This window comes from Alkalilimnicola ehrlichii (assembly GCF_003399765.1).
In the GTDB taxonomy this organism is placed as follows: domain Bacteria; phylum Pseudomonadota; class Gammaproteobacteria; order Nitrococcales; family AK92; genus AK92.
Genome location: NZ_NFZV01000009.1, coordinates 57,672 through 115,342, shown reverse-complemented (window position 1 = coordinate 115,342; position 57,671 = coordinate 57,672). Strand labels below are relative to the sequence as shown.

Genomic DNA, 57,671 nt, shown 5'->3' with positions numbered 1-57,671 from the left:
CATCGGTCGTTGCGGCCTATTCCGTCAACGCCGAGATGCTGATCGCTGCGCGGGCAGCCTTGGGCGTGGCAGGTGCAACGCTGATGCCGTCCACCTTGGCTTTAATCAGCAACATGTTCAGCCTACCGCGTCAGCGCGCGCTTGCCATCGGGGTATGGGCTACGATGTTTGCCCTGGGCATGGCCGCCGGACCCATTGTCGGTGGCCTTTTACTGGATCTCTTCTGGTGGGGAGCGGCGTTTCTCGCGGCGGTTCCGGTCATCGCCATTCTTCTTATCACCGCGCCGCTGCTACTACCCGAATACCGCTCGCCAACCAAAGGTCGATTAGACCCGGTAAGCGTCTTGCTATCGCTCGCTGCTATTCTCTCGTCAATCTACGGCATCAAAGAAATGGCCAAGATAGGCTTTGAGCTGCAACCGCTAGTGGCATTAGCGGCAGGAATCGCATTATCCATCGTATTCGTGCGCCGACAACATCGGCTGGAGACGCCCCTGCTCGATATGAAACTGTTTTCCAGCCGGACCTTCAGCGCCGCTCTCGTGGTCTTGCTCGTCGGGCTGGTTGGCGTTTCCGGTGTGATGCTCTTAGTTACGCAGTATTTACAATTGGTGGCCGGCCTATCGCCGCTTATGGCCGGCCTGTGGATGGGACCGCCCGCACTGGCGATGGTCGCCGCCGGGATTACCGCTCCCCTCATTGCCCGACGCATCCGGCCCGGCTTAGTCGTCGCCACGGCCCTTGCCCTATCGACCGTCGGCTACCTACTGCTCACCCAACTCAAAGCCGACGCCTCGGGTATTATTATCGCCGTCACCGGTTTCTCGTTTGTTTATCTGGGGCTAGGCACCATCGCCGCGCTGGGAACGGACCTTGTCGTCGGAGCGGCACCGGTCGCCAAGGCGGGCTCAGCGTCGGCCATGTCGGAGATGGTACAGGAGCTCGGCGTCGCACTCGGTGTTGCCGTCCTGGGGAGTGTGGCGACCTTAGTCTATCGCGCCAACATTGGCGCTCATCTTGCGCCGGATCTCGCCACCGACGTGTCGACAGCGATGGGCGATAGCCTTTGGGCGGCCACCGCTATCGGCGATAGCTTGGCCGACAATCTACTACAAGAGGCCCAAGCAGCCTTTACCCTCGGCCTTAATGTGATTGGCTTAGTCGGCGGCATCGGCATTATAGGATTAGCGATTATATCGGCCGTATCGCTACGACATGTCCAAACTCTGAGCGAGGCCCCCTAAAACGCGACGCGCCCCACTTGGGGCGCCCGAGCCGAACAAGAGTCAACCGTTCTCGGCACTGCTCAACTCGAGACGAGACGACCTCAGTCATAAGTCGGCTTGAGGTTCGCGATACTCTGATCTCCCATGCGCATACCAACTTGGCGACGAAGGTGGCCGGAAGCAGCGCGGGATTCAAGAACGACCAACCTAAGCTACGACTCCTCGGCGCCACTTACCCGGTTACGCCCTGCGTTTTTGGCCCGATAGAGCGCGAGATCGGCTTGCTCGATCCATTCTTGATGGTTGGCAATCGCCGGGGTCAACGCTGCCACCCCTAGGCTGACCGTGACCTGTAAAACGCGACCGTCCATGGTAACCGTGGCTTTTTCTATTTCCTTGCGCAACCGTTCGGCGAAATACACGGCGGCATCCGCGCGTGTGTTAACGAGCACAACGCCAAACTCTTCCCCTCCGTAGCGACCGGCAATGTCGCTTTCTCGGACATTCCTACGGAGAACCGACGCTACGGTTCGCAGCACTTCGTCGCCGGCTTGATGGCCGAAAGTGTCGTTGAAGTATTTAAAATGGTCGATGTCGAACAGGACCAGCGCGGCCCCCCGCCGCCGCGTTGATAACGGCGAAATTCCTGAATCAGGCACGTTTCCCAATAACCCCGGTTATTCAACTTCGTAAGAGCATCGGTCCGACTCAGCTGCTCCAACTGATCGTTGGCCTCGGTAAGCGCCAGCTTGGTAACGGCGATATCGGTGACGTCATACACGATGAGGCAAGCATGAGTCACCTTCCCATGCGAAGAGCGCAAAGGAATCATCGTCGTATTCTGATACATAAACTCGGCGGTACCGGTGATAGGACGATAATTGCGGAACCGGAACAGATAAGGCCGCTGCTCCCAGATGGTAAAAGCTCTGTTATTAAGCAGAAAAACGGGGTCGACTTTATGTCGGAGCCAAGCCTCCGGGATCTCCGGAAACAACTCGAATAGCTCCCTGTCCATGACCTGCGTCGAACTCTTGCCGCTATGGCTTTCCATGAAGCTATTCCATAGCTGAATCCTATAGTTGCTGTCGAGCACCACGAGGCCGACATCGACATTTTGCAGTATTTCCAAAAGCCAGTGAAACTCGGCGATGTCGATTTTGGTATCGCTGTTATGCATTGATAAGAGGAGCCATTTTTTCGTTCAGGGAGGTCATCGAATCTTCTGTGAACAAAAGCAGCAGGTCGCAGCTAATGTCGTAATCTTCAATGGTATAGCAAATCTCGATCGCCAAGGTGCGGCTTCCGCGCGCCTTGCTGTTTTCAACCAACGCATCGATATCGCGGTGCTGGCCGAGGACGGTAGGATGCCCTTGGCTAAAGCGCGTATCCAGCTGATCGGCAATCCCTTTCAAACAAGCGCCGATAAGAATATTGCCGGTATCCAGTAATAATTCCGATTTCGCCGACTCATCAAGTTCGCCCCGGTATTTCATTAACCGCGCAAGATTAGGAATGCTAGTATCGTTAAAGATCAACAATGCCTCGCCCGCAATACCGGGCGACATGTAACCTTGGCACACAGCCGCTCCGCTACCGGAGCGGGTCGCCGCCGACAAGGCCATACTAAGCTCTCCGGGATCGAAGAGGTTGACGTTGGGAACCGGCAAAACGACAAACACATCCAGCAGCCTCGCCAGCAGATCCGCCGCCTGCCCCATAGCGACGTTGGCCAGCTCCCGATAACAATCGAAAGCGTTGACCGAAACATCCTGCTCCGGCCACTGCTCGCCCCCATCGCCCGCCAGCCCAGCGATATTTAACCGACCAAGCACGCTAGTCAGAAGCTTGCCGTCGATCGGTTTTTTATAAATTCCAGCGCCCCAAGTGCTTTTACGCGCCGACGCGCATCCGGTTGGATATCGCCAGAGATCACGACAACCGGTATATCCAGACCTTCGGCAGCCATGGCTTTGAGCACGTCGAAGCCGTCCATTACCGGCATAGTTAAATCCAACAGCATCAGCGCGGGGCGAGCTTTGCGAAGCATGCTCAAGCCCTCGGCCCCATCCTTGGCAAACATCACCTCAACGCCCCATGCTGGGTCTAGAGCCCGGGCAATTTGTTTGCGGGCCATGCTGGAATCGTCACAGATAAGTATGGATGTCGGCATATAAACAACGGGGTCTTTAATTATGCAGGCCTTCTCAGCCAGCGGGACGGGCGAAGCCGCAGCTTCGATCGCGCATACAACTAATGCCGATAATCGGCAATCCGCTTGAGCCTGTTAGCCCAAGGAAACAATCAGCACTTCCTTAATCAGGATAGCGCAGAATCAACCGCAAATCGGCGACATCAATCGCTTGGTGGAAAAAACAGTACGCGTGAGGGGGGGGCAAAATACCGATAGCTCGCCAAGAAACCCACGCAGGCGCACGCCTGCGTGGGTACAGTTAAGGCAACGCGGTACGACAAGCGTCGCTTTAGGCGGCAGGCACTGAATCCCGCTTGTTACGACGCGCCACCGCTCGGCCCATGAAGATTCTATATAACAGCGGTATCACAAATAGCGTCAGCACCGTCGAGAACGCTAAGCCCCATACGATAGCCGACGCCACCGGCCCCCACAGCATCGAGCGCCCGCCCAAGCCGACGGCGAGCGAGAACAGGCCCGCAATGGTTGTCAGCGAGGTGATCAGAATAGGTACCACACGACGGCGCCCGGCGTAAACGATGGCATGCAAGACCGTCATACCCGATTGCAAACGGCGATTTGCCGCATCGATCATCACGATCGCGGAGTTTACCGCGATACCTCCAAGGGCAATGACGCCATACATCGTAAAGAGACTAAGCGGCGCCTGCGTTACCACCAGCCCTAGCGTCACGCCAATAAAGGCCAGAGGCACGGTGACCAGAATCATAAACGGCTGCCAGTAGCTCTTAAACAGCGTCCCCAGGATCAGATAAATCAAGCCGATACCGAGTAAAAACAACATCAGCATGGCGTCCAGGCTTTCCTGGATATCGTCCATCTCGCCCGTAAAGTCGAGCACTACGCCCGGAAACCGATGCCGTATCTCCTGCCACTCGTTAACGACCTGGCGATTTGCCGCCAGGGTATTCATCTGCCGCTGATCGAGGTCGGCCTCCACCGTAATCACCCGGCGCATGTTGTAATGCCGGATGCTTGCCCGCCCCAATCCGGTTTCGACACTCAGCAATTGCCCAAGCGCAACCTCCCCGCCATCGGCGAGCACGATCGGTTGGCGCAACATGGCATCGATATCATGTGTCACCGTCGGTAGCGCGCGCACTCGCACCTCCAGCGTTTCGCCCTCGTGCTGCATGCTGGAGACTACCTCGCCATCCACCAGCAACCGCATCGTGCGAGCCAGATCCGCAGGGTTGATTTGCGCACGCCGCACCGCATCGCTATCGAAGCGGAAACGCAGCTCGTCTTTGCCGGAGGAGTCGTCGTCGATGATATCGGTTACACCCGGCATCGCCGCCAACACCTCCTTCAAGGCGTCCGCTGCGGCTCGCAATTCATCGAAATCGTTGCCGCGGACCTTGATATTGATAGGTTTAGAAGTCGGCGGACCGCCAGATAAGGTCAAAAAGGCGATGTTCTTCGGCCCTGCGGTGCTCATTACATCGGCGCGCACCTGTTCGACGATGTCGTCGGCATCCCGTCCATTGCGGCCGCGCGGCTGTAGGCTGACCATGACCTGACCGTAATTGTCGCCGAAAAAGGGCGCCGTTTCGGTAAACATCATGCCGGCCATGGCGCTGCTTCCGCGCAGCTCGTGGTCTTCGACACCGCTCAGTACTTTCGATTCGATGAGCTCAACATGACGCAGCGTGTCTTCCAGACTAGCGCCCGGCTCCATCTCGACGTTCACGTAGAACAGCCGCAACGGGTCGAAGGTGAAGAACTGCACCCGCACCAAGCCGGCGGCGAATGCCCCAATTGTCAGCACGAACAGCAAAACCACTGCCGCCAGCGAAAGCCAAGGCCTGCGTAGTACTTTGACCAAAGCCTGACTGTATTTCACCCGTAGCCAATGCGTACCGCGGACACGCAAGGCCTGCGTGCGGGACGGACGGTCGAACTGCACGCCTGCCGCGGAAATGTGAACGGGCAGCATCCAGTAAGCCTGGAACAGGCTTACCACGAGCGCGACAGTGACCACAAAGGGAATGACGAACATGAACTCGCCGACAATGCCGGGCATTAACATTAACGGCAAGAAAGCGGCAATAGTCGTCAGCACCGAGGTAGTCACCGGCGCAAAGACCTCACGCAGCGCTTCCAATACGGCCTGCATGGTCTCCATCCCGCGCTGCAAGCGGTAGTAGACGGATTCGACCACCACGACGGCATCGTCCACCAACATACCCAAGGCGATCACCACGCCCAGCAGGACCGATTGATTAAGCGTTTGGCCGCTTACGCTCAACACGAGGAAGGTGCCGGCCAGAACGAACGGAATACCGATACCGACGAAGAAGGCGATACGCCCGCCGAGAAACACGAACGCCACCGCAAACACAAACAGCAGCCCCAACAGCGCGTTCGTTTGCATGACATTGATCGCATCGCGGGTCGAGGCAGTCTGGTCGTCCAACAACACAAGCTGAACCCCCATGGGAGCCAGCAGGTCGTTCCTATCCTCAATGTACTCCCCGATCCGGGCTACCAGATCCAGCGTATTCGCATCGGCCGTTTTGCTGATGCCCAGCGTAACCGCGGGTCGCTGTTGATAGGAGACCATCTGTCTGGCATCCGAACGCCCCCGCTGCACATCCGCCAAACTCGCAATCGGGACTTCCCCGTAAGCGGTCAGCACAGGGAGCTGGGCGATGTAGGTGGGCTCGGCATCGGTACCTAGCACGCGCACCAACCATTGTCGCTCGCTGAGGCTGAGGTTCCCGGCCGAGGTATCGCGGAAATAGGCACTGATCGTATCGGCCAGCGCCGTGGCGGTGACGCCATACTGCTGGAGCCGCAGCGGATCGAAAAACACCTGTAGCTCCGGATCGTTCAGGCCAGCGGCATCCACGGTGTCCACACCGCGCAGCCGCTGGATATCTTGCCGAGCGATCCGCGCCTCGCGGCGCAGCATCTCATCGTTGCTTTGCCCGACGACGACGACGGTGGCAATGGGAAAGGCGTTGGACGTCGTAATCTCGCGGATCAGCGGGTCTTCGGCGGCCACCGGCAGCTCTTGGCTGCTCTTATTCTGAACCTCCCGCCGCAGATCGTTTAACCGCCGCTCGAAGGCGCGCGTGCCGATATCGTCGAAACGTACCAATATATCGGAAAGCCCTTCTCGGCTGGTGCTGGAGACAAAGCGGATATCGGGAACATTCTCGATAGCCTCTTCCAGCGGATCGGTCACCAGCTTCTCGACATCGGCCGCACTAGCGCCGGGAAAGGCCGTTATGATACTGATCCAATTAAAATTAACTTCCGGGTCTTGCGCACGAGGCAATGCCAGATAAGCCAGCACACCCAGAATAATAACGACCACGAAGGCAATGTTGGCCAGAACGTGGTTAGAGAGAAAAGCGCGCAGGAGCTGCATCCTAGTCCACCTTTACCGGATCACCGTCCTGTAGACGAAAGCGCCCGTCGGTGACTAGCAAACCTTCCAGCGTGTCGGACAGCGGTGCCGCACGCCCCTCTCTCGCTTGTTCCAGAGGTACGAAGCGCGCCCGCGGCTGCTCGCCGTCGTCAACGACAAACACACCGAGCCTCCCTCCACGGCTAAGCACCATACCTGGGGGAAGATGCGGAACATCGCTACGCCAGCTCAAGCGCCCCGCCGTACCCGGCAAGGGTCGCTCGCCGGAGAACGACAAGCGTACTTCTTGGCTGCGGTCGCGGTTATCCACCGCCGGCGCAACAGCCCGCAGCGTCAGCGGATAACGAACACCGCCCACAGCAAAGACGACGTCGCGAACCTCGTCGAGCGTTGCGACATCTTCGGTACGAATGCGTGCCGAAACCTCTATACTGTCGAGATCCAACAAACGCACGACCGGCGCCCCCGGGCTGACTAACTCGCCGACCTGCGCCAGCCGTTCCATCACAACGCCGCCGAAAGGAGCGCGCAGGGTTGTGCGTTCCAGGTCCGCTCGCGCCCGCGCCAACACCGCCTCCTGTGCCTCGCGCTCGCCGAGCAAGCTGGCAACCTCGGTCCTGTGTCGCTTAACCTCTTCCTCGGAAACGTCGCCGGTATCCATCAGCTTCTGCTTACGCTCCAGCTGATACTGGGCAAGCTCAATCCGAGCTGCAAGTACCCTTAAACTCGCCTGGGTTTGCGCCACTTGCAGTTGGTAATCGGTACCGTCCAAACGCGCAAGCACTGCGCCCTCGGACACCACATCGCCTACCCGAATAGGAACCTCCAGCACCCGGGCATTTACCTGAGCGCTGATACGGCTATCGTTCAGGCTCAAAACCGAAGCCGGCGCGCTCACTTCCGGAAAAACGACCAGCTCGTCCAGCGGCTGGGCCGACACCGGCACAGGTTGTGCAGCCCAAGCGGAACCCTGACTAAAAAACCGAAACACAAAAAGCCGCCCAAGGCAGAATACGACCTGACGTTAAACAGCGCGTAACGCCTTTCGAGTAACGCCTGGACACAAGCTGCGGCATGCCGAGATCAAATCCGAGAGACATCTTAGCGTCGATCCTATTTTCCATAATTCACGCACATGCGTACGCACACCGCGCCACCTTAAAGGGAGGGGTATAAGTTACAGCTAACATATTGATTTGGCGTGGCCTCATTAAGCCACGGTTTACGACAAAATGGAAGCTACGGCAGCAGGATAGCTTGTCTTTATCGGCCTAATCGGGGCCTGCATGCAGCACACGGTCGCAACACGCCGGGAGCATACGCCAAAAATTGCCCATACTCCCGGTTTGACGTTAAAGGCGCCGGGCAAATCACATTATCGAAAACACACGATTTAACGTCCGCCCTTGCTTCACTGATGTCTAATAAACATAACAATTTCGTCTTTTATTAAACCGTAGACATAATGCACGAGCCTCTCCCCTACGCGTGAGCAGGCTTTGCCTTACCGGCTCCCCCCGTTCTCCGGTATGGGGCAAACAACTTCAACCGTTCAGGCAAGCTATGATTCGCCCCTCCATGTAGCGAACAAGCTTCTCCAACTCAACTGCCCGAGGCCCCCAGTCGTCCTGGGTTCGACCAAGGTAAGCGAGCCTGGCCTCGCCGAGCAGATGGCCATGCTCAACCGGTAGCTGCTTTATGGCCCATTCGGCAGCCACATCTTTCGGGGCAATATCGCCCTCGGCGAGGGTCAACCACATACGCGCAAGCGTCAGGATCGTATTCCGCTCATCCCCCTCGACACCGCCCAGCACCGCGGGTAGAGAGTCCCGTATTGCTTGCCGAACAGCGCTCATCGTAACCGGCTCGAACAACTCGCCGGCATTGGGACCATAGAGCGGGACACTGTGATCCAAGACTTTCTTCAAGACGATCGTCAGGTCGGGGTCGGTAACCGGTTGCGGCACACTCCCGGCCTCAAAGTCGTCGCGCAGCCATTCGCCATAGACGAATTCGGCTGCGGGAGGATAACGCCAAGGCACCACGTCCGGCACATTGAGAACGGTCAGTTCCAACGGCCTGGCAGCAGGTGACTCGCCGACCCTCCCGGAAATCCGCAGCAAGCGCGAGAGTAGGTTACTGCGCTCTTCGTCGCCGAGCGGCCTAGCGGTCGCGACCAGGAGATCGACATCGCTGTCGACACGCAGACCTCCGATCACGGCCGAACCAAACAGATAAATACCGACTAACGAATCGCCAAGCAAATCTCGGACTGCCGCCTGGGCCTGCTCCGCTTCGCTAGGAATCTCAATAGTCTTTCGATTATCAACCATTTCCACTTACCGATTGAATCCATGACTGCCCACGGCTCAGACAACCGCCTGTTTCACCGCCCGCAGCGCCATAAATAAAGGAATTTCTTTCCAGGTGCGCCGGTCGGCCCGGCTTGGAGGCGTGCCCTTAGCAACCGTTTCCAGTACGGGGATTTCGCGCAGGGCATCGACCAGCAGGCCGACTTGACTCAAGCCATTGATGTAATCCGACAACGGCCGATGGAAGCTACGAGTCGCCCCCTTGCCTTTCCGATATCGCTGCATCGGTACGCTGAGCGGAGAAAGGTAATGATCCACACGCCGGTACCGAAGCTTCCGTTCGCCGTCCCAGCCCCAACCGCTTTGGCGGGGAATGCGGAAACAAGGGTGCATCATCACCGCCACCAAACGGCCGCCGGGACGCAACAGCTTGGCCGCATTCACTAAAGCGCCGGTTAGGGGGTGGATATCCTGCAGGCTGAGCAAAAAGACAGCGCCATCGAAACCCTGCTCGCCCAACGCCTCCAGTAATCCGGCCTGTGTGACGTCGCCCACTAAGAAACGGGCTCGTGGGCTTGTATTATGTTTGCGGGCAATGCGGATCAGCTTACGGCTAAGATCCACGCCTACATATTCGCCCGCAACCCACCGCGCCAATGCACCTGGGCCACACCCTAAATCCACTATCCGCTGCCCGGCGTCGCACTGTAAAAGCTCAACCGCCGTCGGCAGCACAACCTTACGGTGATAGAAACTGCCGCCTGGACCGGACCATCCGGCATACCAGTCGGCCACGCCATCCCAGCTATTGCTGGCCTCAGGTAAGGGATATTGCTTCGCCATATCGATATTCCTGTCATTGCATAAAACGACGGAATAAGTGGCGAGCGGGCGTTCGGTCAGAAGCCGGGCACAGAAAACCGCCCCGCGACCAAACTAAGAATGTCGGGAATTAGAGAATCAGCGCCATCCGCTCGCCACTTAGGCGATGCGCAGGCGTCCAAGGTTGGTGTAAGCGCGGAAAGAGAAAAGCATGAGAATTAACCGTTTGTTCTCTTGAGTCGAATGGCAAAGTTTAAAAAGACCCCCAAAGGGCTGTCAAGTAGCTGTGCTGGGCCAGAAGCGCCGCTGCGCGCGAGCAGGAGACACAAGCAAAGGCCGTTAGTCCGAAAATGCGCTTTGCGGCCACCGATAGCACTACACCTTTTGCCAAGGAAGACGGACAGCGAACCGCGGCCCCGGCTATGCTCAGCGGCTCCTAGCGGTGTCCCTTAAGCCGTCTATAGCGGACCGGATCAAGTTCTTATAGCTAACGTCGCCGAGCGTAATCAGCTTTGCAGGCCAAAACTCCTTGCGCCCGACCAGTCTCTTGTAGATTTCCCTATCCGTCAGCCCCTTATCGACCAACTCGGCAACGTCGCTCACCACGCTTTCGAAAAAAGCGAGCTTTCGTTTAATGTGGTTCACTGGGTTACCAAACTGCGGGTTATGGCCACAAAACAACGCATCGAACTCTAAGGAGGCAATCTTCTTAAGGGAGGCGATCGTTCGCATAACGCTCTCGTCGGATCGAAAGTACTTGATTCTAGCCCCTAAATACATATCGCCAGAGAACAGCCACCCTTGCTCTGCTTCCCAATAAACCACATGGTCGTCGCTGTGACCGGGAGTGTGAATTACCTGAAACCGATACTTATCGCTTTCTACCTGGCCGGCGATTTCCCGTACCTCGGTGGGCTTTAGACTCCCCCACATATAAAGCTCGTAAGGCTTCAGCGCAATGCGCTTACGCAACGCCTGGCATGTCAACGGATGGCCGTACACCGGAATCTGCCGCCGTTCGACCAAGTACGCCGCATTACCGGCATGATCTTCGTGATAATGGGTAAGATAAACGTGCTCTACCTGTTCCCACTCCACGAGCCGAACAAAAGACTCGTGCGCGTTGGACGGGCCGCAATCGATCAGAATATTGTCCAGTTGGTAGCAAATAGCCGACATCAGGGGCTTTCCGACGGGGGCGAATCCCATCCGCAACCCCTTAACAGGCCCAAAGTCCAGTACCTGCTCAAGACGCATGGCACGCGTCCCCAACGTCCAAGGCCAGGGTCCGGTTCTCGCTCGGCGCCGTATTCGTTTCGGTTTCGATGCGAAACCGTCGGTAAATGTCAGGCAGCTTGTATAAATTCTTGCTGCCGTCGATAAACCCGGTCTGCATATAGAAAATGTAGGTCGTCAAAAGCCAGTTCGTAAAATCCTGCTTTGATCGTAAGTGCTCTTTCATCGAGCCGATCACCCAACCATACGTAGCCCACAGATCGGTACAGGTTTCACAATCCCTCGCACTACCGACACAACACCTTCGCGTTGTCCTTAAATCGGCATTGTAGGCCCGGAACTGAGTGGGGTATTTCTTTCCCTCTCTCATTCTTTCCTGATTAGCGGGGTGATCGAACGTAACGCTAGGGCAAACGTTATACCCCCACGGAACACCAAACAGATTTCGTTTGGCAATCGTACTGTTAATATAGGGACTGGAAACGACTTGCCTGGGATACTTTTCAATCATTCGATTAATTTTGTCGATAGCGTCCGCGAAACCGAGCCGATGGTTGTACTTCCCCCTTGCTTCGCCAAGTCTGCGTAAAAGTTATACGCAACATAATTGCCATTCTGAATCATTCGATCGGTAGCGCTTTCGATACCATCGGTACATCCGGCGACGGTTGTATAATAAAAGCCGACTCGATCGTCGCCTTTAAAATTGCTCAACGCTTCTGAAAATACGTCCCGCTTATCTTGCCCACGCAAAAACGTATCTTGCGACTCGTCCCCCCAAAATGAGACGGCAACCCGAATATTCTCCAGTCCGTCCCGCGGGACGGGCAGCGACCCGTTGGTTACTACGGTTAATTTAAAGTGCTTTGCCAGCAGTCTTAAGCGGTCGAGCTCCAACGCCGGCTCTCCGCCTACGACGGTAAGCATATTAGTACCTCTCGCCTTCTCCGCCTCTACAAAGGCTTCGAATTCCCGGCGGCTGGAGATCTTCTTGTGTCGATCCATCCCTTCGACGAAGAAATAACAACCGACGCAGCGCAGGTTACATTTATGGGTAAGGTCGAGAAGAGAAGATTTCATGTTGCCCGCCGCTTTGATCTCGCCAAAAAGGCCGGCCAGAAATGGATCTTGCAGGTAAGCCTTAAGAGAAGCACCTTTCATCAGAAAATCCCTTTCCTATGAAAAACGAAATCGACACTAGCGAGAATACATTTTAGCGACTTAGCCAAATCAACTAAAACAATTTTTCCGAGAAAATCGAAAACACTCGTTGCTACCGTATTCACACGGCTCGCCCAGCAATCCAGAGCTTATCCGGTTCGAGGTCAAATCAAGGCTTGACCTCAGGCTTAGTTGAGGCCCTACCCTTCTATCACCCGTGCACCACCCGCGCTCGAAACGGAGACCTACACATGATCGCGTCCACGACCTCCAACCTGCACCCGACCGCCCGCTGGGAGACAGAAGGCCTCGATCTAGATGCCTACCTAGCACGCATTGGCTACGACGGGCCACTGGCCGCAGACGTTGCCTCGTTGCGCGCCTTGCAGCGAGCACACTTGGCAGCGATTCCGTTCGAGAACCTAGATGTCATAAGCGGCGGGGAAATTCGTCTGGACATCGCCAGTCTACAGGACAAGCTCGTTCGTCGACGCCGCGGCGGTTACTGCCACGAGCAAAACATCCTTTTTGCGACCGTACTCGACCGCCTCGGCTTCACGGTAGAGGGACGCAGTGCCCGCATTCTGATGGGCAACGACGAGCGCGAACTGACTGCAATGTCGCATACGATCCTTGCCGTACAAGCGGAGAGTAGAGACTGGCACATCGATGTCGGTGTCGGAAACGAGGGCCCGCGGGAGCCCATTCCACTGGCGGATGGCATCGAGGCTCGGCATGACCGCTGGATCTATAGGTTAGACCGAGCGGTATCCGGACACTGGGTGCTGCGACATCGACGCGGCGATGACTGGTTCAATCTCTACCAGTTCTCAGAGGAGCGTTACTATCGGGCGGACTACGCAGATCATAACTACGTTGTCTCGCACCATCCCGATTCGCCGTTCACACGCCAAATCATCGTTCAACGCAACGGCGCGGACACCCGTTACGCATTGACGGACCGGACGCTGAAGGTCTTCCGTCCCGGTAAGGAACCCGAGGAGCGGGAGATCGAAGCCGAGGCGGTGATCGAGTTGCTGAGGGAAACATTCGCGTTACACCTGGCTATAGACCAGGAGAAAAGATTGCTCGAACGTTTGCAGGCCATCCCGCCTTCCTGAACCAAGAGCAAAAGGCCGCATCGAGTATTACCCGCTGCTAGTTCGTACCGCTTGCCGCCGATACCCGACCACTGCGACCAGCGTAACACAGGCCAGCCCCGTAGCGACCGGGAAGAGTACTGTGGTTAGCGTGTACTGCTCCAGGGCCGCAACCGCCACGGCATTCCGTACCGCGAAGATGGCAAAGAATACTAGGTTCTCTTCATGCGGCCGCACGTACGCTTTTCTGAGTGTAGGCCCAAAGCCGATAACATCTACAGCAGTCAGAACGACCACCGCCCACAACGGATCGGAAGTGAAGTACCACAGCGGCAACGAGCTCATCGCCGCGAGCAAGAACCACCAGTCCTGCCGGGTAATGACGCTGTCGGCTCTGCGGCTATAGGCCAGTATTGCGATGTAGAGGGAGATAAGCCCGGAAACGCCAATAGGCCAAGCACCGACACCGCCGCCACCGCTAAGCTGAGCCAGGAATGCGATAAACGTGCTGGAGCCCCAAATTACCCACGAGAACACATGCGGCTTAGTCTTATGCTGCCGAATGGCTCGGATATACGGCACAAAGCCGACAAACGTCAACCCGATAGCAATGCCGCTAAGAACTCCCCGTTCGATCATGCCCTGGCAACCAACTATATGCTCATATCCGAACCCACCGTATTGTTACGATCCTCGCACCGGCAAAAGTATAGCGCAGAAGGCTTGTGGCAGTTTTTGGCAAGGGCAACGCGATCGGCCACTAGAGCGTAAGTTCGGGAACGAGGAAATGCTCAAGCTTTTGGCGCGCACTGTCCGGAATGGTAATGGCCCGCCGCTCGTCGAGATCGAACATCACCGCCACAGCCTCAGCCGTCACTACCGCTTCGCCTGTGCTCAGGTCGAACATCCAGTGACAGAGCTGATAGGCCTTCGAACCGACCTCGCGAACCCCACTGTGCAAAGCGAGTAAATCGCCGGCCTGTGGTGCACGACGATAGCAAAAGCGGTACTCCAACGCTGCGCCGCCGATGCGGCGCTTAACCTCGGTGCGGTCGCTACGAAGGTGGTGCAAAAGGTTGGGCACGGCATCCGAGATCACGCCCATGCAGGCACGGGCCGAAAGATGTCCGTCGGCATTGCAAAGGCTGGGCAGCACCGCACCCGTATAGGTGCGCACCATGCCCAGTTGTTCCGCCTCGCTCAGCATGGGTGCTCGACGCGGGGGCCGCAACTCCAACCCGCGCGGCGCGGCATGTGCGGGCAGCTCCACCTCCACGCTTGCCGCTGCCTGGAGTGCGGCATCCGGAATCGGTCGCGGCTTCCCGGTGGCGATGTCACACAGCTCGACCTCCATCACGAAGGTAGCGGCGACATCGTCTGTTGCCGGGTTGGTCATTTCTTGTAAGAGCTGAAGGCGGTCGCGAGTCGCACTCAGCGTGCCTCCGGTAATCCGAACGGGCGCTCCGGGGTGTTGCTCGCGCAGAAAACGCACATGGCAGGTCCGAGCGGTCAGACGTGCACCCTCACGCCGTACGAACTCGGGCCCCAAGCCCAAACGGTGAGCAAATACTTGCAGCCCTACATCCGCCTTCTCCATATAGAACTGAACATTCATATGGCCCATTTGGTCGACTTCCCAGGCCTGGACACTGCCACGGTAGATCTCGATCGGTGCTGGCATGAATAACTCTCATTGTTGCGATACCGGAAGACGGCACAGGCGGACCGCCTCCAACTTATAGAGATTATGCTAATAATCAGATGCAGCGCAAAACGAGCATCGTCGATCGCGCACAGCGAACCGGCCGCGGCGTCTTGCTACCCACGTTATAACGAAACGATTTAACAAGCGGGCTTTGGCCTATGCACCTCCCCCCAATATCAACGCTCATCTCACTCGGCACAGCGTTAGGAGATCCGCATGCACAGCCAAAGCCAGGTCAACGGGGTTGACGTCAAACAAATGGTCTCGACCATCAATGCGATTAACGAGGACACGCCACTGGCCGGATTCCAGTTCCGCGCCAGCAACAAGTGGGTTAACGGCAGTAATAACTGCACCACCGTTAGCAACTTCTACGGCGCGGGCGAGGAGCAGCGGCACCAGCCGCCGTTTCGGTATGAAGAGGACGAAGCGCCGGTACTGCTGGGGCAAGATAAAGGCGCCAATCCGGTAGAATACTTGCTTACCGCCCTCGCCGGCTGCCTCACCACAACGTTGGTGCTACACGCCGCCGCCAAAGGCATTGAGCTGGACACGGTCGAATCCGAGCTGGAAGGCGATCTCGATGTCCGTGGGATGCTCGGCCTGGACGAGAGTGTCCGTAACGGCTACCGGGATATCCGCGTACGCTTTCGCGTTAGCTCGCCCACCGCCTCCGAAGCGGAGCTGCAACAACTTGTCGAACTCGCGCAACAACGCTCGCCCGTGTTCGATATCGTCACTCACGAGGTACCCGTACATGTGACGCTAGAACCGCCTCAGTCGCTTACATGACGCGGCAACGCGGAATGGGGTATGGTGAATTCAAGTACCCGCGGGTATTCTGCCGTCGTCTCTAGAAACATGACTCTTAGATCGCCTTCGATCTCGGATTTTTCTGACTTAGGCGGATTTCCAGCGTGTGATTACTCGGCAGTAACTGGTGACCGGTATCGATTTTCCGACCTTGTTCGTCGATCACCGCACTGAAACCTAAAAGGGCGATGTGCCTGCTGCCCTCGACATAGAATACAAGCCTGTCGGCAAAGAACTCGCGCCACGTCTCGCCATAAAAGGGGATCCTGGCGAAGAACTGGCGGAAGAAGAAGTCTATGTCGTCGGCAAGCCCTTCTCTTGCCTTAATTTCTGCGAGCTTTTCTTCGAACTTCTCTTCGTCGGACCATCGTAGGTCAAAGAAGTAGTTCTCGTCCACCAGCAGGATCTTTACTTTCGGGTGCTCGCCCTTTAACAGATCCGTATGGCGTTTGTCCGACGCGTCGGAGCAAGCGATCATGCTCGTCATAAGGAATAACCCAAGAAGTGCCCTTTTAATCATCTTTTGCGCCTGAACATGCGAGAGTAGTCGATCGACTTGGTCGATTTGCAGTATGCGCTAATGATACTACGGCATTCCAGACCTCGCACCGTTGCAAAGCGCCGCGGCCGTAACCCAACCTTTCCTTGCCAAGATATTGCAGCCGCTGTCGACCTGCCCTGTCGCTATTCGACTATAGGGCACTGTCACAGATATTACTCAAGGATAAGCCAATGAAGATCACCATCGAAACGGTTGTGAAAGCCGAGCTGCATAAGGTCTGGGAGGCTTGGAACAACCCGGCCGATATCAAGCAGTGGAATTCCGCTCAGGATGACTGGCACACAGTCCGGAGCGTGGTCGATCTGCGGGAAGGAGGTAAGTTTCTATCGCGTATGGAAGCCAAGGACGGCAGTGTAGGCTTCGACTTCGAAGGCACCTACACCCGCGTTGTCCCGTACCGAAGCATCGAATACCGAATGAGCGACGGCCGCGAGGTCGGAATCGAGTTTGTCGAACGTGCCGACGGTATCCTCGTAAAAGAAACCTTCGATGCAGAAACCGAAAATTCGCCCGAATTACAGCGTACCGGCTGGCAGGCCATCCTGGACAACTTCGGCCGCTATGTGGAGACCAAAGCTTAAGCCCGGTATTTCTGCTTGCGGGCCGTAACCTTAAAGAGCGAATACTGGAGGCGACGACATGAATTATCTTCTTGTTCCCGGCGCATGGGCGGGAGAATGGGTGTGGAACGAAACCGCCTCTTGTCTTAGAAAGTGGGGGCATACCGTTCATACGATCACATTGTCTGGACTCGATGGCGCGTCGACGCCTTCCCGTACTCGCCTCGACACCCATGTTCAAGACGTACTCCGGTACGCGAGACGCGAAGGCTTGAAACAGGCTGTGTTGGTCGGTCATAGCTATTCTGGACTCGTGGTAGGGCAAGCGGCGGCACTAGCGCCCAACCTCTTTCTGCATAGCGTGTTTGTCGAGGCGTTCTTACCCATAGACGGTCAATCCCTGTTCGACGTGTCAGGGTTAGACCCCTCGCACGAGAAACAACTGATTGCAGCCAATTCGGGGCTTTGGCCCGCCCCCACAGTGACTGAACTCCGTCAGGAGCCTCTACTCAATACCGCGCACATCGAGTTTCTATCGACGAGATTCGTCGGCCATCCCGGGCTAACCGTTTCGGAGCCTGCCGCACTGGCGAAGCCCCTTTCGACCCTTAACGCTACGTTTATTGCTAGACCCGGTTGGCTCGCGGGTTCCCGAGAGCTGGAGCTGATTAAAGCGCTTAGGCAGGAGAGATCGTGGACCTTCAAGACCGTGGACGGCGGTCATTGGCCGATGATCACTGTGCCGGAAAGATTATCCGAACTTCTGCATACCGTATCGGAGAAACAGGGGGTAAAAGACAGCGGGCGGCGGCTAGCACTCCTTCACGCTCAGATTTGCCTTAAGTAAAGACAAGAATACAGCCGCCTCACACGTTGGAATCGACACCTTCTCCTACCCGCCCTGTTCACAAGCAGGGCGATTTCTGCAACGCGACGTTCCATTTTCAGTAAGATCAACAATCGACAAGCATCAACCCCTGTGCGAGAATGATAATTATTATTATTCGCATGGAGCGCCTACACTCGTGAAGCTGAAGCCCGCTACCCTAATCGCCACCGTCCTTTTCGCCGCAACTACCGCTCACGCCGGCGAGCGGATTGTTTCTTTCGATCACGGCAGCCTCGATACTCTGGAAGAACTCGGCCTCAACGAGCACATTGTCGCGCTGCCTAAACAGGCCCTACCGGAATATCTCGAACGTTATGCCAGTGCCGATTATGCCGATGTCGGCGGCCTACGGACCCCCGATTTCGAGGCCATTCGCGACGCCGAACCCAGCCTGATTCTGATTACCGGCCGCCAAGTCGAGTGGCAGCAGACATTCGAAGAAATCGCCCCTGTGCTGAACACCGGTTTAGACGGCAGCGACTACCTTGGCGCTTTCAATGAGAATGTACGGGATTTGGCCGCTCGACTCGACGCCGCCGCAGAAGCCGAAAGTGCTCTAGAACGCCTTCGCGTCCATATCGAGCACGCACGCGAAACGCTAGCCGGCACAGCGCCGGTGCTGGTCGCCACCCATAACGACGGTAATCTGATTCTCAGCAGCCATCCGGTGATGTATGACGTGCTCGGTCTAACCCAACCCGAGATCCCCGACAGCGTACCCAGCCTTGAGCGTGGCAGCCGCATATTCCGCCCGCTTTCTGCCGAGGCCGTCGCCGAAATGGCCCCGGAAACCCTGCTGATCATCGATCGCAGCGGAGCCATCGGCGGCGATTCCGTCGATCTCGACACCGTGCGTGCCGCCTTCGCCGAAGCCGGAGCCGAGGAAACCAAACTCGTCGTACTCTCTCCTGCCCTTTGGTACCTTTCCGGCGGCGGTCTACAGAGCTTAAGCCTACAGATCGACGAAGTGGTTACTGCACTGCAACACTGACACTCTTCCGGAAATATAGCGGCCGGCAAGCCGCTATATTCGCCCAACAGCAACCTGTTACCCACCCTGCTCCGGCAGTATTTGAGGCGAAGCTCTCACAGACCGAACATTAACGAACGGTGCACAGCCGTCCCTGCCATTGCACCATCGCCCACCGCCAGCGGAACCGATCCTGCGGCACGAGCCATATCGCCACACGCAAATACGCCAGGAATCGACGTTGCCTTGAACTGATCCGTTTTGACGATATCCCCAAGCGGCGTCTCTTCTAAGGCGCAGCCCATCTCGACAACCACCGGGCATGGCCGAACGCGGGGGGCAACGAATAGTCCAGCCAACGGAAAGGCACGGCCATCCTGCATGGCAACGGTAACGCCCTCGCCTTCAAGGCCCGCCACGGCCCCCTCTTCTACCGCAACGCCTCGCGCCTCTAACTGAGCCTGCTGTTCAAGATCAAGTGCGCTTCCATTGAGAAACAACGTTGTCCGGCCCCAATCGGGCAACATCAACGCTTGGTGCATAGACATCTGAGAACCCGCCAGCACACCGATCCGCCCTTCATTAAGTTCGTAGCCGTGACAATAAGGGCAATGAAAGACGTGCTTACCCCAACGCTCGGCCAAGCCGGGAATGTCCGGGAGTTCATCGATGACACCTGTCGCTAGGATGAGGCGACGCGCACGGCTTTCGCTTCCATCCGAAAGCGCTACGATAAACCCGTCGGCCTCGCCGCTCACCGTACGAACAGTACCTTCTTTCCACTCCACGGTTGGATACGCCAATAGCTGCTCCCGGCCTTGGGCCGCAATTTGCCCTGGCGGCACACCGTCTTGCCCCAGAAAGCCATGGGAATGCTCAGAGAATCGGTTACGCCGCAAACCGGCATCAATGACTAAAACTCGACGCCGCGCGCGCGCCAACGGCAGCGCGGCGGATAGACCGGCATAGCTACCTCCGATGATAATTGCGTCCAAGAGCATAGAACGTCCTCCAGCAAATATTGTTTTCACGTATCTTTTGTTGTTACATAATAAGCGGGCAGCGTCAATGCCTGTGACGCACCCAGGGAGCGGTTCTACAACTTAGGCTGGGAAGGAAAAGGCAACCGGAAAACGATTGTTCAGTGCGGGGTATTCTTGCTTCGCTGGTCGACAATGGCGTCGAACTCGCCAGCCAGATCGGCCAGGGTGACCGCACCCAGACGCTCTATCAGTAGTTTCTCCGCCTGCTGCAAGGCATCGGCTATGGCATCGTTGACAACGCGCTCTACCGCACAATCAGGGTTTTGCCGGTCCGTGCCGATCGCAAAGATGCGGGGGCCGCCCACGGCATGGTGGATATCCAGTAACGTGACAGCATCGAGATCGCAGGCAATTTGCCACCCGCCCTTATGGCCTTTTTCCGATTGCACATAACCTGCTTTACGTAGACCGGCCATGGTACGACGCACGACAGCGGCATTCGTGCCCAACATAGTTGCTAGCTGCTCGGAGGTAATGGGGTCATCCTCCCGTGCCATATGTAACAGCACATGCAACATGCGGGACAAGCGACTATCGGTTCTCACAGCTGACTCAAATGGAAACGTGCGATGGATTAATAAGGAATCGGCCAAGACATAGCGACCGTCACACACACTATCATAGCTTGCCGGACAGGCAAGCACCTATCCTGCTGCTGGAAAATCATTTCCAGCAGCAGATAATCGACCGAATGCAGACGCGAGCGAAAGCGCTTTTACCGCACTGCCTATGAAAACATTATACTGCTTCTAAAACCGCTATAATTTGCTGCCGCAGCCAATAGTTAGCCGGGTCGTTATCGACATTGGCATGCCAGCAGAGATAGACATCCTGCGGCGGCATATCCAGCGGGAAAGGCACCAGCGCATAAGCATCGTCAATATTAAGCAGGCCTGCCAATCGCCCCGGTATCGTTAGCAGCAGGTCGGTTTCCCGCACAACCCGCGAAGCCGCAAAGAAATGCTGGCAACGGAGGCTTACCTTCCGTTGCAAGCCACCCCGAGCCAATTCGAAGTCTTCCATCCCCTGCCCCGTACGGCGGGAGCTGACCAGAATGTGGCGCTGCTCAAGATACGCCTCCAGGTCCAAGCCATCTGCTAGGGCTGGGTGATCCTTACGCGCCATGACCACTAGCGGATCGGTGTTGATATGAACATGGCGAATATTGCGCGAGCGCGGCAGCAACGAATCCGTCACCAGATCGAGCTGACCGCTAAACAAATCGGCTTCGATATCGCGACGGCGGAAACTAACCGTGGCGATTTCCAGCTCCGGCGCCGACTCGCTCAAGCCGTACATGAGCCTAGGTAAAACGCGAAGCTCCAGCGCATCGCGGCAGCCTAAGGTGAAACGCTGGGCGGAGACTCCCGGATCAAAGCGCTTTGCCTCGTTCAGGGTCAATTCCATGGCCCGTAGCGCCTGTCGTAACGGCCCGATGAGGTTGCGGGTAAAAGGCGTCGGCACCATCCCGTGCCCCTCGCGCACAAACAGCGGGTCGCCGAGCAAGTTCCGCAATCGGCCCAAGGCATGACTCACCGCCGGCTGCGTAACGTTCAGCCGCTCTCCCGCGCGCGTCAGCCCGCCTTCGGTATAGATGGCTTCGAGGACCACCAATAGGTTCAGATCAATACGCGATAAATCCATGTCATTTATAATACCTCATAATAAACATTCATTTGACTGATTAAGCACCGAAGCGCCAAGCTCTGATTACTAACCAGAAACAGCAAGCGAACGGAGCACGACGATGGATTTCCGGTATTCCCCCAAAGTTCAAGAGCTGCGCGAGAAACTGCTTGCCTTCATGGACGAGCATATTTACCCCAATATTACCGTCTACGAAGAGCAACTGGCGGAGAACCATAAAAACGGCCGCGGGTACGGCCCGGTGCCCATCGTCGAGGAGTTAAAGCCCAAGGCACGCGAACTCGGCCTGTGGAATCTGTTCCTACCGCCGGAGTACGGCGAGTACAGCCCGGGCTTGGCCAATCTGGAGTATGCGCCACTGGCAGAAATCATGGGGCGCGTCACCTGGGCCTCGGAAGTGTTCAATTGCGCCGCACCGGATACCGGCAACATGGAAGTGCTGGCTCGCTATGGCAGCGACGCGCAAAAACAGCGCTGGCTGATGCCCCTACTCGACGGCGAGATTCGCTCCGCTTTTGCCATGACGGAACCGGCCGTGGCTTCCAGCGATGCGACCAATATCGAAACGCGCATTGAGCGCGACGGCGACGAGTACGTGATCAACGGCCGTAAATGGTTCATCACCGGCGGCTGTAATGAGCGTACTAAGATATTCATTGTCATGGGTAAAACGGACCCGAATAACCCAGACCGGCATAAGCAACAGTCCATGATTATCGTGCCGAAGGACACTCCGGGCGTGACTGTAGTCCGCGACATGCCGGTTTACGGCTACTACCACGCTCCAAAGGGGCACCCGGAAATTTTGTTCGAAAACGTGCGTGTACCGGCCGAGAATCTCATCCTGGGCGAAGGCCGCGGTTTCGAGATCGCCCAAGGCCGCCTCGGGCCCGGCCGCATTCATCACTGCATGCGCGCGATCGGTCAAGCCGAGCTCTCGCTGGAACTGCTATGTAAGCGTCTTGCCTCGCGGATAGCCTTTGGTAAGCGGTTATCGGAACAAGGCGTATGGCGGGAACGGGTAGCCGATGCCCGCATTATGATCGACCAATCCCGCCTGCTGGTGTTGAATGCCGCGCAAATGATGGACTTGGTCGGTAATAAGGAAGCACGGCAGCAAATCGCTATGATTAAGGTCGCGGTACCCAACATGACCTGCCAGATCATAGATTGGGCTATCCAGGCGCACGGCGCGGCCGGCTACACCGAAGACTTCCCCCTAGCGGACCTCTACGCCTACGCACGCCATCTACGCACCGCCGACGGCCCGGACGAAGTACACCGTAACGCCATCGCCAAACTGGAGATGAAGCCTTACCTGTAAGCCTCATGCTGCTGCGGCTGTTCTAGCCGCAGCAGCAAATGCTCTCGCCCTACTCGCCTATCAATCGACTCGCCGTTGATATTTCGGGCTCCGGTCATAGTTGTCTGCTGAGAGGCTTGGCGCTAATTGCGCCTTCGCCGATAGTCAGGCCGATCGCCGCACTACTACGGGATCGGTCCGAGTCAGGAGATCGTGACTATGCTAACGCCTACCGCAAAGCAACTCTCGGAGTACGCTTTCTTCTCCGATATGAGCCCGGCGTTCATTGAGTTTATCGCGAAACATGCCACCGAAAAACGCTTCGGCCGCGAGCAGCTGCTATTTCGTCACGGCGAACCGGCAGCCACCTTTTACCTCATACTCAGCGGCAGGGTTTCGCTAGAAATACCCGCCATCAGCGGTCCCACCCTGGTCGTGCAAGAGTTGGGGCCAGATCAGGTGTTGGGCTGGTCCTGGTTGATCGCCCCGTATAAGTGGGATTTCAATGCAAGAGCCATCGAAGATACGTCGGTTCTAGAGTTCGACGGCCAGTCTATCCTCACCTATTGCGGGGAGAATCATGAGTTCGGTTATCAAGTACTTAAACGCTTCTCCGGACTCATGTCCGAACGCCTGGACGCCGCTCGGACACGGATGATGGAAGAGTGGAACCCGCCGGGCTTTGCGTAACCATAGCGGCCATACCGATACAAAGCGCCCTTCGACAGCGTTCGTCCTGGACTACGCCTAAAGTTACCTGCTCAGCGGGCCGTGCTTACTGTAGGGCATACCGTTCAATGGGTTACCGGCGGCTAGCTTGGCGAACCCCAACTTGCCGAGCACGGCGGCGTGGGAATTCGGCGCGTGCACCATCGCCGTCATCGTTGCCAGTATTTCTTCGCGAAAATCATGGCGCGGAAACCGTTGATGGACGTCGGCAATCGCAGCAAGCGGCAACAAATGCCGCCCAGCCCCGACGACATCCAAATGCGCCGCCCGTTGTAAGCAAACTGCTTCCGGCTCATGTTTCGCGATCGACAAGTACGGGTTCAGGTGATAGCTGATCGCTTCATAAACGGCTCGTTGTCGCTCTTCGGGCCAATGCAACTTGGCTACGGCTTGCTTTGCCTCGCGGGCACCAACAATAGCAAATCCGCAACAACTCGACGGTTTCGCAAACTGCGGCGACAAACCTAGATCGTGCAGCAGGCTCGCAACATACAACGTCTCGGTATCGACACGAAGGCCGTAGAACTGCGCCCACAGGTGGCCGAAATAGTACGTGCGCAGGCAATGCAGCCGTAGCGCTTGGGTGTAGTAGCGCCCCGCTAACTCATCCGCAACGCGAGTCGCAACGGAATCGGGCACCGCAACGGTATCGAGCCTCACGCGAGTCGTACGACGACGGTAGCTGCCAAACCGTTTTGCAGCATGCGATAGAGCCTCCGCCACTTGGGCTCTGATTAACCCCGCGAGCAAGCGCATCCGGTCAGCCGCGGACAAAATACCGTCGGTTTGCTCGCCCCATTCGTAGGAACCCAACCTTGCCATTGTAATAGCCTCTCGTAGTCGACGAATAAGGCATAGTGTGCTGGTAGGAGGCATGTGGCGGGATTGGCGTTATCGCCCTATTATTTGGCAATACCGCCAGCACGAGAAAGTAAATGGGACAAACACGCGTAGCCATTTTGCTTTATGCCGACTGTCTAACGATGGAAGTCTGTGCAGTCAACGATTTGCTGCTATTAGCCAACCGAATCGCACAAACCGAAACAAGCTGTGCCAGCCCCCCTTTTATCGTCGAAACGATCAGCGTGGGGCGGCGGAGAGTTACAGCGGCTGGCGGCATACGTCTTAGCGCGAGCCCCGCTTCGAGCAACATGGATCTATTAATCGTGCCGGGACTCGATTTCGGGGGGCTGGACATCTCGCGTACCAGGCTTGCCGAGCACGGTCGCGAAGCCGCGTTTATCCGTCGCACCTTCGCCCGCGGCGTACCGGTTGCTTCGATCTGTGTCGGCGCTTTTATGCTTGCCGAGGCGGGGTTGCTCAGCGGCCGCAAGGCGACCACGGCATGGCTATTCGCGCCGATATTAGCTCGCCTATATCCAGCTATCGATGTAAGACCCGATGCGCTGCTGTTGGAAGATACCGGCGTAACAACGGCAGGCGCCTTCAGCGCTGCGACCGACCTCGCCTTGCACCTCGTCCGCACCTTCGCCGGCCCTACCTTGGCGCAACAAACCGCGAACGTTGCCCTGATCGATCAAGGCCGCGATAGCCAAGCGCCATTCATCGATCGACGCTTACGCGCGCCTATTCAAGAGGACAAATTCTCTGCTCGCGTGCAGCGTTGGCTGGTTAACCACGTCGACGAACCCTATGACCTACCTCGACTGGCCGCCGCTTTCCACATCAGCCCCCGCACTCTCTTGCGGCGCTTTAAGAAAGAAACCGACACTTCGCCGCTTGCTTACCTGCAACAGCATCGAATACAGATTGCACAAGAGTTGCTGCGCTCTACTTCGCTCACAGTCGCGCAAATCACCGAACGTGTCGGCTACGCCGATGTCGCCACGTTCTGCTCGCTGTTTAACCGTCGGGTACGGCTGTCGCCGACAGCCTACCGTAAACGCTTCTCGAACCCAGCCATTATCGATGCCGCGGAGTAAACGAGCGCGCTACCGGCTCCAAAGCTTGCCCTGCGATTACTGCGCGGTGGGCACTCGTCGGGTCTGCAAGGCAGTACGTTTTATGCTTGCACAACAAACGACGTAAAGCGGGGGCAGCGCGACATTCGGCATGCCCGAGCCCCCGCTCCTGAGCCTTGTTTATCGACTGTGGCAACAGGGCGATATCAGGCTTGTCCGGCAGAGGCAAACGTATCGCGGACTTCCGCTTCCGCACCCGACAGCGCCTGGCTACGTAACTTAAGGTGGGCGACTTTCTCTTCGTGCGTCATAGGCTCCCACGGCTCGTACTTACGGGCGACGACATTAAAGGCCCCCAGCACGGTCAGATATAAAAACAGATCCGGCACGCCAAGATCGCGGATTACGATCGAGTCCGCCTTTTTCATCTGTTCGCGCATGGCCTCGAATTCCTGCGGGGATTCCGTCCAGTGTAGGCCGGCCCGATGATGATGCACCAGATGATAGCCTTCGTTGAGGAAGTTCACCGGCGTCTCCAACAGCGTAACGGTATTAGTCATGTAGTTGTCGCCGTCTGCGCGGCCACCGTAGAACGGATGCTGAACCCAGTTGTTAAGCCCCAAAATAAACGCTGACGCCAACCAGGGCACCAGCACATAAAACACCGCGATCTGCCAGCTGTATAGGGCAATCGGCAGGACGAAGGCGAAATAGACCAAATTCCCCTTGATTTGAATCGCTGCCAAATCATCGCGCCCGCGTCGCTTAAAGTAGAGATAAGGCGTAATCAGGAAGATCTGATAAAAAACGTGGCCGATCATAAACCGGTAGAAATCCCACAGGCTCGCGTGGTTATAGCCGGCAGACTCGAAGGCATCGTCCTCGCCGGCATTTTCGCGATGATGTTGCATCACGTGCGCGACGCCGGATTGAATCTGCCCGGTCGGCAGGCTGAATAGCAATGCAATAAAGGTAAACCCGAACACCCGCTCGAACGGGCTCGGACCTTTGAGAATGCCGCCGCGCCGGTGAACCTCCTGGTGCCAGGCACTGAAAGTTCGCACAAAACCCCGTAGTTTCGGACCGAACACCAAGGCATAGAACGTCAACACCAGAAACCAGTTGATGTCGACCACTATCAGCTGCACCACGAAGACCGGCACCGTCGTCAGTATTAGCGAGATCACCGCCGCCAGGATGGGTTCGTCGCGCGGGTCTTTCAGTATGCGCCGGCCTAAGCGATAAATCGCGGCATGGTAAGCAACGTGCCACCCGTTAGCCACAGCGGTGACGCCGGGAATCAGCGCCAACAGTTGCCGTGCCCCATGCAGCACCATACCTAACGCGAAAATAACGCTAATCGCGGCCGTACTGGCGAGGATGAACAATACTCGTAACGGTAGCAGTGCGTAATGCAGCAGCGGATTAATGCCACCGGGCAACGCATTGCGTCTTGGCTCGCTTGCTGTGATGACTTCGCTCATACCGACGCTCCTTCCAGCTCACGCTGCTGCAACGGCTCCTCATTATCCGCAAAAGTACCTGCCGGCTTCGCCCGCAGTTTGATATGAGCTATCTTTTCCTCGTGAGTCATTGGCTCCCAAGGCTCGTACTTGCGCGCCAGAACGCCAAATGCGCGAAATACGGTCAGCAACAAGAAGAAGTTCGTCACGCCAAGATCACGGAAGACCATCGAATCGGCGGCCTTGAGATCATCGCGTAGCCGCTCGAACAGCTCCGGGCTTTCGGTCCAATGCAAGCCGGGGCTGTGGTGATGGCAGAGGTGGTACCCCTCGTTGAGGAAATTAACCGGGGCTTCTTTCAAAGTAATGGTATGCGTCAAAAAGTTATCGTAATCGCGCCGCCCGCCGTAGAAGGCATGCTGCACCCAATGAATAACGCCTGAGAGGAAATTCGAAGCTCCCCATGGCACGAGCATGTACCACAGGGCAATCTCCCAACTGTAAATAGCCACCGGCAGCAGCACCGCGAAATAAACGATGTTGCCTTTGATCATGATGGCAGCCTGGGTGTGTTTACCTTTGCTTTTGAAGTACAGGTACGGCGTAACCATAAATTGCTGATAGATCACATCGCGCGTCATATAGCGGAAGAAATGCCAGAGGTTGGCATGGTCGTAGCGATGCGATGCGAAGGCGTCTATACGCGTGCCGTTCTCCCGGTGATGCTGTTGCGTATGACCGACCGCGTGCGGAATAAGACCGCTGACGACGCACAGGAAGGCGTAAAAGAACGAGCTGCCGCAGGCCTGTTCGTACGGACTACGCCCCTTCAAGCCGTTGTGGTGTCCCTCCTGATGTAAGGCGCTGAAGGAGCGGACATAGGCACGCACATTCGGCCCGAACACCACAGCATAGAATGCCAACACCAACCACCAGTTGATTTCGTAAAGCACCAACTGCGCGATGAAGATCGGCAACGCCGTTGCGGCTAACGAAATCACCGCCGCTAGAATAGGTGCATTGCGCGGATCGACCATGACTCGCCGTGCTAGCGGCGTAATCATCCCGTGATAGTGTTCTAGCAGCCAACGCGACAGAGGACGCACACCGGGCACTGCTCCAAGAAGTAGGCGCACTGCGTGCAACACTGCTGCAAGCGCAAAGATGCCGACCATGCAGACGGTGCTCCAAATCACCAGTGCGACCCGAACGGGCCATAGCGCAAAATGCACAAAAGGGTTAATACCGCCTGGATAGCGAGGAATCCCCCCCGGGCGGCGTCTGAAGAGTAGGTGCGGGTATCCATTAAGAATCCATTCCCCCTGTATTGAGGCTGACGTCCGTCTGTCTGCTCAACATCGGCTGGCAATGCCATCATTGCACTGCTGTCATCCGATATGCCCAAACGGCGGGCCAACAGCCGTGAAGTTCCATTTTTTGTGGTCTACTTCACCAGATTAGCACAGTATTTGAGCAAGTCAGCCTATAACAGTAGGGGACACAGCTGATGGCTCTGCTATGGTTCTAGGTAGAGGTCTTGCAATGTCCGGCCATCTTGCCCGGGCAGGACAAGCCTCCTAGAACGGCACAGGGATGTGCCGTTCTAGGATCGAGTACGCAAGTGCTCGATCCTGGGAGCGCGCCAAGGGCAGGTACCGGGGCGCCGCGAGCTGAGAAAGTCCATGGATGGACTTTTTAGGCAACCTGCTAGTGGCGTTGCGGGCCCTGGCCAAGGGCGTCCAGCCATTACCGGCGGGCCGCATCTTGCCAGGAACCGAGAGCGACACACTGAGCCGGCACATCGAAAAATGACCGGCCACTAGCATGATGCAAGCGACGTAAAAACTAAGAAGAGCGAAGGAACGTAATGAAAACCATCCGGCTTAAAGCGCCAAACTACACCAACTTCTCCGACTGCCTGCGCCACCACGCGGAGGAGATGCCCGACGCGCTGGCATACAGGTTCCTATTGGATGGTGGCAATAACGAAGCGACACTAAGCTTCGCCGAGCTCGACCAGGCGGCTCGCGCGACCGCTGTCTCGCTGCTACAAAACTGCCGCCGCGGCGACCGCGTAATTATTCTGCTCAAACCTGGCTTCGAGTACATCACGGCTTTCTTCGGCTGCCTCTACGCCGGAGTAGTCGCCGTACCGGCCTACCCGCCCAGTACGAGCAAGACGCTTGGCCGCCTCGATGCCATCATCGCCGATTGTCGCCCTACGGCGGCGTTAACAACGCCGGAGCACGTCGATGCAATCCACCCGCGGCTCAATGCAACCGCACCGGGAGCCCGCGTTTTCACGCTACCCGATATCGATATGGCCACTGCCGACCAGTGGCAACCCACGACCGGAAAGTCGAGCGACTTAGCCTTCCTCCAGTACACCTCGGGCTCCACGGGAAATCCCAAGGGAGTTATGATCTCGCATCAAAACCTGATCGTTAACTCCACTACGATTCAGCAGCATTTCAACAACCGCCGCAGCGGCCATGTCGTCAGCTGGCTGCCTCCCTACCACGACATGGGCCTCATCGGGGGCATCTTGCAATCGGCCTTTGTGGGTTGCCCCACAACGCTAATGACGCCAATTCACTTCCTGCAACGGCCAGTACGTTGGCTCCGGGCGATCACCAAGTATCGCGCCACCGCCAGCGGCGGCCCCAACTTCGCCTATGAACTCTGCGTGCGAAAAATCAAGGATGAAGACCTGGCAGAGCTCGATTTGAGCAGCTGGGAAGTCGCCTTCAACGGTGCCGAGAACGTTCGGGCCTCGACGGTAACCGCTTTCGAAACCAGGTTCGGCCCCTGCGGCTTTCGCCGCCGAGCGAGCTTCCCCTGCTACGGTCTCGCCGAAGGCACCTTGTTGGCCACCTCGTCCGGCGTACTTCAGGGCGCCTTGATTCGCCATTTCGATACGGAACAACTCGCCCACAACGTCGCCGTACCCGTCGAGCGAGCGAGCACCGAAACGGGCGACACCGAGCATAGCCGTGCGCTGGTCAGTAGCGGCCGCGCATTGCCGGGGGAAGAACCCGTCATCATCGACCCCGACACCGGAGAAAAACTGCCGGAAGGTCGTGTTGGCGAGATCTACGTCATCGGCGGCAGCGTTGCCGAAGGCTATTGGCAGCGTCCCGATGCTACCGAGGCAACTTTTAACCATCAACATAACGGAACCCCGCGTCGCGTCCGTAGCGGCGATCTAGGCTTCATCTCTAATGGCGAACTATATGTCACCGGACGCCTAAAAGACTTGATCATCGTCAATGGCGTCAATCATCACCCATCCGACATCGAAACCACCGTGTGCAACCTACACTCCGGCTTCAGACCCGACGGTTCGGCGGCCTTTAGCATCGTCATCGACGGTACCGAGAGGGTTGCCGTGGCACAGGAAATCGAGCGGCGTGCCTTGCGCGAGCTGGATATCGACAAGCTACTTTCCCAGATCCGCACCAGCCTCTGGGATGATCACCGCCTGATGCAGCCGGTCATCATCCTCACGTTCGGCGGTAGCTTGCCGCGCACCTCCAGCGGCAAGATCAAGCGACACGCATGCCACCACCTACTGACGCCACTCGTCGAGCGCCTACGAAACGGCGAACCGACCGACGACCTCCCTATCGCCAACCGCCTCATTACCGTGGAGGTTGCCGGCACAACGCTCAATTCGACTCAGGAGAAAGAAGCCGTAAGCGCCTAACACATTGAGATACAGCGGCTGCGTGCGCCTTCGGCGGCGTGCGCAGCCATCGCCAAGGAACGATGACAATAATTACAAGGAGCCTCGCCATGCTTGCTCACTTGTCGGACCAACAAACTCCAGACACAGCTGTGCTACAACTGCTGGCATCGATTTTGGGTGCTAAGACCCTGCTCGGGCTCAAAAAAAGACTGCCGATGCACTGAAACACCTGTTACCTTGCGACCACTTTGCATTCGCTATCGTCGAACGACGTGCCGACAGCCTTTATGTAAACGACCTGATCCATACCACACCTTCCGGCTACGCCAGAGCGCTGGTTCGTCGCGATGGTCTAGCACCGTCCACAAACGCCGATATCGTCAGACAGATCGGTCGGGCGCGATTCATCCGCACCGAGTCATTATGCGATCCTGCCGACCAAGGCTGGGCCGAGTTGCTCAAGCGTCACCACATCGAAAACTTTGCCTGGACTATCTTACCGGATACGGAGGCCGACTCGTTCATTGCTTACTTGTTTCATAACGTTTCTCCCTCGGTGGCGGCAGAGTGCAAACCACGCGTTATGCTGCTGGCTCCTCATATTCACATAGCACTCAGTCGCGCCTTACCCAAACGGGGAGATAAAGCCAGAGAAACAGGCCCGGCACCGTTTTCGCAGCAGCCAACACCGTTATCCAAGCGCGAGCAACAAATCGCCGGCTGGGTCGCCTGTGGCAAAACTAACTGGGAAATCGGCCAAATCCTTAAAATTAGCGATCTGACGGTAAAAACTCACGTGCAGAATATCCTCTGCAAGCTATCCCTCACCAACCGCTCTCAGATCGCAGCTTGGTTCGCCGAGCATAAGAAAGCCTCGTAAATTTCGGCCATAGACGCGCCGTGCTTGCACGGCGGCGTCTATGGCCGAGCCGTGCGGCATTCTCTTCCCGGCTTTCAACAGCCCCCAAAACCACTCTGCTCCGCCCCACCCGCAACGCTTTTCTTACTTAGAACGAACCGCGCGAAACCGAATCGACAACAGCCCACTACTCCGGTCAGCGTATTGCCCATTTCCCACCCAATGCTTTCATTATTCATAGGGCAAATTACTACCAGCGAGCGCTCGCTGAAGTAGCGGTAGCGGGCCCGTAACGGCCCGCTACCGCTAACGCCCAGACCCTTGCCGGGGACTGTCTTTCACGCCGGCTTTTGCCGGACATTTTTAGAAAAACATCCGCAGTCGATGCGGCCAAAAGGAATTGAGCGAGTGAGCCTAGACGACATTATCGACATGGTTTCCCAAGCTGTTGCGGCGGTTCTCGACACCGACCCACAGTCATTGGACCGCGAACGCCCGTTTCACGAACTAGGCATAGATTCCGTCCTCGCAGTGGGGCTATCCGCCGAGTTCGAAGACACGCTCGGCGTTGTGCTGGACCCGGAGATCGCGTTCGAACACGACACCGTGAACAAAGTCAGCCATTACCTTCATACACTGGTAAACCCCTAGCGTTATGAGCACTTCAATCCTGAATCAAACACGCCAGGAACTGCTGGGTTTCTTCGGACTCGACGAAACGATAACGCAAGCGTCCGGCACACGCCTTACGACCGCCAGCGGTCGACAGCTGATCGATTTTGCTGCTCAGTTCGGAGCGGTCCCGTTCGGCTACCAGCCGGCATCCATTATCTCGGCCGCCAAGCAGTTTCTGGATTCCGAACAACCTACATTCGTCCAACCGCTGGTCAACCCGATCGCCGAAACGCTGGCTCAGCGCTTGATCGAACTCGCTCCCGGCGATATGACCAGGGCCACCCTGACAACCAGCGGAGCGGAAACGGTCGAAGCCGCCATCAAACTCGTGCGAGCCGCTACCAACCGGACACTCATTCTCGGCACCGACAGCGGCTTCCATGGCAAGACCCAAGGTGCAGTCGGGGTCACGGGCGATCCCCAGTACCGCGAACCCTTCCACGTCGATGCGAGCGATTTTGCGCATGTTCCTTACGGCGATCTACCGGCGTTAGCCGCCAAGCTGGAAACTCGGCAGATTGCCGCGTTTTTTGTCGAAACCGTGCAAGGCGAAGCCGGTATGCGCACACCGCCTGCACAGTACCTGCTGAAAGCGCAAGAACTCTGCCGCCAGTACGGCACGCTATTCGTGGTCGACGAAATCCAAACCGGGCTCGGCCGCACCGGCTCTTTGTTTTCTGCAACGGCGGAAGGGCTGAGCCCCGATGTATTGCTCCTAGCCAAAGCGCTCGGCGGCGGACTCGTGCCGATCGGCGCCTGTCTATACGGCGAACGAGCATGGAACCGCGACTTCGACCGTTTCCACAGCTCTACCTTTGGCATCAACGGCTTTTCCGCAGCGATAGCCACAGCCGTCCTCGACCAACTAACGGCGGACAACGGACGTATGCTTACCGCTGTAGCCGACCTCGGCGCCTACCTCCGCAATGCCCTCGAACGCCTAGTGGAGCGGTACCCCAATGTCTTCCGCGGGGTGGACGGTCGCGGACTGATGCAGGGGCTAAGCCTACGAAACTGGCCCGGCGACCGTTTATATACTTTTTCGCTGGCCAGCTCTTTAGGCGCGCTGGTACCCATTGTCTGCGGCTACTTGAAAGCTCGCCACGGCGTGCACTGCTTGCCTGCTCTTAACGCAGGCAACGTGCTACGCATCCAGCCGTCGCTGATCGTCACGCGCGCAGAAATCGACATCCTGATCGAAGGGCTGACGACCGCGGCCGAACTTATCGACCACGGTCGCCAACATCGCCTAATTTTGGAGGCGAACGACTTTCCACCCCAGGCGCCGGGCTTCCGCCCCAGCATGCCCCCGCCCGCGCCCGCCACATCCAAGCGCAGGGGGCGCTGCCTGGGCCGATTTGCCTTTCTCCTGCACCCAACCAGCGAAGACGGCGTCAACGGCGATAGCATACTCGCGCCGCTGGAGCTAGCAGAGGAAGAAAAAGACTTCATGCAGAAGTGGTTGCGGCGCTTCACCGAATGGGCCAAACCGAACCTCGAAGCAGGCGTCACCTATCATGCCCGCAAAGTCTTCAATGCCGACGGCGATTATGTCGAAGGCTGGTTGATCGGCAGTCTTCTGCAACCCAAGGACTTCATGCGGCTAAGCCTCGCTAAGCGCAAGAAACTATTGCAGAACTACGTCAACGCCGCGTCGGAATTGAATATCGACTTTCTTGGCCTAGGCGCCTACACCTCCGTTATTTCCAATGCCGGCGTAGATATCGTCAACGACGCCTTCCACACCACAACCGGCAATAGCCTAACTGCGATGGTCGGCGTCGAAGGCCTTACCAGCGCCTGTCTTGAGCGGGGTAAACCGTTGGCAAAGCGCCAAACCGGAGTAATCGGCGCCTACGGCTCCGTCGGTCGACTCGCCAGCCTGCGACTCGGCAAGCTTTGCGAGCGCCTGGTTCTACTAGGCAACGCCGCCAATCGCAATGCAATGCAGCAACTTAGCTGGGTAGCGGGCGAAATTTATCGAAACGCTCTGCTCTCGCTCCAGGCCCAAGAACCGAGCGGGATAGCCAAGCCGCTGAGCGCACTCGTTCCGAATCGCGAGCAGATTGAGCAACTGCTGTCCCTAGGCGAGGACGAAGAAGGTCTGACTAAGCTATTTCAGGCCATCGAGGCGCTTGCCGCAGAAGCTAACCGACCGCCTCCGCTTACCATCGCTTCCGAGTTGGAATCTTGGCTACCGCGACTCGAAGCCATCCTGTCCGCGACCTCAAACGGCTCGGCATTTATCGATCCCAGCTCGCTACATCCCAGCGCTGTGATCTGCGACTGCGCACAACCCCCGGACATACAGCGCCATACGGTGACGCAACGCCCCGATATCCGCGTCGTCGAAGGCGGGCTAGTAAACCTCCCCGATAGCGGCTATCGGTTTGGTCACCAGAACCTCGACGACATGCCGGATGGCGTCACCTACAGCTGCCTGGCCGAAACCATCGTACTGACCATGACAGGCAAACGCAGAGACTACAGCATCGGCAAACGCCCTCCTCTCGCCGATGCCGAAGAAGTGCTGCGCCACGCCCTCGCCCTCGGCTTTAAACCTGCCGGGGCGCAGCGCATCAAACGGGCCGGATAATTACCATTTACTGAAAGAGAGGCTGCCAATACATGTCGATTCAAGAAGCCAGAGCGGCTACCGAGCAATACCTGCCAGGACTAATCGCCGAACTCAAGCATCAGGGTCTAATGCAGCTCGAACACGCCGAACCGGCGCAGCTTTGCCAACTATTTCGCCGCTCCAACGCCGCCGGCCTACTCATCCCCCAACAATACGGGGGGCTGGGCGCCTCCCCGCGCGACACCATCAATGTGCTGCGAGCAGTAGGCTCTTTATGCCCTTCGCTGGCGGTCATGATGACGATGCATCATCACACGATTGCGACCATCGTTCAGCTCGGCGGCATCATTCCGGCCGCCGAAGACCTGCTACGTTCGATCGCTAACAATCAACTACTGCTGGCCTCCGCCTTCGCCGAAGGAAAACCCGGCTCGCCCATCTTCAATTCCAGCCTTAAGGCTAGTGCCGTAGACGGCGGCTTTGTCCTCCGTGGGACGAAAAAACCCTGCACCATGAGCCATGACATGGATGTCATCGTCGCCGGCGTCGCCTGCACCGATACAGGCGGCGTCGATCATCAAGGTTTTGCGGTCATCTTCGCGGAAGGCGCGAACATCACCCGCGAACCATTCTGGAAAACTCCCATCCTCCGCGCAACCGACAGCAATGCTCTGATATTTAACGATGTTTTTGTGCCGGATGAAATGGTGCTATTAGCCGAAGGGGCCAATGCGGAAGAGATCGAAGCCTCCGCCCAAGAAGCCTCCATCTCAGGCTTGTGCTGGTTTCAGCTAATGGTCGGTGCAAGCTATTTGGGTGCTGCCTCGGCATTGGTCGAGCTACTCGTTTGCAAGCGCGGCGTGCAGGATACCCACCTCGCCCAGCTAGCGATCGAACTCGAAGGTGCACATCAGGCCTTGCTCGGCACAGCCGGCACGCTCGAACAGCGGCAGGAGGCCGATGCGGGATTGTATAGCCAAGCGCTGTGCTCGCGCTTTAGCGTTCAAGCAGCTATCGAACGGGCAAGCAATCTCGCCGTTGAGCTACTGGGCGGAATGAGCTTTATCGAATCCGAGCAGGTGAGCTACTTACTGGCAGCATCCCGCGCCATTGGTTTCCACCCTATCTCGCGTACCGCTGCCGCGCCGACCCTGGCAGATTTCCTGCGCAACACCGGATCGACAGTAGACGCGCCGGAACCGGCGCATGTTTAAGAAAAGGGCACCGGCATGATTAGCTTGGCCGGCATAGAGGCGTTTATCCGCTCACCGCGGCCAACCCTGCGCCGACTATCGCCAAGCACATGCCTACGGACTACAACAATTTATGCCCAACAAAGAGCCGCTTTGGCAGGAATTACAGTCGGCCAAAGCGGCATGCTTATCGAACAAGAGCCTGACCTGCGCATGTCCCTATACAACGCTAGCCTCTATCCAAAGCGTCCCGGCAACGTTAATCCACTGCTTCATGCCTTATTGCTGCCGGTATTCGCCGTCTTAGTGGCCTTTAACACAGTGGCCGCCGGCGCCATTTTGTTGCTGTCCATCCTTTTGCAAGGCGGCCGCCGGTTACTTGCGCTCATACCTGGGCTGGCCACGCTCGGCAACGGGATTGTCGAGCGTTATCACGCCCTCGTACAGCGGCTTGCGAACCGAATTCTGAAAGACCCGCGCGACGAACCTATCCTGGCAGCCGCTATTACGCTTGGGCTCACGGCCTTTCCGGTACTCGGGCTGCAACTTGTCCTACAAGAGATTGTCTGGCCGCTGGTACTGGCCTTCTACGCATTCGTTTACGGGCCAAATATCCGCGCTTTCGTACGCTCCTTCAGCGCCATGCATCAAGAAGGGCACCGCCGCGGCGGCATTTTCAAGGGCGATAGCCGCTGCGAGACCTGGACCGGCAACACATTCCTCTACATTTTCTTTGCCGTACCACTAGGTTTGGTGCCGCACGCGACCGCCCATCTGCAGCAGCATCACCGCGAAAACACCGGCCCGCTCGATATCTATGCCACCGCACGCTACAACCACGCCAACGCTTGGCACTTCATGGTCTATATGGTGCGCGAGGTTATGTACCAGCAATTCATGATCTCTCCATACTTGTACTTCAAAAGCCGACGTAAGACGGCCCAGATGCGCAGTATGGTGATGGGCAACCTGATCTACTTCGGCTTACTCGCCTTGCTGGCGCTGTACAGCTGGCAAATCGCGGTGCTGTACATGCTCATACCCTGGGGTGCCAGCAACTTTCTAATGGGCGTCATCCACTGGGCGCAGCACGCCTTCTACGGCGGACAACAAGATCCTAAGGATTTCATGTGCAACACGACGACCCTTCTGGAAACACCCGTCAATGTGCTGAACGAGGGCTATCACGTGTGCCATCACCACTGGGCGAACGTGCATTGGTCGGAGTCGCCCGCCCTGTTCGAAAAGATCAAACCGGAAATGAAGGCTTCCCGCTCGATGGTTTTCCGCGACCTCAGTGTGCTGGATCTGTTCTTACTCATGATGTTGCGCCGTTTCGACACGCTAGCTGCCAAGCTCGACTGGTGGGAGCCGATGTCGCACGCGGAAAAGGTAGAGCTGCTGAAACAGCGCGTACAACCGGCACCGATAGCCGAACAAGAAAAGGATTTCCACCGGCACACGTTGACAAAAAACGCTGCTGCCTAGGCAAGCCGGAACCGACTTATGAAGAAGTTACAGAATTTGAAAGTCGTGGCCATCGAACCTGAAACCGATGACGCCGTTACCATTCATTTCAAACAGCCGTTACTGCGCAAAATCAGCTACTCGGCAGGTCAGTATCTAAGCTTCGAAGTGGATACCGGCGATGGCCGCGTGTGCCGGGCCTACTCTCTAAGTAGCACGCCCGGCATCGATAAACACCTGTCGATCACCGTCAAGCGGGTCCAAGGCGGCAAGGTATCGACGCAGTTCGTGCACGCATTGAGCGCCGGCGACAGCGTAAAAACATTCGGCGCCCAAGGCTCGTTCGTCCATACTCCAAGCCCTCGGCAGCCGCGACACTTGGTGCTATTTGCCGGCGGCAGCGGAATCTCCCCGCTGTTTTCGATCCTAAAAAGCGCGTTGCATTTCGAGCCGGGCAGCTATGTGTCGCTGGTTTACTGCAATCGCACACCGGAATCCGTCATCTTCCGCGACAAGTTAACGAAGCTTCAGACACAGTTTCCCGGCCGACTAGCGATTCGGCACATCTTTTCCCAACCGCAGCCTGACCAACCGGCCAACCGGCTCACCCACCAAGGCGCCACAGAACTATTCTCTTCTCTGCAACGGCAGTCGGAGCAACCGGTTGAATATTACCTGTGCGGCCCGTCAGGGCTAATGGAGCAAGCACTCGAGGCACTTACCGAACTCCAAGTCCCCGAACCTAGCGTCCACTGCGAGCGCTTTGTCACAGCGAGACAGAAAACCGGCTCCGGCAATACCGACGTACCGAACACACCGAAGAAAGTCTCGCTGCAGATGAACGGCCAGGAGTTCAGCTTCCAAGTCTTGCCTGAGCAAACGATTCTGGAAGCCGCGCTAGCCAACGGCGTCGAACCGCCGTTTTCGTGCCGAAGCGGCTTCTGTACAGCCTGCGTCTGTAAAAAGCTGGCTGGCGAGGTGGCTATGGAAGAAGGTCACGGCCTTTCCAAAAGCGAGCTGCAAATGGGTCAGGCACTGATGTGCGTTGGCCGCCCGTTAACAGATGAAGTTCGCTTACAAATCGAATAACCCATTAATCCCGACGAGGTCTACACGATGGACAGAACAGACCTGCTGGCTGCGCAAGACGAAATCCGTTTAGCAAAACGGGCGGATCTCAAAGTCGCCAAGGACCGCAACGCGGAACTACTCGCGCTGCTGAAACCTGTACCGGAGAAATTTCTACTGGCACTTACCATCCATCTGGCCGTGTGGTTCGCATGCGCCTTACTCATCGCTTTCACCGACTCGATACTAGTGCATATCGTCGCGGTGCTCATCATGGGCAACCAGCTACATACCTTCACGGTGCTACAACACGACTGCGGTCATCAGAGCGCGTTCCGCTCGCGCACGTTAAACAAATGGTTCGGTCGCGCGCTGGCAGCCTTCATCGTCTTTCCGTACACGGCTTTCACGGAATGTCATAAGCGACACCACCGTTACCTCGGCGATCCGGAGAAAGACCCCGACGAATGGCACTACACGGACGGCGTAAAGTGGCTATTTGTGCGCATTGCTCTGTTCGTACCGCGCTTTACCTACCTTTCGATGGTGCGCTACGGCAATAAGGTACGCAATGCCGTACTGGCCGAGCTGGCCGTCAATCTCACCATCGCTGTTGCTTTGTTCGCACTCTTTATCTGGCAAGGTTTAATCTATGAGTTTGTGCTGATCTTCGTGTTGCCGCTGCTATTGCTCGCACTGGTGATCAATCCCATCTCGCGCGGCTACGAACATTACCCTATGGCGACGCTGCCGTCCGACGACGAAGGACGGCTCGACCTAGCCAAGAACACCATCACCGTAACGAGCCGTTTATTCGGGCTTATATGGGCAAACATCAACTATCACGTCGAACACCATGCTTATCCCGCGGTTCCCTTCTGCAATTTGCCTAAACTGGCGAGGCTGATGGCGGACAAGGAGTTTCTGCGTGACCGCTGGGTTCTCGAGCGTGCCTTCGCAAACTCGCCTCCTGCGGAGGAAGATAGTAGTCTGGTAGCCGACACTCGCCCCGCCGATAACCACGTAAAGTAGCAGGAGAGCATTGCCGCCATGGATTGCCTTTTTTGTAAAATTATCGCCGGCTCGGAACGTTGCGCACAGGTCTACGAGGACGATCTATCCTTTGCGTTCATGGATATTCACCCGCTAGGCGACGCGCATGTGCTTTTAATTCCGAAACAGCACGTAGAAAAGCTAGAAGAACTCGACGCACAGACGCGACAACATCTCTACCGGGTATACGACTTTCTGTTGGCCGCGCAACGCAAGGCGGGCTTCGGCGTGGAAGGCACCCATTTACTGGTCAACGACGGCAAAGCTACCAACCAGCACATTCCGCACGCCCACCTGCATCTCATCCCCCGCAAGCGCGGCGATGCGTTCAAATTCGGCTATCGGATGTTTCTACACTTTACCGGAATCTTCGGGTTTGCCACGCCAATGGAGAAGCTTCAGGAACAAGCCGAGCAAATTAAGGCTCAATTTTCATCGCTTAGCGCGCCCAAGGTAGACGACGCAAACTACCACCGCACGGGCACACGCTAGCGGTGCGCCCGGGCGCCCCCTGCCCGCGGGGCAACATGCGACACACTTTAATGGATAGCATGTTGCCCGCCTTTTGCCTCCTCGCTAAGGCGCCGCGCACCAAGGGTCGTCCTTCATTGCTGCACTCGCGCACAACGCTTCACGGGCGATACGGGCATCCGTCACGTAGTACAGCGTACGCAGCCCTATATCCCGGCGCCCCATATTATGAAAAATAAGGCCGACTTGAATATCTCCGGCACTGAAGTTTTGATCGTTAGCCGCGAAGTAACGAGCCGCTCTTCCCAACTCGTCGTCTTCTAGCAGCTCGATAGTGCGACCAACGCCGATCTGGTAAGACTGCGTGAGAAGGAAACCGTAGAGTTGTTCGCGCTTCTCGGTGGCCATTGCGCCGAAAACGGCCATAAACGGTTCCCGCAAATTGCGGTGATTCTGCTCTACGAGCCGTAGAGCGCAATCGACCTGAGCGATACGATGCAGCCGATATCGTTCCGGAATCTCGCAGTCATCAAGAACTTCGGGCCTAAGCTGCATGATTCCTCGGGCTGCCTGCGGCGACAAGGCATCTTTCTGGCCGCCGCTTTCAATGATGGTCTTACCCAAAAACGTAGGCATCACGCCATCCGGGAACGTAAACCGCCCTTGCGCTTTACGATGCTCGTACACTATGCGAAACAACTCGACCAGCGAAACCTGGCTATCGGGCTCGCCGACACGAATACCGTCCCATGTCCCCCAAATCCTGTACTCGTCGGTCGCCCCCGTTAGCCGGGCGATCGCCACCGCCATGTCGGCATCGGGTTGATGGCACGCCAAGGCTAACGGGTAACCGCGGCTGTTCGCACTGCCACGGCTCCAGTAAGCGGCACGCTCCTGTTGCACTAAGCGCTGTCGCGTATCGTTAAGCCGGTCGATAGTCGCCTCGCGGCTATCCGCATCGTCGATGTAGGCTAGAAACCGTGCACGATGGTCGAACAACAAATGTCGGCGAGACTCGCCACAATACCCCTCCCCCAACAAGACCCAACTGCGAATAGTGGCGAGGTTCTCCGCTACGCCCTGGCTCGCCCAATAGGGGGTCTTACGCACCACATTCAGCCAGTTGCTCTCCGGCTCCGCCGCCGCACTAGCCGGCGCGGCATATAGCATCACGCTCAGTAGACTGAACACGACGAACCGGGGCCGATACAGGAAGAGAAATAAGCGATGCAGAAACGCAGACATAGGAACCACCATATCGCACGACGAACAGTGAGCTTAAACCAAGCCGATCGTTACGCACCATAACTCATGCCTCGCATTGTCGGCACAGACAAACACGTCCTATAGTTTATTCATTAGTAGATTATCGACGCGCTATAACAAAACATGCACGACTCGCTGCTTTAAAACACAGCGTGATCGTGGCGGACGGAGGAGACACCCTATGACAGCCGCTCTTATATTCGAAAATCTGCACCGTTCAGCCGACGAAGTTAGGCAACGCGGATTAAGGCTGGCAGGCGGACTAACGCAGTTAGGGGTAGAGGAAGGCGACGTCATCGCACTCATGCTTCGCAACGATCCTGTCTACCTTGACGTCATCATGGCATGCCGTACCGCGGGAATTTACTACTGCCCGATCAACTGGCATTTCAAGACGGAAGAAGCACGTTATCTGCTACAGGATTCCGGCGCTAAAGTACTGATTATACAGTCCGACTTACTGGCCAGCATTGCCCCGGCGGTACCCGACAACCTGACGGTGCTCGTGACCGACGCCCCCGCTGCGACACCGCGCAGCTACGAACATTGGTTACAAACGCAACCGCTTTACGATGGACCGGAGCGCGCCCCGCGTGGCCACATGGCTTATACCTCCGGGACGACCGGCCGCCCGAAAGGGGTAAGGCGGCTACCGCTGACACCGGAGCAACTGCCATTGCTACAGCAACTCTCCGCCGAGGCCTGGGGCGTGGAGCCCGGCGTTCGCACGCTAATGCCAGCCCCACTCTATCACAGTGCCCCCAGCTCCATGACGCAACAAACGCTACAACTGGGCGATCTGCTAGTACTAATGCCGCGCTTCGAACCGGAGCAGTTACTGGCACTGATCGAACGCCACCGTATTACCACGGTTTATCTCGTCCCCATAATGTACGTTCGCTTACTGCGCCTTCCGGCGGCGGTTCGGCAACGCTATGACCTCTCATCGGTGCGTTTCGTCGCCTCCACAGGCGCGCCCTGCGCACCGGAAGTTAAGCGGGCCATGCTCGACTGGTGGGGCGACGTCATCTACGAGACTTACGCTTCCAGCGAAACCGGCATGCTAACGGTTCAAGACCCGCAAGGTGCGCGCCGTAAACCGGGTAGCGTTGGGCTGCCGATCACCGGCGCTCAAATAAAGATCCTGCGGGAAGACGGCCGCGAGTGCGAGGCGAACGAGATCGGCATTATCTATGGACGCCAACCCGCCTTTTCCGACTTCACGTATCACAACAACCCGGAGGCCCGCGCTAAAGCCGCTCACGGCGAGCTCGCCACCGTGGGCGATATGGGCTATCGCGACGAAGCAGGCTACCTCTACGTTTGCGACCGAGCGGCGGACATGGTCATTTCCGGCGGCGTAAATATTTACCCGGCCGAGATCGAAAACGCCCTGCTGGAGCTTCCCGAAGTCGCCGACTGCGCCATCCTGGGTGTACCTGACGAAGAATACGGCGAATCGCTACTTGGCCTCGTACAGCCGGCAGACGGACTACAACTGGAACCTGCCACACTCCGTACATACTTGTCGCAACGGCTAGCCAACTACAAGGTTCCACGCGATATTCGCTTGGTAACGGCACTACCCCGCGACGATAACGGTAAAGTAGCCAAGCGCAAGCTGCGCGATCGATTCTGGAATAAGCATTAGAAATGCGTTGTATAGCGATATCAAAGCGAGCTGGAGCTTTCGCAGAGCGACAGGCCCCTGGCAACTTCCGGCGTAACCCCCAGGAAGAATAGTAGGCCGTAGAAGCGGCGCAACATCCAGCGAGCTTCATCGCGGACGCAAGGAGCCCCTCGCCTCATTTATGGTCGGATGGCCGGCGGTATCGAGTCCGCCACCATGCGCGACGCGCGAAACGGAGGCGACCGGAATACCCCGCTTTGTCGGGCGACGTTCATAAGCCGCTCGACGGGCCGCCGGCCCGTATCGAGTAGGCGGTACCGTTTGTGGAGGAATGTCATGGACGAAGACCTCGAACAAATGACCCGCGCCGAACTTTTGTTGGAAATCAAAAAGCTACGCCGCGGAATTCGTCGGCATCGCGATGCAACGGGTCATGACCTTTGTTGGCACCACCCTGCGCTGTGGGCATTGCTGCCGGAAAAAACTGATCCGATTCCAGCCGTACCGGAGTGGCCTGTGTTTCTACAAGGCTGTATTCGGTACCGGCGGTCGCTGGACGAACAGGCACCGAGCGCGCCACGTACGAATGAACCCTATGACGAGTGATCCGGTCGATGGATATCTACTCGTCGATAATGGCCAGCGATATGCGAAAAAGTGCAGTTGTCTGGATTAGCCACCCGAAGCTTGCTTGCCGTCGGACTCGTGCCGCAGCGTATGGTAGCGAAATTATCGCTTATCGTTCTTGGCCGCTTCCGCCTACGACCCCATCGATCAATGCCACTAGGCCTTCTCGATACGCTTGTGCGTCGGCACCGGAATCTATCGCTAACGCGGCCCGATCGAACGCCGCCGACAACATAGCCGCTATGGCCGCAAGCGGCAGATGCGGCATGCTTTTCTCTTCCATCGCCGCGGCAAGCCCTTCCTCCAAGGTCCGCCCTCCATAAGCGGCATCGATTTCATCCATTCGCGCTCTACCTAACACGGCCGGCCCATCCAGTAGCAACAGCCGCGTTCGGCCGCGCTCTCGGATGGCATCGAGAAAAGCCTCTCCGCCCCGAAGCAACGCCTCGCGCGCCGATAGCGCATCCGGCGATGCCTGCTCTATAGCCTCGGCGACGCTAGCAGCTTCCTCCTCCACGACGGCATCGAATAGCGCTTTCTTATCAGCGAAGTGATGATACAGCGCCCCCCGGGTCACTCCCGCTGCTGCGACGATTTCCGGAGTACCGGTTTCTGCAAAGCCTTTACTAACAAAGAACTCGCGCGCGGCACGTAACAGCGCCGCTTTGGTCGCTTCCCTTCGTTCTCGGTTGGAACGACGCCTAACTTTCATTTGCATACATTCAGCCTGTATGTAATATTAACCAGTACGTACACATTGTATGTTTTTATCTTCGTGAGGAAAAGCGCCATGCAGATCACCAGCTATTATCCCGTCATAATGACGGACGACGTCACCGGCACCGCCGATTTCTACGTTCGCCACTTTTACTTCCAAACCGTTTTTCACATCGATTGGTACGCGCACTTGCAATCGACCATCGACCCCGCGGTTAATCTCGCCGTACTTAATGGGGCGCATGAGACGGTACCCGAGACAGCTCGGGGGCAGGTCGGCGGCCTTATTATTAACTTTGAAGTGACCGATCCGGACGCTGAGTACGCCCGACTCAAAGCGGCAGGCTTGCCGATCCTCCTCTCGCTACGCGACGAAGACTTCGGCCAGCGACATTTCATCACCACCGACCCCAACGGCGTTTTGATCGATATCATCAAACCTATCGAACCAACCGCCGAGTTTGCCGAGCATTATCGTACCGACGCCGACTAACCGGCTCGTATATATCGCCGCTGGAGCAAAGAAGACAGGAGGAGCCTAAGGCGGGAACGCGGGGGAAAATGGTAATGTCTCGGCCGGAACTAGCAAAAAACCTTTGCCGCTTACCCGAGTTTTGGCTTTCGGCACCGTTGCCGAAAGCCGCAGCCGGCTGGCTTCGACGCTGTTAAGAAGCGCCTATTACAAAAAGGCTTGCCGCCGGGCAAGCCCTTTACCAATACAAGCGAGGCTTACGCGTAGAGATCGATCTGGCCGGCCTGAACGCGCGCGCGCATCATTTCAATATTGGTTTGCATCGAATCTGCAGCTTGGGCCTGTCGGTCGGCAACCTGCTTCATCATCCGTTGCTGGGTCTGTGCAGTTCCCTGCTTAAAGACGTCAAAGAACTGATTCAAATAATTGGATGCGATGCTACCGCCTTCCATCTAAGACCTCCTGCGCATGTAGCACAATCAGCTGGACAAGAATACTCAACAGTTAGCATTGTCTTATATAGATAGGTCGCAAGACAAGCCTCTTCTCGTTTACAAGACAAATCTTGCTACAATCGGTCAGCCCCTTTTACAGCAGAGATGCACGATGGAACCAGACGATCTCGACAACGACGGCCTGTTCGAGGAAGGCCCCAGTCGAAGCCAGCGCAAACGCGAAGCCCACGCGCTGAAGCACCTCGGAGAACAGCTGGTTACCCTACCTAACGAGCAGTTGAACCGGCTCCCGCTCTCCGACGCGCTGCTAGAAGCCATTGCGCTGGCAAAACGCATCAAGGCCCATGGCGGTCGCCGCCGCCAACTCCAACTGATTGGCAAACTACTACGCCAAGAAGACGCGGAACCGATCCAGACAGCCCTACAACAATTGAGTAACCAGCATGAAGGCAACGTAGTCGCCCATCATCAAGCAGAGCGCTGGCGCGAGCGTCTACTGGAAGAAGGCGATACGGCACTTGCCGAGTTCATGAGCGATTTTCCCGCCGCGGATGCTCAACGCTTACGTCAGCTGATCAGAGCCGCCAAAAAAGAATATGCAGCCAACAAACCGCCGAAATCCTACCGGGAGCTGTTCCGTCTGATCCGCAGCCAAATCGGCTAAAAGGTTAGCCACCGGAAACCTTACCCGACTAATAGGGGAGAGCAGGCTCGCCCCTCTCTCCCCTATCAACGCCGCAGGAAGGCGGTGCGCCATACCCTAAGCCACCCTCCTCCACGGTGGTAGAGCCGCCATAACCCAAAACCGATTACAGCTGCTCGCCTCCCCTACTGTGATAGCGCCCCCGCACCGGATGTTGCCGGAGACAAGCGCTGCACAAGAAGATAACGCACAACCAGGCGAGCTCGAAAAATAAAATGCCGATTAAATGGCAAAATAAAAAACCACCCTCCTCCCCACAACAAACCGTCGCCGCAAGCCGACAACCTACCTGTCTTCAATAGACGACAAAAAACCAAACCAGACAACAATACCAGCTTCATCCTCCTATAACGTTTCGTTATTAGAGGCAAAAATTCGTTTTTCTTTTTGTTTTCTTGTGCGATTTTCCCGCTTTTTCCGTGAACAGGTTCAACATCTCACTTCGAAAGCAGCGCCAAACTGCTTCCACCCGCACAGAGCGGAACACCGCGGAAAACACTGCGGCAGGGCGAGGACGAGCAGCGATTGTCTCGACTCAGAATTGATTACTGGCCATAAACAAACGAAAAAGCCTGTTTTTTTATCCACTAAAAAGCAGTAAATGGCTAGACATGATGAAGATCACAATCAGGAACAATCGGGAACCACCATAAAAAAACAAACAATAAAACGATCCCGAAAAACTCTGAAACGAAACAACTGATACAGGTTTAGGAAAACAAGACATGGGCATAATCAATTCACGTAATCTCCGTTATGCGGCACTCACTACCGCTATGCTTGGCGCTTTAGCAGGTTGTAGCGAAGAGGATAGCTCCATTCCTTCGCCGGGCACCCCCAACTTTCAACTTGGGACACCGCAGAACGGTCAAGTTGACGTTGACGTAAGCTGGGCCGCCCCGTCCGGCACTAGGGTTGCCGGTTATGTCTTTAACGTAGAGCAACAACGCGGACCGGCCTGGTCCGACAACGGAACGACGACGCGGCCTTACACCGCTCTACGCTCGGTGCCTCTCGGTGGCGAGTACTTGTTCTGCGTACGAGCTGCGGTCGATACCAGTAGCGCCAGCCCCGAGAGCTGCGCCACGCTTAACACCGATATCGACACTGGCGAACGGCCCACCGACCCGGAACAGCCCGGCGACAACGACAATGACAATGATTCGAATAACGGCGGCAATGACGGAAACGGCGGCAGCGGAGGCAATGGCGGCAGCGGGGGCAACGGTGGCTCCGACGATGGCGACGACTCCGATAACGGCGGCAGCGACTCCGATTCCGGCTCCCCCGGCAACGGTGGCGCTGACAATGGCAGTAACGAGCCACTAAGCCGGCCAGGTCGTCCCGAGTTCAATGTTGGAGAGGTTGCCGAAGGCGACGAAACGGTCCGTGTAACGGCCAGCTGGAACAAACCGGAATCCGGCGTAGCCGCCAACTACACGCTCGCCGGCGGTCGCAACCAAGGAACCCATTGGTCCTTCAATAACAGCACAAACGGTACTCAAGTCGTATTCGACGACGTCCCGTTAGGCGGCAACTATTGGTTCTGCGTGACCAGCCTCGACAGCGAGGGCGGAGAAGGCGGCCGTGCCTGTAATAGCTTCGCTACTCCGGACCCGATCGGCAACGGCGGTCAGGCCGGCCTGGTTAGGGAATGCGACAACCCGCGGCCGGAATGGATTTGGTGCGACGACTTCGAAGAAGACCGTATCAGCTCCTATTTTGAAGCCTCCATGCCGCGCCGTAGTGGCGTCGGTGTTGACGGCTCCACCGGTGTCGTTGGCCGATATGTACTGGGTAGCGCCGAAGCGGGCAACCTGAAGCTGGCTTTCGGCCGCACGCCGAACCCCTACTTCAAGCCGGTCGACTCCGGCACCCGGAACTACCGTGAAGTCTACTGGCGGGTATACGTTAAGCACCCGGAGAACTGGCGGGGTGCTGGCGCCGACAAACTCAGTCGCGCAACGGTTTTTGCGGGTTGGAACTGGCAGCAGGCGATGATCGCGCACGTCTGGAGCGGTACCCAGAACACCGCGAACCAGTATCGTCTGAAACTGGACCCGGCCTCCGGCACCAACACTTCCGGCGGTCTGCGTACCACGCGCTATAACGACTTTGCCAACCTGCGTTGGTTAGGCGCTGAGCACAGCAAAACGCAAGTATTCGATAGCAATCACATCGGCCAGTGGCAGTGTGTGGAAGCTCGGGTACGGCTGAACGATGCCGGCCGGTCGAACGGTATCTTCCAGCTCTGGATCAACGACGAGCTGGAAGCCAGCCAGACCAACCTGAACTGGGTAGGTTCCTATAACAGCTACGGGATCAACTCCGTATTCCTGGAAAACTTCTGGAACAACCACAGCCCGGTCGAGCAGGAACGTTACATGGACAATTTCGTTGTCAGCACCGATCGCATCGGCTGCGGCGAATAATCTAAGTATCGACTGAGACATGAAGGGCCGGCTCTGCCGGCCCTTTTTTATTGCGCTTTTTGTCCTGCAAGGAATTTTCGCTACAGTATGGCTCTCTCCCACCAGCTTCCGAGATGCCGATGGATCTCTTCAGTCAACACACAAGTAACGATATCGAGCCGCTCGCCTACCGTATGCGCCCGCGTACGCTCGATGACTATATCGGGCAAGAAAGTTTAGTTGGCCCGGGTAAGCCGTTACGCCGGATGGTCGAGTCCAAGCTCGTTCGTTCGATGATCCTATGGGGCCCACCGGGCGTTGGCAAAACGACGCTGGCCGAGATCCTCGCTAATGCCTCCAATGCACGGCTTGAACATCTTTCAGCCGTCATGGCCGGGGTGAAAGATATCCGCGCCGCCGTGGAGCGGGCTCGTGCCGAACTCACCCAGCAACGGCAAACGATTCTGTTTCTGGACGAAATCCATCGGCTAAACAAGAGCCAGCAGGACGCCTTGCTCCCCCACGTCGAATCCGGTTTATTGACCTTGATCGGCGCAACCACCGAAAACCCTTCTTTCGAAGTTAATTCCGCACTCCTCTCGCGCGCCCGCGTCTACGTCCTTAAGCCATTGACCGAAGAGCATTTAATCAAGATTCTCCAGCAAGCGCTGGCGGACGAACAACACGGACTCGGCCAGCGACGCATCGAAGCGTCGGCAAACTTATTGAGAATGCTGGCGCAAGCCGCCAGCGGCGACGCACGTCGAGCACTGGGCTTGCTGGAAACCGCCGCCGATTTCTGCCGCGAGGAAAACGGCCGGGAGGTTCTGGACGAGGACTCGGCTCACGCCATCATCGGCCACCACGCTAGCCGCTTCGATAAGCAAGGCGACGCTTATTACGATCTGTTATCGGCGATTCACAAATCAATCCGCTCCTCGCGCCCCGACGCAGCACTCCTTTACATTGCTCGGTTCGTGCAGGGCGGTGGCGATCCGCTAGATGTCGTTCGCCGCTTAACGGCGATTGCTTCGGAAGACGTTGGCAACGCCGATCCGCGCGCATTGCCGCTCGTCATCGCCGCCTGGGACGCCTATCTTAGGCTTGGCGATTACGAGGGCCAGCGCGCTATCGCCCACGCCGCGGTACATTTAGCTGTCGCACCCAAAAGCAATGCCGTGGACCAAGCCTGGGCATCGGCACGCCGCTTCGTCGCAGAAAATCCAAATTTCGATATTCCGCTTTACATTCGCAATGCGCCAACTAAGTTGATGCAGTCGCTCGATTACGGTAAAGGCTATCGCTACGCCCATAACGAACCAAACGCTTATCCCGCCGGCGATTCTCACAACTGCTGGCCGGCAGAGCTGGCTCGGCAGCCATTCTACCAACCGACGACGCATGGCCAAGAAAAACGGTATAAAGAACTCATGGAATGGCGAGCCGCCTTGGACCGGGAAGCCGACGACCGCGAAGGAAGAGACGGGAAGTAACGGCATCCTCGACATGCCGCCGAGGCGGCTGTCGTCGCATTTTAGTCTTTACCGCAACCGATCGGCGCCGTACTCACCACGAGATTATCCATATACCGCTCCTGCTCGACCGGGCTACGGTCATTCCAGTAGTTTTCGATAAAAATCGCATTTACACCGTAGCTATTAAACTGTCCCAACCAGTTGAGGTCATTTTTTGGGCGCTTAGCTCGCCGTCGACCCAGAGCTTAAAGCGGCCATTGGACTGGCCAGGGTCGTTCAGACGAACTTTGGCCTCCACGCACCGCCACTGGCCAAGCGCCTCGCTATTGAACACGGCGTTCGACGTATGCTCGGCCCCTAACCAGCGCAGGTTACCGAAGTCATTATAGCGGGTGGTTTTCAAGCGCCCCTGCTCGTCGGTGCCGGAGGCCGGATCGAGCTTCAGGTAATACATGCGATCGCTGTTGTCGGCACCACTCCAGACGTGCGCAATCATCGCCTGCTGCCAGTCGCTACCGGCGAGAACGGTTGCGCGACTGAGTTTATCGGCGCCACCGCCCTGCCACCCTTCCGGATGCTTGACATAGATCCGCCAATAGACTTCGCGATAATTCTTATCGCCACTATCGACCGGACGGAAATACCGTGCGGGGGTACGCCCAAAGGCCAATTTTAGGTTACCGGCTTCCGACCGGTCCGGCGTATAACGACCGACAATACCGGTAGACCCATCGATACCCACGCCGGGCTTGCGCGGCATCGATGCCTCAAATAAGCGTTTATGCGGTCTTCTTCGAAATCGTCGCACCAGATCCACTCCGGCTCCGGATCGTCGCACTCGCGTTTTGGCGGCATACCGACCGCTGTCGGCCGCTTCTTCGCTTGTTCGCGCAATTCCTCCGCCAACGGCGGCGTGGAAAAACGGTTACAACGGTTACCTCCCTCCTGGCCCCTTTCATCTTCAGCCCGCACGCAGAACCACACATCGCTATCCGGTGGCACTTCGCTCAATGCGGCACGGGGTGAACGCACTACGCCACTATCCGACCAACGCGGCCCAGAATCCGTCCCGGTACTATAGTGATAGCGGGCGATATTCCCCTGCTCAGGCGGCGTCCAGCGAACATTGACGTCGAAAGTTTCAGGGTCGCTGCTACCGGGCTCGATCCCAAACTGCGGCTGCCCCGGGGTTGATGGCGGCCCGCCATAGGTAGCGCATGCTCCAACGATAGAGCCACAAATCACCGCCAACATGGGGTAACGCACGCGGCGCATCATCCACCCTCCCTGGTCGATAGCATAAGCCTTATAGGTCTAAGGAAATGCTGAACGATTTCCTACCAAGCATCCCGAATACCAAAGGAAAATTGGGATAAAGAAGTAGAAGAACAAGCATTGACAGTTGACGGCCACATCGAACATGCACTAGTGTTTGGACGTTCCCATACACAGGTGTATTGTGTAGCGATTCCTGATAGGGCCGCCACCGTTCGTCGGTTCCCCGATCAGGAATCGGAGAAAGCGTGGGAACAAACGCTATAACAACTTACCTACGGCGCACGGAGCACCGCGACCTAGATGCAGCCGAAAAAGGCATTCATCAAGGCTATAACGGCAAACACAGGCTCGCCTGACGTTTGCGGTTCCGACCGATTCGGTTTCCGTCCGATGGAATCCGAAAGGCGCTCGCTTTCCTCTTTTGTTGACTCAAGCAGGAGACCACATGAATAACGCCCATTATGAGTTGCAGGACGGGATAGCCGTCATCCGACTGGAGAACCCGCCGGTCAACGGCCTCTCCTACGAACTGCGTCGCGGCATCGTCGACGGCATTAAAAAAGCCGAGGCCGACGACAACGCAAAGGCGGTAGTCATTATCGGCTCCGATCGCGCCTTCTCCGGCGGTGCTGATATTACCGAGTTCAACACGCCTAAGGTGATGGCGGAACCCACGCTGCCGACCGTTATCAACGTTCTTGACAGCACCGAGCTGCCCGTCGTCGCCGCTATTGGCGGCGTCTGCATGGGCGGCGGCCTTGAGCTGGCTATGGGCTGCCACTTCCGCATCGCTCACCCCCAGACGCAGGTCGCCCTTCCGGAAGTAAAACTGGGCCTTCTGCCGGGCGCCGGCGGCACCCAGCGTCTGCCGCGTCTGATCGGCATCGAATACGCCATGAACCTGATCGTCTCCGGCACCCAGGTTCCGGCAGCCATGTTCCAGGGCACACCGTTATTCGACGAACTCGTCGAAGGCGATCTGCTTGAAAGCGCGCTGACCTTCGCCAAGAAGGTCGTCGAGGAGCAACGCCCGCTCAAACGGGTACGCGACATGAAAGTTTCGCACCCGAAACCGGAAGCTTTCTTCCTGTGGGCTAAGACCTCCGTCGGTGCCGTCGCCAAGAACTACCCCGCACCGCTGAAGTGCGTCGAAGCCGTGAAGGCGTCTATCGAGAAGAAATTCGACGACGGCATTAAGCTTGAGCGCGAGCTGTTCGCGCAGCTGATTCAGACGCCCGAATCGCGCGCCCTGCGCCACGCTTTCTTCGCCGACCGCGCCGCCGGCAAAATCTCCGATGTTGCGAGCGACACGCCGACCCGCGAAATCAACAAAGTGGGCGTCATCGGTGCCGGTACCATGGGCAGCGGCATCGCCATCAACTTCCTGAACGCCGGCATTCCGGTCACCATTCTGGAAATGAAGCAGGAAGCGCTGGACCGTGGCGTCGCCCACATCAAAGGTGTCTATGAGGGCCGCGTCAAGAAAGGCAAGATGACCCAAGAGTCGGCCGAGAAGAAAATGGGTCTGCTCTCTACCACCTTGTCCTACGACGACTTCAAGGACATGGACCTGGTCATCGAGGCCGTGTTCGAGGATATGGGCGTCAAGCAGAAAGTCTTCGAGACCCTGGACGCCACCTGCAAACCCGGCGCCATCCTCGCCTCCAACACCTCCACCCTGGATCTGGACAAGATCGCCAGCTTCACCAAGCGCCCGGAAGACGTGATCGGCTTGCACTTCTTCAGCCCGGCCAACGTCATGAAGCTGCTGGAAGTGGTGCGCGGCGAGAAGACCTCCAAGGAAGTGTTGGCCACTTCCATGAAGCTTGCGAAGAAGATCAAGAAAACCGGCGTCGTGTCCGGCGTCTGCGACGGCTTTATCGGCAACCGTATGGTCGGCAAGTACCAGACCGAAGCGCTGCTGATGATCGAGGAAGGCGCCTCGCCACAGCAGATCGACAAAGCCATCGAGAAATTCGGCTTCGTCATGGGCCCGATCCGTATGGCCGACCTGGCCGGCGGCGACATCGGCTGGGCGATTCGCAAACGCCACTACGAAGAGAAACCGGATACCCGTCGTCTGTACGTTGCTGACCGTCTGTGCGAAATGGGCCGTTTCGGCCAGAAGACCGGCGCCGGCTTCTACAAATACGAGCCGGGCAACCGCAAGCCGCTGCACGATCCGGAAGTCGATCGCGTAATCGAGGAAGTGCGCAAAGAGCAAGGCATCACCCCACGCAAGATTTCCGATCAGGAAATCGTCGAGCGCTGCGTGTTCGCGCTGGTCAATGAAGGCGCCCGCATCCTTGAGGAAGGCATCGCTCAGCGCGCCTCCGACATCGACATCATTTACCTCACCGGCTACGGCTTCCCGGTCTTCCGCGGCGGCCCGATGCTCTACGCCGACGAGGTGGGCCTAATCAACGTCGAACGCGCGCTGCAGAAATACCGCAAGCAAACCGGCAACCCGTTCTGGGAACCGGCTCCATTGCTCGCCAAGCTGGCCGCTGAAGGTAAGACGTTCAACTAATTAGGAGGAGACGCGGTGCAAACCGCCTCTCTCATCAGGAGATTCTTATGACTGACGTAGTGATCGTATCGACCGCCCGCACGCCGCTGGCGAAGTCCTGGCGCGGCAGCTTCAACCTGACTCACTCCGCTACCTTAGCCGGCCATGCCATTCAGCACGCCGTTGAACGTGCCGGTGTCGAAGGCGGCGAGATTGACGACGTAATGATGGGCTGCGCTCTACCCGAAGGCTCCGCCGGCAACGATGTCGCCCGTATGGGCGCCATCCGTGCCGGTCTGCCGGTGAGCGCCTCCGGCGTTACCATCAACCGTTTCTGCTCCTCGGGCCTGCAAGCCATCGCCATGGCTGCGCAGCACATCATCGTCGATAAAGCGCCGATCGTAGTTGCCGGCGGCGTCGAGTCCATTTCCACCGTGCAGGCTAACGTCAACACCACCTACATGCAGGAAGAGTGGCTGGCGAAGAACAAGCCGGAGCTGTACTGGAGCATGCTGCAAACGGCGGAGACGGTGGCCAAGCGCTACAACATCTCCAAGGAAGCGCAGGACGAATACGGCGTGCGCAGCCAACAGCGCGCAGCCGCCGCTCGCGCCGAAGGCAAGTTCAAGGACGAAATCGTCCCGATGACTACCGTCATGGGCGTAGCCGACAAAGCCACCGGCGCCCTGATGACCAAGGAAGTAACCTGTTCGGAAGACGAAGGCATTCGCCCGGACACCACACTGGAAGGCGTACAGAAGATCCGCTCCGCGATGCCGGGCGGCGTCATCACCGCCGGTAACGCCAGCCAGTTCTCCGACGGCGCCTCGGCTTGCGTGCTGATGTCGGCCGAAGAGGCTTCCAAGCGTAACCTCAACCCGTTAGGGATCTTCCGCGGCTTTGCGGTTGCCGGCTGCGAACCGGACGAAATGGGTATCGGCCCGATCTATGCTGTGCCGAAGCTGCTCAAGCGCCACGGCCTGAGCGTCGACGACATCGACCTGTGGGAGCTGAACGAAGCTTTCGCCGTGCAGGTTCTGTACTGCCGCGACAAGCTGGGCATCCCCGACGAGCGGCTTAACGTCAACGGCGGCTCCATCGCTGTGGGCCACCCGTACGGCGTCACCGGCTCGCGCCTGACCGGCCATGCTTTGATCGAAGGCAAGCGCCGCGGTGCCAAGTACGTAGTCGTTACTATGTGCGTCGGCACCGGCATGGGCGCTGCCGGCTTGTTCGAAGTCGCCTAAGCCCTTATTCCCCGCCCGCGCGATGCGCGGACGGGGGCACCCTGACTCGCATCGTCGCGAGTTATTGCAAACGACACTAGAGATAGAGAGATCACTAGCAATGCCCGAGTATAAAGCCCCGCTGCGAGACATTCAGTTCGTCCGCGATGAACTGCTGGGTTATGAAGAGCACTACCGGAATCTGCCCGGCGGCGAAGAGGCCTCTCCCGACGTCGTGAAAGCCATTCTGGAAGAAGGCGCTAAGTTTTGCGAGCAGGTGCTCGCGCCGCTAAATGCTGTGGGCGACCACGAAGGCTGCCGCCGCGACGAAGACGGCAACGTTACCACTCCAAGCGGCTTTAAAGAAGCGTACCAGCAGTACGTGGAAGGCGGCTGGCCGTCGCTTGCCGCACCGGCCGAATTCGGTGGCCAAAGCCTGCCGGAATCGCTGTCCTTCGCGCTCTCGGAAATGGTCGGTCAGTCCAACTGGGCTTGGGGTATGTATCCCGGCTTGTCCCACGGCGCTAAGCGGACCATCCACGAGCACGGCGACGACGCCCAAAAGGCTACCTATCTGACCAAACTGGTCGAAGGCACCTGGACCGGCACCATGTGCCTAACCGAGCCGCATTGCGGTTCCGACCTGGGCCTGCTCCGCACTAAAGCGGAACCGCAGGACGACGGCAGCTACAAAATCACCGGCACCAAGATTTTCATCTCCTCCGGTGAGCACGACATGGCCGAGAACATCGTCCACATCGTACTAGCCCGCCTGCCGGACGCACCGGCCGGCACCAAGGGGATTTCCCTATTCATCGTGCCCAAGTTCCTGCCGGATGCCAACGGCGAAGTCGGCGAGCGCAACGCACTGACCTGCGGTGCGCTGGAAGAGAAGATGGGCATCCACGGCAACGCCACCTGTGTGATGAATTTCGACGGTGCCACGGGCTTCCTGATCGGCCCGCCGAACAAAGGCCTGAACTGCATGTTCACCTTCATGAACTCGGCGCGCATCGGTACCGCGTTACAGGGGCTGGCGCATGCCGAAGTCGCCTTGCAAGGTGCCGTCCGCTACGCCCGCGAGCGTTTGCAGATGCGCTCCCTGTCCGGCCCGAAAGCTCCGGACAAGCCGGCCGATCCGATCATCGTACACCCCGACGTGCGCCGTCAGCTGCTGACCATTAAGTCGTTCAGCGAAGGCGGCCGGGCGCTGCTGCACTACTGCTCCAAGCTGATCGACATCGTCCACAGCAGCGACGATGCCGAACTCAAAGGCAACGCCGAGCAGCAACTGGCACTGTTGACCCCTATCGCCAAGGGCTTCCTGACGGAGGCCGGCTTTGAAGCTTCCTACCACGGTATGCAAGTCTTCGGCGGCCACGGCTTCATTACCGAGTGGGGCATGGAACAGAACATGCGCGATGCGCGTATTTCCACTCTGTACGAAGGCACCACCGGCATCCAAGCACTCGACCTGATCGGCCGCAAGGTGTTGGGCTCGCAAGGCGAGTCGCTGAAGAGCTTCACCAAGGTCATCCATAAGTTCTGTAAAGCCAACGAAAACAACGATGCGGTCAAAGAATTGATCGAACCGTTGGCTAAACTGAACCAGGAGTGGGGCGAGCTGACGATGAAGATCGGCGGCGCTGCCATGCAGAAGAGCCCGGACGAAGTCGGCGCCGCCGCGGTGGACTACCTAATGTACTCCGGTTACGCCACGTTGGCCTACTTCTGGGCCGATGCGGCTCGGGTTGCCGCTGAAAAACTGGCAGCGGGTACCGGCGAGGAAGGCTTCTATAAGGCCAAGATCCAAACCGCCCGCTTCTATTTCCAGCGCATTCTCCCGCGCACCCGGGCGCACGCAACCGCTATGCTGTCGGGCGCCGACAACCTGCTGGAGATCGATGAAGAGAACTTCCTCATCGAGGACTAAAAGTTAGTTCCCAGTCAGTAAAACGAACGCAGCACGGGCTCTGACAGACCCGTGCTGCGTTCGTTGCCCAGTAAAAGACCACTCCGGTTCGTTACTATGGTAGCGAATGCGACCTATGCCGTGTGCTCAAGGAAGTTTTCTAAGCAATTGCCACAATTGACTTTTTAAGAAACTCGCCGCATAAATAGAAAACAAGCTAGCATCTACCACCTATTTTGAAATAGGATTTCACTAGATACAGACAAATCGGCTCGTGAGGCCATTGACAACTCTCGGGCCGGCAGGGAGCGAAAGAATCTCCCAAAAAGAAAAACAGGCTGAATTCGCAGTATCCATAATGGAGGAGAGACCATGACGGACAGCAATGTTGCCGATACCACCAGCACCACCGGCGCAGGCTTCGAAGCCTACGATTCCCGGCCGTGGCTGAAGCATTATTCCGACGACAGCCCACGGGATCTCCCGGAGCTGGAGAGTAAAAACTTCGGCGACATGATCAGTAAGGCGAGCCAAAAATATAGTCAAAACGAAGCCTTCACGACTTGCCTACCGACCGGCACAGTGGGCTCCTTGACTTATGCGGAAGTCGAGCGCCTGTCCAATAATTTTGCCGCTTATCTTCGTTTTGAATTAGGGCTGGCGAAAGGGGATCGCGTCGCGATCCAAAGCCCCAACTGCCTAGCCTATCCTATTTTCCTGTTTGGCGCGGCGAAGGCCGGTTGCGTTATCGTCAATGTCAATCCGCTCTATACCGTACCCGAGATCGACCACGCCCTTAACGATTCCGGCGCTAAGCTGCTCGTCATTATCGACATGTTTGCCGACAAGCTGCCGGAGGTCGTGCCCAAGAGCAAGGTCGAGAA

Annotated in this window: 53 protein-coding genes (2 of these 53 cut by a window edge); 28 read left to right on the top strand and 25 right to left on the bottom strand. The window is 57.3% G+C overall.

What is annotated here, in order from left to right; translation table 11 throughout:
• Positions 1-1,244, top strand: the 3' portion of a protein-coding gene (locus tag CAI21_RS10815; RefSeq protein ID WP_116302299.1) for an MFS transporter. 298 nt of this gene lie to the left of the window's left edge; the window shows 1,244 of its 1,542 coding nt (coding positions 299-1,542); the start codon falls outside the window, past its left edge; its stop codon occupies positions 1,242-1,244.
• A 194-nt stretch (positions 1,245-1,438) separates the two neighbouring features.
• On the opposite strand, the gene CAI21_RS24820 is transcribed toward CAI21_RS10815, so the two are convergent.
• From CAI21_RS24820 to CAI21_RS10770, 11 genes are all read right to left on the bottom strand, one after another.
• On the bottom strand, positions 1,439-1,819 hold the full coding sequence (locus tag CAI21_RS24820; protein WP_258868090.1) for a GGDEF domain-containing protein: 381 nt from the start codon (positions 1,817-1,819) through the stop codon (positions 1,439-1,441).
• On the bottom strand, positions 1,750-2,406 hold the full coding sequence (locus CAI21_RS10810; RefSeq protein ID WP_258868088.1) for a PAS domain-containing protein: 657 nt from the start codon (positions 2,404-2,406) through the stop codon (positions 1,750-1,752). The genes CAI21_RS24820 and CAI21_RS10810 overlap by 70 nt, the downstream gene beginning before the upstream one ends.
• The gene (locus CAI21_RS10805) at positions 2,399-3,061 is read right to left on the bottom strand and encodes a hypothetical protein (RefSeq protein WP_258868087.1); all 663 of its coding nucleotides are present in this window, start codon (positions 3,059-3,061) and stop codon (positions 2,399-2,401) included. The genes CAI21_RS10810 and CAI21_RS10805 overlap by 8 nt, the downstream gene beginning before the upstream one ends.
• A 5-nt stretch (positions 3,062-3,066) precedes the next feature.
• Positions 3,067-3,363: a response regulator gene (locus tag CAI21_RS24815; protein WP_258868086.1), complete on the bottom strand. Its 297-nt coding sequence runs from the start codon at positions 3,361-3,363 to the stop codon at positions 3,067-3,069.
• 346 nt (positions 3,364-3,709) lie between these two features.
• Positions 3,710-6,817 (bottom strand): efflux RND transporter permease subunit, encoded by a 3,108-nt coding sequence (locus CAI21_RS10800; protein ID WP_116302298.1) that lies wholly within the window; start codon positions 6,815-6,817, stop codon positions 3,710-3,712.
• 1 nt (position 6,818) lies between these two features.
• Entirely contained in the window at positions 6,819-7,808 is a 990-nt protein-coding gene (locus tag CAI21_RS10795) for an efflux RND transporter periplasmic adaptor subunit (protein ID WP_116302297.1), read from the bottom strand.
• Positions 7,809-8,361: 553 nt separating this feature from the next.
• On the bottom strand, positions 8,362-9,150 hold the full coding sequence (locus CAI21_RS10790) for an aminoglycoside adenylyltransferase family protein (RefSeq protein WP_116302296.1): 789 nt from the start codon (positions 9,148-9,150) through the stop codon (positions 8,362-8,364).
• Between the two features lie 36 nt (positions 9,151-9,186).
• A complete protein-coding gene (locus CAI21_RS10785) occupies positions 9,187-9,972 on the bottom strand; it encodes a class I SAM-dependent methyltransferase (RefSeq protein WP_116302295.1) in 786 nt (261 codons plus the stop codon).
• Between the two features lie 405 nt (positions 9,973-10,377).
• Entirely contained in the window at positions 10,378-11,208 is an 831-nt protein-coding gene (locus CAI21_RS10780) for an MBL fold metallo-hydrolase (protein ID WP_116302294.1), read from the bottom strand.
• A complete protein-coding gene (locus tag CAI21_RS10775) occupies positions 11,198-11,368 on the bottom strand; it encodes a hypothetical protein (protein WP_220347963.1) in 171 nt (56 codons plus the stop codon). Before CAI21_RS10775 ends, CAI21_RS10780 begins: the two co-directional genes overlap by 11 nt.
• A 326-nt stretch (positions 11,369-11,694) precedes the next feature.
• Positions 11,695-12,348: a radical SAM protein gene (locus CAI21_RS10770; protein WP_116302292.1), complete on the bottom strand. Its 654-nt coding sequence runs from the start codon at positions 12,346-12,348 to the stop codon at positions 11,695-11,697.
• A gap of 251 nt (positions 12,349-12,599) precedes the next feature.
• Between CAI21_RS10770 and CAI21_RS10765 the strand changes: the two genes are divergently transcribed.
• Positions 12,600-13,469 carry an arylamine N-acetyltransferase family protein gene (locus CAI21_RS10765; protein WP_116302291.1) on the top strand — a complete coding sequence of 290 codons (870 nt, stop codon included), beginning with the start codon at positions 12,600-12,602 and terminating at the stop codon, positions 13,467-13,469.
• A 27-nt stretch (positions 13,470-13,496) separates the two neighbouring features.
• Here the strand turns inward: CAI21_RS10765 and CAI21_RS10760 are convergent, their stop codons facing one another.
• Positions 13,497-14,087, bottom strand: a complete 591-nt coding sequence (locus tag CAI21_RS10760) for a hypothetical protein (protein WP_116302290.1) — start codon at positions 14,085-14,087, stop codon at positions 13,497-13,499.
• Positions 14,088-14,208: 121 nt separating this feature from the next.
• The gene (locus tag CAI21_RS10755) at positions 14,209-15,129 is read right to left on the bottom strand and encodes a thioesterase family protein (protein WP_116302289.1); all 921 of its coding nucleotides are present in this window, start codon (positions 15,127-15,129) and stop codon (positions 14,209-14,211) included.
• A gap of 240 nt (positions 15,130-15,369) precedes the next feature.
• On the opposite strand from CAI21_RS10755, the gene CAI21_RS10750 reads away from it, so the two are divergent.
• Positions 15,370-15,945: an OsmC family protein gene (locus CAI21_RS10750; protein WP_116302288.1), complete on the top strand. Its 576-nt coding sequence runs from the start codon at positions 15,370-15,372 to the stop codon at positions 15,943-15,945.
• Positions 15,946-16,021: 76 nt separating this feature from the next.
• Here the strand turns inward: CAI21_RS10750 and CAI21_RS10745 are convergent, their stop codons facing one another.
• Positions 16,022-16,453, bottom strand: coding sequence for a hypothetical protein (locus CAI21_RS10745; protein WP_147305095.1), 432 nt, complete (start codon positions 16,451-16,453; stop codon positions 16,022-16,024).
• A 245-nt stretch (positions 16,454-16,698) separates the two neighbouring features.
• Here CAI21_RS10745 and CAI21_RS10740 point away from each other — a divergent pair, with 245 nt between their 5' ends.
• The 3 genes from CAI21_RS10740 to CAI21_RS10730 all read left to right on the top strand — a co-directional run bounded on the left by CAI21_RS10740 (position 16,699) and on the right by CAI21_RS10730 (position 18,968).
• Positions 16,699-17,109, top strand: a complete 411-nt coding sequence (locus CAI21_RS10740; protein WP_116302286.1) for an SRPBCC family protein — start codon at positions 16,699-16,701, stop codon at positions 17,107-17,109.
• A 58-nt stretch (positions 17,110-17,167) separates the two neighbouring features.
• Positions 17,168-17,935 (top strand): alpha/beta fold hydrolase, encoded by a 768-nt coding sequence (locus CAI21_RS10735; protein WP_116302285.1) that lies wholly within the window; start codon positions 17,168-17,170, stop codon positions 17,933-17,935.
• A 178-nt stretch (positions 17,936-18,113) separates the two neighbouring features.
• A complete protein-coding gene (locus CAI21_RS10730) occupies positions 18,114-18,968 on the top strand; it encodes an ABC transporter substrate-binding protein (RefSeq protein ID WP_220347961.1) in 855 nt (284 codons plus the stop codon).
• A 95-nt stretch (positions 18,969-19,063) separates the two neighbouring features.
• Here the strand turns inward: CAI21_RS10730 and CAI21_RS10725 are convergent, their stop codons facing one another.
• The 3 genes from CAI21_RS10725 to CAI21_RS10715 form a co-directional block, all read right to left on the bottom strand.
• The gene (locus tag CAI21_RS10725; RefSeq protein ID WP_116302284.1) at positions 19,064-19,948 is read right to left on the bottom strand and encodes an NAD(P)/FAD-dependent oxidoreductase; all 885 of its coding nucleotides are present in this window, start codon (positions 19,946-19,948) and stop codon (positions 19,064-19,066) included.
• A 140-nt stretch (positions 19,949-20,088) separates the two neighbouring features.
• Complete coding sequence (locus CAI21_RS10720; RefSeq protein WP_116302326.1) at positions 20,089-20,535, bottom strand: Rrf2 family transcriptional regulator; 447 nt, start codon at positions 20,533-20,535, stop codon at positions 20,089-20,091.
• Positions 20,536-20,728: 193 nt separating this feature from the next.
• Complete coding sequence (locus CAI21_RS10715) at positions 20,729-21,634, bottom strand: LysR family transcriptional regulator (RefSeq protein WP_116302283.1); 906 nt, start codon at positions 21,632-21,634, stop codon at positions 20,729-20,731.
• Positions 21,635-21,737: 103 nt separating this feature from the next.
• Here CAI21_RS10715 and CAI21_RS10710 point away from each other — a divergent pair, with 103 nt between their 5' ends.
• Entirely contained in the window at positions 21,738-22,961 is a 1,224-nt protein-coding gene (locus CAI21_RS10710; protein ID WP_116302282.1) for an acyl-CoA dehydrogenase family protein, read from the top strand.
• 198 nt (positions 22,962-23,159) lie between these two features.
• Positions 23,160-23,630 (top strand): Crp/Fnr family transcriptional regulator, encoded by a 471-nt coding sequence (locus CAI21_RS10705; protein WP_116302281.1) that lies wholly within the window; start codon positions 23,160-23,162, stop codon positions 23,628-23,630.
• A gap of 63 nt (positions 23,631-23,693) precedes the next feature.
• Here CAI21_RS10705 and CAI21_RS10700 read toward each other — a convergent pair whose 3' ends face one another.
• Positions 23,694-24,491 carry an HD domain-containing protein gene (locus CAI21_RS10700; RefSeq protein ID WP_181919373.1) on the bottom strand — a complete coding sequence of 266 codons (798 nt, stop codon included), beginning with the start codon at positions 24,489-24,491 and terminating at the stop codon, positions 23,694-23,696.
• 113 nt (positions 24,492-24,604) lie between these two features.
• On the opposite strand from CAI21_RS10700, the gene CAI21_RS10695 reads away from it, so the two are divergent.
• Entirely contained in the window at positions 24,605-25,612 is a 1,008-nt protein-coding gene (locus tag CAI21_RS10695) for a GlxA family transcriptional regulator (RefSeq protein ID WP_116302279.1), read from the top strand.
• Positions 25,613-25,797: 185 nt separating this feature from the next.
• Here the strand turns inward: CAI21_RS10695 and CAI21_RS10690 are convergent, their stop codons facing one another.
• Together CAI21_RS10690 and CAI21_RS10685 are read right to left on the bottom strand one after the other, a co-directional pair.
• A complete protein-coding gene (locus tag CAI21_RS10690) occupies positions 25,798-27,075 on the bottom strand; it encodes a fatty acid desaturase (protein WP_116302278.1) in 1,278 nt (425 codons plus the stop codon).
• On the bottom strand, positions 27,072-28,229 hold the full coding sequence (locus tag CAI21_RS10685; RefSeq protein WP_116302277.1) for a fatty acid desaturase: 1,158 nt from the start codon (positions 28,227-28,229) through the stop codon (positions 27,072-27,074). Before CAI21_RS10685 ends, CAI21_RS10690 begins: the two co-directional genes overlap by 4 nt.
• A gap of 692 nt (positions 28,230-28,921) precedes the next feature.
• Here CAI21_RS10685 and CAI21_RS10680 point away from each other — a divergent pair.
• The 9 genes from CAI21_RS10680 to CAI21_RS10640 all read left to right on the top strand — a co-directional run bounded on the left by CAI21_RS10680 (position 28,922) and on the right by CAI21_RS10640 (position 40,127).
• Complete coding sequence (locus tag CAI21_RS10680; protein ID WP_116302276.1) at positions 28,922-30,760, top strand: fatty acyl-AMP ligase; 1,839 nt, start codon at positions 28,922-28,924, stop codon at positions 30,758-30,760.
• 436 nt (positions 30,761-31,196) lie between these two features.
• On the top strand, positions 31,197-31,622 hold the full coding sequence (locus CAI21_RS10675) for a helix-turn-helix domain-containing protein (protein WP_116302275.1): 426 nt from the start codon (positions 31,197-31,199) through the stop codon (positions 31,620-31,622).
• A gap of 387 nt (positions 31,623-32,009) precedes the next feature.
• Positions 32,010-32,252 carry an acyl carrier protein gene (locus CAI21_RS10670; RefSeq protein WP_116302274.1) on the top strand — a complete coding sequence of 81 codons (243 nt, stop codon included), beginning with the start codon at positions 32,010-32,012 and terminating at the stop codon, positions 32,250-32,252.
• 4 nt (positions 32,253-32,256) lie between these two features.
• Positions 32,257-34,872: an aminotransferase class III-fold pyridoxal phosphate-dependent enzyme gene (locus CAI21_RS10665; protein ID WP_116302273.1), complete on the top strand. Its 2,616-nt coding sequence runs from the start codon at positions 32,257-32,259 to the stop codon at positions 34,870-34,872.
• Between the two features lie 32 nt (positions 34,873-34,904).
• A complete protein-coding gene (locus tag CAI21_RS10660; protein ID WP_116302272.1) occupies positions 34,905-36,068 on the top strand; it encodes an acyl-CoA dehydrogenase family protein in 1,164 nt (387 codons plus the stop codon).
• 132 nt (positions 36,069-36,200) lie between these two features.
• Positions 36,201-37,535, top strand: coding sequence for a fatty acid desaturase (locus CAI21_RS10655; RefSeq protein ID WP_220347959.1), 1,335 nt, complete (start codon positions 36,201-36,203; stop codon positions 37,533-37,535).
• Between the two features lie 18 nt (positions 37,536-37,553).
• Positions 37,554-38,603 (top strand): ferredoxin--NADP reductase, encoded by a 1,050-nt coding sequence (locus tag CAI21_RS10650; RefSeq protein ID WP_116302271.1) that lies wholly within the window; start codon positions 37,554-37,556, stop codon positions 38,601-38,603.
• 27 nt (positions 38,604-38,630) lie between these two features.
• A complete protein-coding gene (locus CAI21_RS10645) occupies positions 38,631-39,614 on the top strand; it encodes a fatty acid desaturase family protein (RefSeq protein ID WP_116302270.1) in 984 nt (327 codons plus the stop codon).
• Positions 39,615-39,632: 18 nt separating this feature from the next.
• A complete protein-coding gene (locus CAI21_RS10640; protein WP_116302269.1) occupies positions 39,633-40,127 on the top strand; it encodes an HIT family protein in 495 nt (164 codons plus the stop codon).
• A gap of 84 nt (positions 40,128-40,211) precedes the next feature.
• On the opposite strand, the gene CAI21_RS10635 is transcribed toward CAI21_RS10640, so the two are convergent.
• Positions 40,212-41,351, bottom strand: coding sequence for a hypothetical protein (locus CAI21_RS10635; RefSeq protein WP_147305093.1), 1,140 nt, complete (start codon positions 41,349-41,351; stop codon positions 40,212-40,214).
• A 202-nt stretch (positions 41,352-41,553) separates the two neighbouring features.
• Here CAI21_RS10635 and CAI21_RS10630 point away from each other — a divergent pair, with 202 nt between their 5' ends.
• Positions 41,554-43,023 carry an AMP-binding protein gene (locus tag CAI21_RS10630; protein WP_116302267.1) on the top strand — a complete coding sequence of 490 codons (1,470 nt, stop codon included), beginning with the start codon at positions 41,554-41,556 and terminating at the stop codon, positions 43,021-43,023.
• 315 nt (positions 43,024-43,338) lie between these two features.
• On the top strand, positions 43,339-43,608 hold the full coding sequence (locus CAI21_RS10625) for a hypothetical protein (RefSeq protein WP_116302324.1): 270 nt from the start codon (positions 43,339-43,341) through the stop codon (positions 43,606-43,608).
• Between the two features lie 130 nt (positions 43,609-43,738).
• Here the strand turns inward: CAI21_RS10625 and CAI21_RS10620 are convergent, their stop codons facing one another.
• Positions 43,739-44,347, bottom strand: coding sequence for a TetR/AcrR family transcriptional regulator (locus CAI21_RS10620; RefSeq protein ID WP_116302266.1), 609 nt, complete (start codon positions 44,345-44,347; stop codon positions 43,739-43,741).
• A gap of 72 nt (positions 44,348-44,419) precedes the next feature.
• Here CAI21_RS10620 and CAI21_RS10615 point away from each other — a divergent pair, with 72 nt between their 5' ends.
• Entirely contained in the window at positions 44,420-44,839 is a 420-nt protein-coding gene (locus tag CAI21_RS10615) for a VOC family protein (protein WP_116302265.1), read from the top strand.
• A 236-nt stretch (positions 44,840-45,075) separates the two neighbouring features.
• On the opposite strand, the gene CAI21_RS10610 is transcribed toward CAI21_RS10615, so the two are convergent.
• Positions 45,076-45,270, bottom strand: coding sequence for a hypothetical protein (locus CAI21_RS10610; RefSeq protein WP_116302264.1), 195 nt, complete (start codon positions 45,268-45,270; stop codon positions 45,076-45,078).
• Positions 45,271-45,424: 154 nt separating this feature from the next.
• Here CAI21_RS10610 and yjgA point away from each other — a divergent pair, with 154 nt between their 5' ends.
• The 3 genes from yjgA (at position 45,425) to CAI21_RS10595 (ending at position 49,880) form a co-directional block, all read left to right on the top strand.
• The gene (gene yjgA, locus CAI21_RS10605) at positions 45,425-45,937 is read left to right on the top strand and encodes a ribosome biogenesis factor YjgA (protein WP_116302263.1); all 513 of its coding nucleotides are present in this window, start codon (positions 45,425-45,427) and stop codon (positions 45,935-45,937) included.
• 764 nt (positions 45,938-46,701) lie between these two features.
• Entirely contained in the window at positions 46,702-48,408 is a 1,707-nt protein-coding gene (locus CAI21_RS10600; protein WP_116302262.1) for a polysaccharide lyase, read from the top strand.
• Between the two features lie 119 nt (positions 48,409-48,527).
• Positions 48,528-49,880 carry a replication-associated recombination protein A gene (locus tag CAI21_RS10595; protein ID WP_116302261.1) on the top strand — a complete coding sequence of 451 codons (1,353 nt, stop codon included), beginning with the start codon at positions 48,528-48,530 and terminating at the stop codon, positions 49,878-49,880.
• Between the two features lie 151 nt (positions 49,881-50,031).
• On the opposite strand, the gene CAI21_RS10590 is transcribed toward CAI21_RS10595, so the two are convergent.
• Both CAI21_RS10590 and CAI21_RS10585 read right to left on the bottom strand, forming a co-directional pair.
• Positions 50,032-50,532 (bottom strand): hypothetical protein, encoded by a 501-nt coding sequence (locus CAI21_RS10590; protein ID WP_116302260.1) that lies wholly within the window; start codon positions 50,530-50,532, stop codon positions 50,032-50,034.
• A 2-nt stretch (positions 50,533-50,534) separates the two neighbouring features.
• Positions 50,535-51,140 (bottom strand): fibronectin type III domain-containing protein, encoded by a 606-nt coding sequence (locus tag CAI21_RS10585; RefSeq protein WP_116302259.1) that lies wholly within the window; start codon positions 51,138-51,140, stop codon positions 50,535-50,537.
• Positions 51,141-51,585: 445 nt separating this feature from the next.
• On the opposite strand from CAI21_RS10585, the gene CAI21_RS10580 reads away from it, so the two are divergent.
• From CAI21_RS10580 to CAI21_RS10565, 4 genes are all read left to right on the top strand, one after another.
• Positions 51,586-53,670 carry a 3-hydroxyacyl-CoA dehydrogenase NAD-binding domain-containing protein gene (locus tag CAI21_RS10580; RefSeq protein ID WP_116302258.1) on the top strand — a complete coding sequence of 695 codons (2,085 nt, stop codon included), beginning with the start codon at positions 51,586-51,588 and terminating at the stop codon, positions 53,668-53,670.
• 47 nt (positions 53,671-53,717) lie between these two features.
• Positions 53,718-54,896 (top strand): acetyl-CoA C-acyltransferase, encoded by a 1,179-nt coding sequence (locus CAI21_RS10575; RefSeq protein WP_116302257.1) that lies wholly within the window; start codon positions 53,718-53,720, stop codon positions 54,894-54,896.
• Positions 54,897-54,996: 100 nt separating this feature from the next.
• Positions 54,997-56,808 (top strand): acyl-CoA dehydrogenase C-terminal domain-containing protein, encoded by a 1,812-nt coding sequence (locus CAI21_RS10570; protein WP_116302256.1) that lies wholly within the window; start codon positions 54,997-54,999, stop codon positions 56,806-56,808.
• 351 nt (positions 56,809-57,159) lie between these two features.
• On the top strand, positions 57,160-57,671 hold the 5' end (the start) of the coding sequence (locus tag CAI21_RS10565; RefSeq protein WP_116302255.1) for an AMP-binding protein. Its footprint extends 1,249 nt past the window's final position; the window shows 512 of its 1,761 coding nt (coding positions 1-512); the start codon lies at positions 57,160-57,162; its stop codon lies beyond the right edge, outside the window.

What these genes read in the sequence shown, in the direction of transcription:
- CAI21_RS10810 (WP_258868088.1), bottom strand. Translation starts at nt 2,406, where the DNA reads ATGCATAACAGCGATACCAAAATCGACATCGCCGAGTTTCACTGGCTT.
- CAI21_RS24815 (WP_258868086.1), bottom strand. Translation starts at nt 3,363, where the DNA reads ATGGCCCGCAAACAAATTGCCCGGGCTCTAGACCCAGCATGGGGCGTT.
- CAI21_RS10800 (WP_116302298.1), bottom strand. Translation starts at nt 6,817, where the DNA reads ATGCAGCTCCTGCGCGCTTTTCTCTCTAACCACGTTCTGGCCAACATT.
- CAI21_RS10790 (WP_116302296.1), bottom strand. Translation starts at nt 9,150, where the DNA reads ATGGTTGATAATCGAAAGACTATTGAGATTCCTAGCGAAGCGGAGCAG.
- CAI21_RS10785 (WP_116302295.1), bottom strand. Translation starts at nt 9,972, where the DNA reads ATGGCGAAGCAATATCCCTTACCTGAGGCCAGCAATAGCTGGGATGGC.
- CAI21_RS10780 (WP_116302294.1), bottom strand. Translation starts at nt 11,208, where the DNA reads ATGCGTCTTGAGCAGGTACTGGACTTTGGGCCTGTTAAGGGGTTGCGG.
- CAI21_RS10770 (WP_116302292.1), bottom strand. Translation starts at nt 12,348, where the DNA reads ATGAAAGGTGCTTCTCTTAAGGCTTACCTGCAAGATCCATTTCTGGCC.
- CAI21_RS10765 (WP_116302291.1), top strand. Translation starts at nt 12,600, where the DNA reads ATGATCGCGTCCACGACCTCCAACCTGCACCCGACCGCCCGCTGGGAG.
- CAI21_RS10760 (WP_116302290.1), bottom strand. Translation starts at nt 14,087, where the DNA reads ATGATCGAACGGGGAGTTCTTAGCGGCATTGCTATCGGGTTGACGTTT.
- CAI21_RS10755 (WP_116302289.1), bottom strand. Translation starts at nt 15,129, where the DNA reads ATGCCAGCACCGATCGAGATCTACCGTGGCAGTGTCCAGGCCTGGGAA.
- CAI21_RS10750 (WP_116302288.1), top strand. Translation starts at nt 15,370, where the DNA reads ATGCACAGCCAAAGCCAGGTCAACGGGGTTGACGTCAAACAAATGGTC.
- CAI21_RS10745 (WP_147305095.1), bottom strand. Translation starts at nt 16,453, where the DNA reads ATGACGAGCATGATCGCTTGCTCCGACGCGTCGGACAAACGCCATACG.
- CAI21_RS10740 (WP_116302286.1), top strand. Translation starts at nt 16,699, where the DNA reads ATGAAGATCACCATCGAAACGGTTGTGAAAGCCGAGCTGCATAAGGTC.
- CAI21_RS10735 (WP_116302285.1), top strand. Translation starts at nt 17,168, where the DNA reads ATGAATTATCTTCTTGTTCCCGGCGCATGGGCGGGAGAATGGGTGTGG.
- CAI21_RS10725 (WP_116302284.1), bottom strand. Translation starts at nt 19,948, where the DNA reads ATGCTCTTGGACGCAATTATCATCGGAGGTAGCTATGCCGGTCTATCC.
- CAI21_RS10715 (WP_116302283.1), bottom strand. Translation starts at nt 21,634, where the DNA reads ATGGATTTATCGCGTATTGATCTGAACCTATTGGTGGTCCTCGAAGCC.
- CAI21_RS10710 (WP_116302282.1), top strand. Translation starts at nt 21,738, where the DNA reads ATGGATTTCCGGTATTCCCCCAAAGTTCAAGAGCTGCGCGAGAAACTG.
- CAI21_RS10705 (WP_116302281.1), top strand. Translation starts at nt 23,160, where the DNA reads ATGCTAACGCCTACCGCAAAGCAACTCTCGGAGTACGCTTTCTTCTCC.
- CAI21_RS10700 (WP_181919373.1), bottom strand. Translation starts at nt 24,491, where the DNA reads ATGGCAAGGTTGGGTTCCTACGAATGGGGCGAGCAAACCGACGGTATT.
- CAI21_RS10695 (WP_116302279.1), top strand. Translation starts at nt 24,605, where the DNA reads ATGGGACAAACACGCGTAGCCATTTTGCTTTATGCCGACTGTCTAACG.
- CAI21_RS10690 (WP_116302278.1), bottom strand. Translation starts at nt 27,075, where the DNA reads ATGAGCGAAGTCATCACAGCAAGCGAGCCAAGACGCAATGCGTTGCCC.
- CAI21_RS10685 (WP_116302277.1), bottom strand. Translation starts at nt 28,229, where the DNA reads ATGGTCGGCATCTTTGCGCTTGCAGCAGTGTTGCACGCAGTGCGCCTA.
- CAI21_RS10680 (WP_116302276.1), top strand. Translation starts at nt 28,922, where the DNA reads ATGAAAACCATCCGGCTTAAAGCGCCAAACTACACCAACTTCTCCGAC.
- CAI21_RS10665 (WP_116302273.1), top strand. Translation starts at nt 32,257, where the DNA reads ATGAGCACTTCAATCCTGAATCAAACACGCCAGGAACTGCTGGGTTTC.
- CAI21_RS10660 (WP_116302272.1), top strand. Translation starts at nt 34,905, where the DNA reads ATGTCGATTCAAGAAGCCAGAGCGGCTACCGAGCAATACCTGCCAGGA.
- CAI21_RS10650 (WP_116302271.1), top strand. Translation starts at nt 37,554, where the DNA reads ATGAAGAAGTTACAGAATTTGAAAGTCGTGGCCATCGAACCTGAAACC.
- CAI21_RS10645 (WP_116302270.1), top strand. Translation starts at nt 38,631, where the DNA reads ATGGACAGAACAGACCTGCTGGCTGCGCAAGACGAAATCCGTTTAGCA.
- CAI21_RS10640 (WP_116302269.1), top strand. Translation starts at nt 39,633, where the DNA reads ATGGATTGCCTTTTTTGTAAAATTATCGCCGGCTCGGAACGTTGCGCA.
- CAI21_RS10635 (WP_147305093.1), bottom strand. Translation starts at nt 41,351, where the DNA reads ATGTCTGCGTTTCTGCATCGCTTATTTCTCTTCCTGTATCGGCCCCGG.
- CAI21_RS10630 (WP_116302267.1), top strand. Translation starts at nt 41,554, where the DNA reads ATGACAGCCGCTCTTATATTCGAAAATCTGCACCGTTCAGCCGACGAA.
- CAI21_RS10625 (WP_116302324.1), top strand. Translation starts at nt 43,339, where the DNA reads ATGGACGAAGACCTCGAACAAATGACCCGCGCCGAACTTTTGTTGGAA.
- CAI21_RS10620 (WP_116302266.1), bottom strand. Translation starts at nt 44,347, where the DNA reads ATGCAAATGAAAGTTAGGCGTCGTTCCAACCGAGAACGAAGGGAAGCG.
- CAI21_RS10615 (WP_116302265.1), top strand. Translation starts at nt 44,420, where the DNA reads ATGCAGATCACCAGCTATTATCCCGTCATAATGACGGACGACGTCACC.
- CAI21_RS10610 (WP_116302264.1), bottom strand. Translation starts at nt 45,270, where the DNA reads ATGGAAGGCGGTAGCATCGCATCCAATTATTTGAATCAGTTCTTTGAC.
- yjgA (WP_116302263.1), top strand. Translation starts at nt 45,425, where the DNA reads ATGGAACCAGACGATCTCGACAACGACGGCCTGTTCGAGGAAGGCCCC.
- CAI21_RS10600 (WP_116302262.1), top strand. Translation starts at nt 46,702, where the DNA reads ATGGGCATAATCAATTCACGTAATCTCCGTTATGCGGCACTCACTACC.
- CAI21_RS10595 (WP_116302261.1), top strand. Translation starts at nt 48,528, where the DNA reads ATGGATCTCTTCAGTCAACACACAAGTAACGATATCGAGCCGCTCGCC.
- CAI21_RS10585 (WP_116302259.1), bottom strand. Translation starts at nt 51,140, where the DNA reads ATGATGCGCCGCGTGCGTTACCCCATGTTGGCGGTGATTTGTGGCTCT.
- CAI21_RS10580 (WP_116302258.1), top strand. Translation starts at nt 51,586, where the DNA reads ATGAATAACGCCCATTATGAGTTGCAGGACGGGATAGCCGTCATCCGA.
- CAI21_RS10575 (WP_116302257.1), top strand. Translation starts at nt 53,718, where the DNA reads ATGACTGACGTAGTGATCGTATCGACCGCCCGCACGCCGCTGGCGAAG.
- CAI21_RS10570 (WP_116302256.1), top strand. Translation starts at nt 54,997, where the DNA reads ATGCCCGAGTATAAAGCCCCGCTGCGAGACATTCAGTTCGTCCGCGAT.